Below are 43,401 nucleotides of genomic sequence, written 5' to 3' on the forward strand. Positions count from 1 at the left end.
TATCTTCCCCCTAGTAAAAAATGGACACATATTAGGGGTATTTGGCTTGCATTCTAATTGGCTTAAAATCTCTGGCATTTAATCAATTATAACTCTAAAAAACATTTGACTAATCGTAAGAAAAACATTTGACTAATCGTAAGAAAAAGCACCCATTGCCTTTAGTCGACAATCAAGTGCTTTAAGTTCATATGTTTTTAAGTAGCATAAATTTGTAAATCTTGCAGTAAAAGTATGACACCTTTTGTATGTCATAAAAACTACTACGTTAAAACTTACGAGTTTGTACGAGTTCATTAGTTTCATATACAATCCATGTGTTTATATTCATCGCCCAGTAAAACGTCATCTCGCCTAAGCTCGTACTTCTTTTTCTATTCTATCATTGCACATAGTACTCCATGATGATATTACCTTCATGGAGTCTCTATTTTCAAATATATCATTTTTCTTTTTTCTAATTCAATATTTTAATTATCTTTAGTTCGCTTGCCTTATGTGTTATTGATATATAACACCTTTCTTATAGATAGCTTTGGCACTATAGAGTGCTCCTAAAAACATTATCTTTCCTCTCTACACAAATGAATATAATGACCAAATTCAGGAAATACATCCCAGTTTCTTTCAAGGGTATCGCTAATCTCACGCTCCTCGAATAAGCCAGTCTTTAAATCCCTTTTTTCCATTGCTATATAGCCATTTTCTCGGAATCCCAAAATCAAGCTACTTACTTCTGTATCAGTTTCATCATCATATTCCCAATACGTAGCTGTTCTTAAAAATATCTTACTGTCACTCATAACTTCAAAATCATAATTTAAATACTTACGAATCAAGTCATCATAAAATCCCACCGAAACCCATTCATTTGTAACATTTACAATATACTTAAGGTTTTCATCTTCAGTTAATACCGCCGTATATGGTTCATGTTTTTGATGGTATGTGTATGCATCACGGTCATCTAGAATATTCCAAGGCTTCTTTTTAATGTCCGACCATTCGTCACAATAATAAATTTTCATAGTCAATTATACACCTTCCCTTTAATATCCTTAATAATAATCCTATTTTTTGTTGCTTCATCAAGAATCGTTTGCGGAATTGGTTTATTTTGAACTGGTACTTCTAATATTAACTCACCTTTAAGTCGCCCCCCTTTGAGAGCGTTAGGATTAAAAGGACCATTTGATATTTTAGAACCTGAAGGATATTTTTTTGTAATTTCATTTAAATAACTCTTAGCTGTCTTTTCTTGCACTTCACTAAGTTGAGTGAATTTTCTCGATACTATTTCCTTATTGTGTGCATATGAGTCAACTACGTATTTTTTACCCCCTACTTCTTTTGCTTCCAACTCTACCTCATTATAAGGGTAACGAGGACGATTTTCCTTATTAAAATTATTCCCTGCTTCCCATCGCTCTTTAAGCCAATCCGGTACACTTTTCTTTTTAGGTGTAGCTTGACCCGTACCCTTACCACCATCTTTAGACTTCGCAAACTTATAATAAGCTTCTATTAATTCACCTTGAGGTATTTTGGTTACGATAGTTCCACCAACACTAGAGAATGCATAGGAAGCATCTCTCTTAAAGGATTGTAACATTTCAAGCTTAGGCTTCAATTCTTTTGCTAGTGTTACTGCATTAGCAATTGTAGTTATTCCACTTGATGCTTTTGCTCCTTTTGCGATATGACCGATTTTATTTAGTGCCTTATCGCCCAATAATGTGGTAGCTATTTGCGTTAATCCATAAGTAGTCAATTCTGTACGACTCTCTGCATCTCCCTCTATCATATCTCGTTTTATTTTATTTGAAAATGCATGCCACATATTTTTTGCAGTTTCATCCAAATGGAAAAGTACATAGGTTACATTAATAAAAGTTCCTATGTCCATATTACTTAAAGCTACTGCGGACTCGATTTCATCTCCAATAGCTTTCCCAGAGCCTCTTTGAATAGCTTCCCACATTTTTTTCACTGTTTCAAACATGCCAACTATACTGTCTGCCGCATCGTCCCAAGCATTTCTAAGCGGAGATTTCTCCTCAATTATGTTATTTGTTTCTATATCCCTAATTGACTGACCGTGTTTTCGGGCTGTTTCTTCTATAATCCCCTGAATAGAACTCACCCAATCCATATTCAACCCTTGTGTACTAAACGTCCCACTTACAGGACTAAATCCTTTCCCGCTTTGCACTTCAGCGAGTCCGGCTGTGATGCTAGCTGCTAATTGGAGGGCGGTGCTGTAATTGTTGCTGGACGTATGATTGAATTCATATAAATGCTCTAGTTTTTCTTCAAGTTTTTTTCTCATTGCACCTACTCCGGGCATCGGTGTAAGTACTTCTATTGCTTCTATACTTGTAATCGATTGATTAATTCCCCGTATTTGTTCTCTTATTTCTTGTTCGATCACATCTGTCGAAGCAACTTTTGCTTGGAACTCGTTTGGGAATGCATCATTTTGGCGAATTAATTCTTCACATAAGCATATGATTCCTTGCGCTAATGGCCGAAATGTTTGGACAAGGTAGGCTTTTGCACTACTGTATGTTTGTCCTTGTAAAACTGTATCTATCGCAAAGGCATCAATAGATTGAATGGCTTGTTCCATACTTTGAATCGTAGCATTACATATAGCGTTCATACTTTGAGTTTGACTTTGTACTTCTCCCAAATACATGTTTAAACTCATGTATTAACCTCCCTTTGTAGTTGCTGCTGTTCATAGGAAAGGTCGTTTTCTTTCTCACTGAGATGCCGTTTTTCTTTAAGCAACGTCTCTTTTTCGTTTTCTAATTCGAATGTAAGTTTTCTTTCATACTGTCCGATCTCTTGCCGCATATTCGTAAAAAGGTGAAATACTTCTTTGTCACCATGCCAAGTTTCTAGTATTCGGTTAAATAAACGATTGCTTCGATTTTTCCATTCATGAAAACTAGCCTCAGCTTGTTCTTGATTTTGCAGCTCAATTCGGTTTTCATTTTGTTCTTCAAATATACTTCGTAACTTTTGATTACATTGACTGATTCTCGTTTCAATTTCTTGACTCATCTTTTCTCCCTACCTTTTCCCCTTTACGTAGGCCGTTACATTATTGAAAAGTCTTTTGAAGTCCGTTATCCATTTTCTCAAATTCATTTGCTACGGAATAGATATTATCAATCGTCTGTTGAAAAGCAGCGCAAAATTGTTTCGTGATGTGTAAATTTTGTTGATTTGCTTCTTGTGCTTTGAAGTTCACAGATAGCGTAGTACGCGTTGCCTTATTTATAGAGCGACTAGTAGCACTTTGCATTCTATCCGAAGCATTTCTCATTTTCGTTGCAAGTTGCGTTGCCGTATGCAAATTACTTTGAAATTCTCCCATCACTTACCCCCTACCTTTTATTTCCAATAAAATTATACCACGGAAAAATATTCCAATAAACCGAATGTTCGAATTTAACATGCAATTCACCACTGTCATTGAAGATAAGAGCAAATCTTCTATTTCAACATAACTGTATCGAAAGTAGATTCTACTTATACAAAAAAAGATGACCTCAGCTTTAATGCTAAAGTCATCTTTTTCACCATATTATTTTACTAACGTTCCATTATAAACCTTTATATCAAGCGGAGCAGTTAAAAACTGTGATGCCTTACTAACGAAAGATGTGAAGTGTTCACTCGTATTATGACTCGCAACTGCTGTTTCATCTTTCCATACTTCTACCATCGTATAAACACTTTCTTTTTCTGTATCTTTATATAAGTCATAAGATACATTCCCACTTTCTTCTCTAGAACCATGAATGAGTGGCTGAATTTCTTCTATAAATGATTGTTGTTTTGCTGGATTTACTTGAAATATTGCGTGAATAATAATCATGGTGTTTCCCCTCTCATATTTCACTTATTTCTATTTTTATAAAATTACTTCCACTCAGCAACTTTTTCAATTGGAAGACGTACTGATTCGTAACCACTGTCAGCTGCTTTTCCGATTGAAATTAACATTACTGGTACGTGACGCTCTTTATCTAATCCGAATGCTTCTGCGATTTGGTCTTTTTCAAATCCGCCAATTGGGCAAGTGTCATAGCCGTGAGCACGAGCTGCTAGCATAAATTGCATTGCTACAAGACCACCGTCAATTAGTACTGTATCTTTCATTACTTCTGGTGTAACCATTGAGAAGTAACCTGAAAGTTTTTGCATTTGATCTTCTTTTACTTCTGCTGGCATAAGTCCGCGCTCTACTGCTGTACCGTAAATTTCTTCTGCGTTATCAAAGTTGTTTAAGTCTCCGAATACAGCGATCATTGCTGAAGATGTTTCTACTTGAGATTGATTAAATTTAGCAAGTGGCGCAAGTGTTGCTTTTGCTTCGTCACTTTCAATAACAAGGAATCTCCATGGTTGCATGTTTACTGAAGATGGTGCAAGTGTTGCTTCTGTAAGAATTTCAGTCATTTCTTCTTTGCTAATTTTTACAGCTGGATCATATTTACGAATTGAACGGCGTCCTGTTAAAATTTCGTTAAAATCATTAGTTTTTAGTAAGTTTGTCATAGTTGTATTCTCCCTTTTTTATAATTCTTTTATGTTTTCTTGAATGCGGTCTAACATCGTTAAAAGATTGTCGCGTTCTTCTTCACTTAATCCTTTAAATGCTGAAGTAGCGAAACGTTCTTTTTCCTCTTGAAACACTTGAATTTTATTTCGCCCCTCTTCAGTAAGAGAAACTAACGTAATTCTGTTATCATCTGGATTTTTACGTCTTGTAATCATTCCGTTTGCTTCCAGCTGTTTTAAATGCCTCGTAATCGCTGCATTGTCAATATTCACTTCTTGCTGAAGTGCTTTTTGACTAATTTCATCTACTTCATATAACTGAAGTAAAAGCTCTAATCTAGACTGACTCATACCCGTACACCCTTCAAACTTCGAACTTACTTCTTTATTTAGAAAGTGTAATTTATATAAAATAATTGCTTCTTTTGAGCATGAACTTGTCAAATTATCCCTCCTTTACTTTCGGAATGAAAAATGTTTGATACATCAATAGTTGATATGTCAATTAATATAATCTATATCGATTTATAATGCAAGCATTTTGTTTTCATTCTTATTTTTCCATATTAAGGCGCTTTGCAGCATTACAAAAAATGGAAATTACATTATAATAGTAATAATTCAAATGACTGGAGAGTGATTGTAATGCGGCAATACACAAATAGAAATGAGGTATTAAATATGGAAAACGAAATGAGGATATTAATTTATGACAACAATAAATATAGGGATTGTCGCGCACGTAGACGCTGGCAAGACGAGTTTGACTGAGCGTATTCTTTATGAAACGAATGTGATTAAAGAAATTGGCCGAGTTGATAGTGGCAATACGCAAACCGATTCAATGGAACTAGAAAGACAGCGAGGAATTACGATTAAAGCATCTGTCGTTTCTTTCTTTATTGGTGACTTAAAAGTAAATGTCATTGATACACCTGGACACGCTGATTTTATCGCTGAAGTGGAACGATCATTCCGCGTTTTAGACGGTGCCATTTTAGTTATATCTGCCGTTGAAGGTGTGCAAGCACAAACGAAGATTTTAATGCGAACACTACAGAAACTAAACATACCGACTGTTTTATTTGTAAATAAAATAGACCGTAGTGGTGCAAATACAGAAAAAGTTGTAAAACAAATAAAAATGATCCTTTCAAATGACGCATTCCCCTTCTATTCTGCCCAAAACGAAGGAACAAAGGAAGCTCGTATTATTGAATATAAATCATATGACGATTGTATTGAACGATTAGCACCATATAATGAATCATTGCTTGCATCATATGTAAATAACGAAATAATATCAGATGCGCTATTAAGAAAAGAACTAGAAAAACAAATACAACAAGCAAATGTGTATCCAATCTTTTTCGGTTCAGCAATGACAGGTATAGGAGTAACTGAACTACTTGAAAAACTTCCGGGCCTAATTCCAGCTAATACATCGACACAAGATGAAACATTATCTGGTGTTGTTTTTAAAATTGAGCGTGAATCTTCTGGGGAAAAAATTGCTTATGTTAGAGTTTTTTCTGGTAGCTTACACGTTAGAAAATATGTTGAGATACAGCACGGTGAGTCTCAATCACATAAAGAAAAGATTAAAAAAATGTGCATGTTTCATAATGGAACTGCAGTTCAAGCTTCTGCAGTTCACAGCGGAGAGTTTTGCAAAGTGTGGGGACTGAGTAATATTAAAATTGGTGATATTATCGGTGAGCGGACGGATTATATAAAAGATATTCACTTTGCCGAACCGCAAATGGAGGCTGCCATTGATGTAGTAGCAAAAAAACGAATTCATGATTTATATGCTGCTCTTATGGAACTATGCGAAGAGGATCCCCTCATTAAAGTGTGGAAAGACGATGTTCATGATGAACTATATATCCGTCTTTTCGGTGAAGTGCAAAAAGAAGTTATCGAGACTACACTTCTTGAAAAATACAAGCTACAAGTTACTTTTTCAAACACGCGAGTTGTTTGTATGGAAAAGCCAATTGGCATAGGAAATAGCGTTGAAGTAATGGGTGAAAAAGCGAATCCATTTTACGCAACAATCGGCTTCAAAGTCGAACGTGGTAAGCTTAACTCTGGCATAACTTATAACTTAGGTGTTGAACTTGGATCACTACCTTTAGCATTTCATAAAGCGATTGAAGACACAGTATTTCAAACGTTAAAACAAGGTTTATACGGATGGGAAGTTACGGACATTATCGTCACGTTAACACATACAGGTTATGCTAGTCCTGTTACAACAGCGAGTGACTTTAGAAACTTAACACCGCTCGTATTAATGGACGCTTTAAAGCAAGCTGAAACATATGTATATGAGCCATTAAACGAATTTGAATTAACTGTACCAGAGCACGCAATTAGTACCGCAATGTATAAACTAGCTGCTATTCCAGCAACTTTCGCAGAACCTATATTGCATAATGATTCTTACCACTTAACTGGTTCATTACCTGTTGCGAAAATAGAGAATTTTAAACGAATGCTACATTCATTTACCGAAGGAGAAGGTATCTTCACAACGAAGCCAGGTGGTTTCACAAAACTTACGGCTCCCTTTCCTACTCGAAAACGTGTTGACTTTAATCCGCTAAATCGGAAAGATTATTTACTTCATGTGTTGAAGGCTTATTAAAGTAAAAGAGGTGCAAATTGCACCTCTTTTTGCATGTATTGAAACTTAAATTAGTTTGTCCTTACAACTTCTTTAAGTTGTTCTATTACTTTTGCTATAGCTTCAATCGAATTTTCAGTTTCAAATTCCCCAACATTTACAGAATGATTTGCGTTTTTGACAATCTCAATCTTTAGATTCGATTGATCTAATTGCTCAATTTGATTTGCATTGTATTGGTGATCTTTGTCTCCAATGACTAAAAGCCCTTCATGATGACTATGTAAGATAGAATCAAAAATTGAATCAAAAGTTAGTAAAGGTGTAAGTAATAACATCTTTGACTGTAAGTATTCCTCTCTCTTCATTAAGTCATTTGCAACCGGAATTGTTCCGAGTGATTTTCCTAAAAACATCGAATTGCTATATTGCCCACTTTTAAGTACTTCATTCATTATAGGATTAATATCATCCATCATTACTTTCGTTATTTCTTTCATTGGTTTTTCCATTAATTGCCCATCGTAGGAATAATGAATATGTACTACATCTACTTTATGTTCAAGCATAAGCATCGTCGCATAATAAAATAATGGTTTATCATAATTGTAACCAGAACCGGAAAACATAAAGCAAATCGTTTTAGACCCTTTTTCGATATGTGTGTAACGGATGACTTTGTCGTCTATATGTATTTCCTTTTTAGTCCCCTTCACCGTTTTCCCCCTCCGAACACGTTTACTTTTGTAAAACGATATGTTCTGTATGAACTGACAAATCCTTAACTTTATCTTTTATAAATGCCGGCTGCAAGTTATATTCATCTAATTCTTCCACTGGCACCCACTTAAACAAATATGTTCTACCTTCTTCTTCAAGAATGTATTGATCCTCCCCATTCGCGGGTAATTCATGTAGCTCTACTTCATAATAAAAACTAATCTCATGAAACTTTCGCTCAGAAAGTGTAAAGAAATTTTCTACTGACCATAGTAATCTCTTTACTTCAATAGGAACACCTACTTCTTCTGCAAGCTCCCGTTTTAACGCATCTTCACTATTTTCTAGCATTTTCACGCGCCCGCCCGGTACGTACCAAAAATCTTCGCCGTCACCTTGCAGAATGAGTATTTTATTATCGTGTTTACAAATTGCTCCGACGCGGTAATTAAAACATGTTTCCTCAACTTTAAACGTTAGATCCATACTTAATCCCCCTATATGTTATTTAAATACCGAATTATTACAAAACGATTATGTATATCCTGTACAAATAAGATTACTAAATATTTCTATTTCATTCAATGATTTTTGAACTTTCAAAAAAACAAACGCAAATTTCTGTCATTACAAGTGTATATACATATGTTACAATCACAATACACACTAGAAAAACACTATGGGGGTACGAATGGAAACGTTATTAATCCAGCAAAACGAAAAATCAAATAAGTTTTGGAAAATCGTTGTGAAAGATAAAGATTATGTTGTGTTTTATGGAAAAATTGGCACAGCTGGTAGTGTAAAAGCGAAAGAGTTTGAAACAGAAGAAGAATGTATAAAAGAAGCTAACAAACTAGTTGCTTCCAAACGTAAAAAAGGATATACAGACCCGTGTCTAGGGGAAGATTACATAAAAGAAAAAACGATAACAGAAGAAGAATTTTGGGAACTACTTAATCGTGCAAAAACGAAAGGCGAAGACCAAGAAGAACAAATAGAATGGCTTACTTCTCACCTCGCTAAACGTACAGTACATGAAATTGTAGCTTTTGATACGCATATGCATCGTATATTAAAAGCTTCCTATACGTCTCACTTATGGGCAGCTGCTTATATTATTATGGGTGGTTGTTCGGATGATTGTTTTGATTACTTCCGCGGATGGTTATTATATCAAGGGAAAGAAACTTATGAAGCGTGTATTGAAGATCCAGAACGGTTAATTCCTGTATTAGAAAATTTGAGTGAGTATGACGTACCAAATATTGAAGAACTTTCTTTATACTTCGGTTACACTGTATATGTAGAAAAAACCGGGGATGAAGATGATACTTACTTTACACTTTATCATGTCTTATCTAATCAAGAATTCGACGAGATAGATATTGAGTTTGACTGGGATGAAGATGACGAAGAAGGATTGAAAAAGATGTTTCCTAGACTGTGGGAGATGTACGGGGAAGAACCGATTGAGTGGTAGATTTACATACGAAAAACGCCTTGTTTCTTTAGTAACAAGGCGTTTTTTCTTGATACTATGTTTAAATTGTTACCTTCCCACTCTCCCACCACTCCATAAAAGTTTCTAACGAAGGAGCAATCCACGTTCTACTATCATTTTCATGGTTCCATACGTATATATCATCTCTTTGTACCATTCCATTCAAAATGGAATAGCCAAACAAATCACCATTTCCACCATCAGCAAAGAATAATAAACAGTCAAAAGGCATATATAAATCCTTAAAATCAACTATATTTCTCATATTCATATTTTCAGTTTTAATTTTTGAAGCATCCCAAATAAAGTCTCCGTATTCCCCTGCTATACCGTTTGTTTCTTGTAATAATTGATATAAATCATTTGGTAATTCCACATGTAAACATTTTTGTATATCAGTAAGCTCATCCTTCGTAGCCGGATTTTTTAAGCTTAATTTTGATGAGATACTGTGAATAGTGTTTTTCCACATAACTTTTTATCCTTCCTATAGTTCTTCATGTTCAATCAAGTTTATACCAATAATCAAATTGGGTATGTACTTGTATCACATATGTTATCATCTCTGGATCATTTGGTTGTTTTTCTTTCTTTATATCTTCAATAGCATATTCACTTACATAACGAATATCTCCCATCTTATCTAGGTAATAATTCCCCTTTTCATTTTCTACTACCTTACTATCATCTTTAAAATAGAGCTGAATTTCTACACCGGTCACGTTAGAATTGGGATACTTTAACTTCCCTATTTTTTGATAAAATGAGATTACTTCTGCCTTCGATTGCTTCGTTTCTATAATTCGATTCGCTACCACTTCCCAATATCCACCATTCCCTATTTCAATCCAATTTTTCTCATCCGCTTCATAATCTTTAATTACCTTACTATCCAAAGGCATCGGCAATCGGAAAAATTCAGAAGAAAAGGAACGAGAGATATACCACGTACTATTTCTTACGAGAATGACTGTTAGCAAGAGGATTATAACCGTTAAAATTATCGTCCTTTTTCTAACCTTTTTTAATTGATCTATCATATTTCTCTCCATCCCTATTATCTATAAAAACTATCCATTCCACTTTTCTAACAATTCTTTCTCCCTTTCAACTGAAATACCTGCTTTTAATTCCCATTCGTCCATACTCTTCATCCAGTCATGCACGTCTGTAACAGTATCTTCTAATCTTCTAAAAGTAAGCCCTGCTTTAACAGCATTCTCGACACGAATAGAAAATCCACCTTTCCACGGCTTCGTTTCCCCTTCTAATGGAAAAGTTTCCGGAAGCCATAAAGGCATCTCTGTCCAAGGCTGCACTTTATGTTCCTTCATAAATGATTCATCGACCCAAACGAATTCAGCATCGCTTTTCGTAACCTTTTTACACGTATTTAATAGCTCTTCCATCGTCAACTCATCATCCGGACCTGTTATATTGAATGTACCTACTTTATTATTTTCTGCCATGTTTAGTCCAAAGCTCGCAACATCTTTTATATCAACTAATTGCACTGGACGATCTTTTCTTCCTGGAACTAACACGCTTCCGCCCTTTGCTACACGCTGAATCCAGTACGGAAGTCGATCTGTATAATCAAACATTCCTGAAAGAAGTCCTGCTCTTACGTGTAAAACACGACCTGGCCAATACTTCTCTGCTTCTTTTTCACATAATACTTTAAGTGCACCATAATACTCATATGGAGATATTTCACCATTCTCTACAGCCTTTACCTTATCACCCAGTGGTTCTGGCTGTAATATATAGTCTTCTTTTATGTGATGGGGAATCCAATCTTTATATACGGAAATGCTTGAGATAAATATATAGTGTTCAATATTATCTTTAAGTACTTCTCCAACATTCCTAATATGATGTGGAGAAAATCCACACGTGTCTATGACAACATCCCATTTTCGATTTTTTAAACTTGATACATCGTTATTTCTGTCACCGATTAACTGCTCTACTTTAGGAAAAATTTCTTTATTTGTTCCGCGGTTGAATAATGTAACTTCATGCCCTCTTTTTAAAGCCTCTTCTACAAATGCTCTTCCTAAAAATCGTGTACCACCTAGTATTAGAATTTTCATAGTTCTCCCCCATTCGTGATAAAAAATCTATTCTTTTGTTTAACGATTTTTTGAGGTGGAAAGTTACGGGTATTTATTTTTTTACTTCAATTTTAATTCTATAGGCAAAAAAGAAACCATTTTGAAAAATTAATAAAGATGGTTTCTAAATTAAAAAGTAATTATATTTTATATGTATCTTAACTAAATTGCTAACTCTCATTCTGTTCATTAATTCTTTAACTCCGCACAACTTCCCCATCAACAAATCAATCTCAACAACGAAAAAATAAGCCCGATGCAAAGGCATCGAACTTATTTTTTTAAGCTTGATAGCTAATAGGTGTGAATTAAAATTAATATGAAGTCCAGCCGCCGTCTACAGAAATCACTTGTCCGTTTACAAAACTAGCTTCGTCTGAGCCTAAGAAGATAGCCAGTTGTGCAACTTCTTCTGGTTGTCCAGCACGTGGATTAATTGCCATACCTAATGCTTGGCGGCTCGCACCAAATTCGCTCATATTTGTCATTGTAGAAGCAATGTTTGTTATGACTGCTCCAGGAGCGATACCGTTACAACGGATGTTGTTGTTCGCATACATAAAGGCAGTGTTTTTTGTTAGGCCAACGACTGCATGTTTAGATGCTGTGTAAGCAGCACCAGCACGTGCACCGTATAATCCACCTGCAGAAATATTATTGACGATCGTACCGTGTCCTTGTTCCAAGAATAGATTCACTGCAATACGCATTGTTTTCATTACAGATACTGTATTCACAGAGAAAACCTTCTCCCAGCGTTCGTCTGAAATTTCACCAACAGGCTCCATTCCATCCATGATACCTGCATTATTAACAAGAATATCTAATTTCCCGTAAGCTTGTTTTGTTTCATCGAAAAGACGTTGAACATCTTCCTCGGAGGTAACGTTTGTTTGAACAGCTATGGCCTCTGCACCTGTAGCTTTAATTCCTTGTACTACATGTTGAGCCCCTTCTAAGTTTAAGTCTGATACAACGACTTTTGCTCCTTCTTTTGCATAACCTTCTGCAATTGCTTTCCCCATGCCTGACGCAGCACCAGTGACAATTGCTACTTTACCTTTTAATCTCATCTGAAACGGCCCCTTTGTCTTTTATTGCACAGTTGTTCAATAAAAATTATAATAATATAAAAGAGCGCTTACAATGAGCAAAAAAACGATAAATGTTCAATAATTAACAAATCGTAAGAAATGTGTTCAATAAGAGGTGAAAAAAATAATGCGTACAGATATACGTATTGTGAAAACAAAAGAGGCGTTACATAACGCATTGTTAGAATTATTAAACGAAAAAACTTTAGAAGTCATCTCCATCTCGGAAGTTTGCAGAAAAGCAAAAATAAATCGTGGTACATTTTACTTGCATTATAAACAAGTAGAAGATTTATTTGAGGAGTATTTTAAAGAAATTACAGCAGATTTGACACGTTCTTATCAAGAACCTTATCGCTATGTATCAGTATTGAAAACTAGTAAATTAGATCCTTCTACAATTCGGATTTTTCATCATATCGAAAAATACAAATCATTCTACAGAATTGTTTTTTCCAAAAAGGTTCCTTTAATGTACTATTATTTATTTTTTGAGGAAATAAAGCATTTGTTACTTCAAGATAAAGAAGCTTTGCTTAAAGAAGGCGTGAACCATTCACTTTATTGTTCCTACCAAGCAAATGCGATTATTGGCATCATTATTGAGTGGTATCAACATGATTTTTCTTATAGTACAAGTTATTTAAATGATCAGCTTGTTCAATTTTTAAATATGGGAGTAGACGGTTAATTTAAAACAAAGTTGTTTTATGGAATTTTTCATTCTGTCTATTTCCATTTCATATATAATTAAAATATCCAATATTTGATCAACAAATTATACGTACTTAGGTAGGTGATAAATATTAATAAAAACATAGTTTATCATTCAACATTTTACATTTATTCTCTCACATCGTTATTTTATATCTTTTTGCTAAACATAGAAAATGGTCGTAATTATTTGGGTTTTACGATGGTTGTTCCGTTGTTAGCCGTTATTTTATATCAAAAAGCATATAAGAAACAAGAAATTTTTCATACATTTGGCATTTCACGTCCAACATTAAAATCACTAATTTTCTCCATTTTATTCCCACTACTTCTAGGTCTATGTCTCCATTTCTATTTTTATATTTATAATATAAAGTTCTTATTTAATCACTGCAATGAATTGGGAATTCTCCTACTCATTGGTCTTACAATTGCAGCTTTGTCTGCATTTTTAGAGGAAATTATTTGGCGCGGGAATCTTCATTACTATTTACGAAAAAAATATTCATTAATACAAACCGCAATAATTACAGCTTCACTTTGGTCTTTATGGCATTTACCAGTAGCACTCTTTTATAAAAACTATGAGTTATGGTTTGTAGGAATATTAAGTTATCTATCGTTATTATTTATATTATCTATAATTTTGACGTACACGAGAGAATACGGTCGTTCTGTACTACCACCCGCAATTTTACATGGTATGTTTAATGTATTTTTTTTAACAGATGGATTGCAAAACAAGTGGGATGCCAGCCTAATGGAGTTAATTAAATTTATCTTTTTAGCAATTGCGCTCTGCATTATGTATCTTATACATCGACAAGTTAAAAAATAGTTAACAATTAAAAAAAGTGTTTCAGTTTAATGTACCTTAATTAGCTCATTAAGTACTTCAACACCTTACAATTATTCAATAATCGTATAGGTGTTGAAGTTTTATAATCTTAGTTGAACGACTTCGTTCTCACAATACTTATTTCAATCATGGAAAGCATAACTATTCCTTTTATTTTCATTTTCATAAAACTATTAAATTAGGAAATATACACTCTTTGATTAACCTCCATCTATCCCGCACTTCCGGTACAATTTCAGATGCAATCGCCACCACCAATTCCTTCTCCGGTATACAACAAACCATATTCCCACCATCGCCCATTGCACAGTATGAATAGATACCATCTTCTTCTCGTAACCACCATAAGTAACCATATTGATTTGAATTCATCGCTGTTGATTCTTGTACCCACGATTTTGAAAGAATTTGTTTTCCATCATACTTACCTTCATTCAAATACAATTGTCCAAACTTAGCCATATCTCTAGCTGTTAACGTAAGTCCCCATCCGCCTGTCGAAATACCATTTGGATCATGAACCCATCCTTTCACATCTTTTCCGAATAAGTCGTCGAATCCAAATGCTTTCATATTGTAGTTTGGAATTGCTCTCATACCGATAGGCTGAAATAAATGCTCGTTCGCAAATTCACGCGCACTTTTTCCTGTTGCACTCGTAATAATTGCTGATAGTAAATGAGCTCCTGCAGATGAATATTTAAAAGTTCCAATTTGTCCGCCGTTCCCAATTCTATTAAGTGTATACTGCACCCAATCCTGTTGCGTACATAATTCTTCTAACGGTTCCTGCCAGTCTGCAAAAGGATATGGTGCTGTCATTGTTAGAAGGTGTCGCACTGTTACTTCAGATATCTCAAGATTATATTCTGGAAAAAACTCTATTACTTTTTGATCAACACTTTTTATATACCCTTTTTCTACACATATCCCAATTAATGCAGAGATTATCGTTTTTGTAACAGACGCTACATGAAATGTATCACCTGGACCGTAACCATTATAATAGTTTTCAAAAACAATATTACCTTTCTGCACTACTAATATACCATTAATATTTTTATAGTCTTCTTTTATAATATTATCCAATTTTTCAGCAGTTTCCATCATTCTTCCCCCTTAACCTATGATTAAAAAGGTTCGATAGGTACATATATATCAACTATATGTTTATTTTCCGGGTGCTGCTCTGGATCATTTTTATACACTTCAAAAGGATATGAATCTCTCGGTTTATATCCGCTATTTGGCAGCCATTCACCGTATAAGAAATCCCATGCTCCTTTATATTCATCTTGGCGTATCTCAAAATGACCTACCGCGTACTTCCCTGAAGGTATTACCATTATTCCAATGTCGCTCGTTCCTACTGCGGACTCATCCGGAATTGTTATACATAGACTTGTTCTTAAATGATAGTCCTCAGTAAATTCATGATGATCGTGGTAAATTGTTAATACCTTCGTATCCTCGAATACATGATAGTTTTGCACTGTGGCGTAACGAAATAGTTTTTCTATCATTTTTGGAAAAGCTATAGCTAACTCCTTATATGTACCTACATGTCTTATGTATGCGACGTTTACGTTGTCCGCTGTTACAATTTCGACCTCTCCTCGAACCTTCTTACACTCATTGTATTGGGAACCTTCGCTAACGTCTTTGCAATTCTTGCTATTGTAATTTCTATAGTGAGACGGACTTACTCCGTACTGACTTTTAAATGTCCGGGAGAAAACTGCTGAATCTGTGAACCCGAAGTAATACGCAATATCTGTAATCGTCATATCTGGACGGTAAGTAAGTAGATGTGTTGCCCTCTCTAATTTCAAACGATTCACATACCGAGATAACGGCTCTTCCATCATCCCTTTAAAAATTCTATGAAAATGAAATTTTGAAAAGCCTGCCACATTAGCTAATTCTTCAATTGAAAGTGAATCGTTTATGTGAGATTCTATATAATCTTGAACTTTATAAATACGTCGTAAATACTCATTTCTACTTTGAGAACTCTCCATATTCATACCTCCTCGCAACAAAAAGGCTAACAACATGTTAGCCTACTTTTACACATTTTTAAAAAATAAAACTCTACTCCCGCCATTACCATCATAATTTGTATGTACGGATACACCTTCTATTTCATCATCCCCAGCTTCAATTCGAAAGCCAATTTCTTGATGAAATTGTATCGAATTTTTATTAACTGGTGACGTGATTGCTTTTACAACTTTACGGTTGCTTGCACGAGTGACATCAAAGAAATAAGAATACAATGTCGATGCAATTCCTTTTCTTCTATACTTCGGATTTACACCAACAAAATGAACGTACGCTTCATCTTGATTTGTTTGTGAAAAGAATCCGCATAAGAAACCTAACGTTTCTCCCTCTTCTTCAATGATAAAACTCGTTTCTTGAAAGTGGACGAAGAACAACTTTGGCAACATGCCAGCCATATCTCTCCCGCCCCACCAATCATTTAATACGGAATGAATCTTTTCATAATCTTCCCCTTGGATGTTTCTTACTCGCATGTGTTTCTCCCTCTCACTCACTTCATTTTCTCATAAATTTTAATAACCGTTTCTACTAAAAGAATGAATACCCAAATACCACAAAATACAAGAACAGATTGGAATATCGATCCAAGTATCATAACACCAATCGCACCTGATATTGAAAATGATACTCCACCAAACCCTGGATCCTGTATAAGTGATCCAGCAGAAAAAGCTGTTATAATAGATACTATTAAATAAATAACACTCATTATTTTTAATATTTTTATAGAAAGATACGAAGTTTGTTCTTTCTCCACTTGTGATAATTCGATTTCCCCGCTCGCAATTCCTTTTTGAAGACAATCTTCACACAAAAATTCTTCATTTATTTTTTTACCACCATGTATTGTACCTGTTATTTCTTTACACCTTGAACATTTTCGATTTATCATTTTGATATCACTCCAATCAACTATGATTATCTTAATATAATTCGACATTTACCTTATTATCCCTTTTATGTATTTTATAGAGAAAGGTCGTGTTTTATGATTTCAAAACCCACATTTGGTTCTAAAAATCCCACGGTTCATTATGTATTACGGCCGAGTTGCTATGCGGTTATTTTCAATCCAGTTACTTCAAACATAGCTGTCATTCAAAATAGAGAACGTTACTTTTTACCTGGTGGCGGTATGGAAGGTACGGAAACGAAAGAAGAATGTTTACATCGTGAACTGCTAGAGGAATTAGGATGGGCAATTGAAATTGATCAATATATCGGTAATGCAGCACGATATTTTTACGCAGAAAAAGAAGACACATATTATTTAAATGATGGATTCTTTTACATCGCGAAAATGATAAAGAAACAAACCGAAAACTGTGAAGAAGATCATGTTTTACAGTGGATGCCTCCATTACTGGCTATGGAGCATTTAATTCATGATCATCAAAAATGGGCTGTTGAACATGCACTTTTATTGCAAAAACAAAAAGGATCCCCTTCTATTTGAAAGAGATCCTTTTTATATTTAACTTACTTTTTTCAAATTTAAAGCTGGCTTTTTGATTCCGCCTTTTTTTACAACATATAAACCTATAAAGATTATAAACCCGCCAACTAGTTGCATCATATTGATTTGCTCTCCGATTGTTACTGCCGCAAAGATAACTGCGAACAATGGTACAAGATACATATAAACCATTACTTTCGTTGAGCCTATTTTACTAATACCGACATACCACATTGCAAGTCCGAAGATTGTCGCAAATACGATTGAATATGCTAGAGATCCCCAGCTTAGCATGTCTACTGGCCACGTTAACGTATTTACATTGAATAAACAATATACAACGAGTGGTACAATTCCAATTAAAGTAGACCATGATGTGACTCTCATTGCGGAGTATTTTGTAATAAGGGGTTGCGCCAAAATTGGGTACCAGCCCCACGCAATTGCTGCGACTAATCCAATTACATTTCCGAGCCATGCATACTCGTAAGTAGCTCCTTCCGTATGACCTGTTAATAAAACGAATGCTGCACCAATAAATGCTACTATTGAACCAATTTGTACTTTCATCGAAAAACGTTCTTGTTTGTGCAATACTGCTAATATCCCTGTAAATATAGGTGACATCGCAATTAATAATGAGGCGTTCGTTGCTGAAGTATATTTCACAGATAGCATAAACATCGTTTGATACATCGTCGTTCCAACGATACCGACTGCTAATAATCGTAACCAATCTTTTCTTTCAATACGTAGTGAGCGTTCCATAATAAATGTAATAAGTAATAATACCGGTGATGCTACTAAAAATCGTAAACTATTAAATTGAATGGATGACATAAATGCCACACCATACTTTCCAATTGTATAATTTGCTCCCCATACTAATGCAACTGATACTAAGAGCCATTCCATTTGCCATCGTTTCATCCGAATCTCCCCTTCCCTATTTAGCATAGTAAAATTGGCTGGATATAACACCGTCCAATTGGCTGTTTTTTTACCCAGCCAATTTGTTATACTTGATGTATATAAGAGATGCGGAGGTGTTTGTATGGAATGGAAGCTAGATAACGACAGTAAAATCCCTATTTATCAGCAAGTTGTTGACTTTATTGAAAAACGTATTACATACGGAGAACTTCCTCCAGGTAGCTTCCTCCCTTCAGAACGGAAATTAGCTACGCAGTTAAATGTAAACCGCAGTACGGTAACAACTGCTTATAATGAACTTCGCGCAATGGGAATTGTAGAAAGTACGACCGGCAAAGGTACACGTGTGAGTACACATATGTGGGGCGTTTCTCCAACATTAACGCCGAACTGGAGAGGCTTCATAGAAGGTGGTACTTTTTTACCAAACTTACCGTTACTCCGTCATATTCGGGCAGAAGTACAACAAAATGAAAATATTATAGATTTTGCTAATGGAGAGCTCGGTTGTAATCTCTATCCTCACGATCAACTACAAACGATTTTACGAGAACAACCGTTAACGCAGTCATTAAGTTACGATCATCCGCAAGGCTATCTCCCGCTAAGACAAGCGGTTGTAAAATATATGAAGGAATATTTAAAGGTTGAAGCGACTGAACAATCCATTATGATTACATCCGGAGCCCAGCAAGCCCTGCACCTTATCGTACAATGTTTATTAAACCCAGGTGATGCCGTCGCTTTCGAAAGTCCATCGCACTGTTATTCCTTACCGTTATTCCAATCAGCAGGTATTCGTATTTTCCCATTACCTGTCGATGAACAAGGTATTAATCCAGACGATGTGCAAGAATTATATAGAAAGCATCGTATTAAAATGATCTTTTTAAATCCAAATTTCCAAAACCCTACGGGAACGATGCTGCATCCAAACCGTAGCAAAAAACTTTTATCACTTTGTGCAGACTTACGAATTGCAATCGTTGAAGATGATCCATCTAGTTTACTTACGTTAGAAAATAAACAACCTTGCCCTACTTTGAAATCTATTGATGAAAATGGAACTGTCATTTATGTACATTCCTTATCAAAAATGATTGCACCAGGTTTACGAGTTGGATGGCTCGTCGCCCCGCAGTCTGTCGTAGAGCGCTTGTCAGATGCACGGCACCAAATGGAATTAGGGATGAGTATATTCCCCCAGTGGCTTATGCAGCAATTTTTTGAAACCGTACCATTTCAGTCGCATATCGTACCGTTACGAAAACAACTAGCAGAAAAAAGAGACGTTATCGTCCGTGCCCTAAACGAGAAACTTCACGATAAAATCTCTTTTTCAAATCCAACTGGTGGTATATACATATGGGGAAAATTAAAAGAACCAATAAACGAAAAACAACTCATTATGCAAAGCTTAAAACAAGAAATCGCCTTTATGCCGGGCAGTATTTTCGGTGCAAAAGATGGTTACATTCGTTTGTCTTATGGAAAAGTAAATATTGATCAAATTGAAGAAGGTATTTCTCGTTTGCGTGAAGCTATTTTAGTTTGTGAAAAATAACATTAAGTAAAGAGATTTCGTTTGACAAAAGCAAAATCTACCATTATTATCAACACGAACCTATTTATAGGAGTGATACAATGAAAATTTACGTTGATGCAGATGCTTGTCCTGTAAAAGATGTAATTATTTTAGAGGCTACGAATGCAGAAATTCCTGTTACCCTCGTTACTAGCTTTTCTCATTATTCTAATGCAGAACAGCCAGCAGGTGTGGAAACAATTTATGTTGATTCTGGAGCAGATGCTGCGGATTACCGGATTATGCAGTTAGCAAAAAAAGAAGATTTAATCGTAACGCAAGATTACGGTCTTGCTTCGCTCGCTTTAGCAAAAGGCTGTATCGTTCTACACCATAAAGGCTATAAGTATACGAATGAAAACATTGACCAACTATTACAAACACGTTATTTAAGTGCAATGGTTCGAAAAAGCGGCAAGCGTACAAAGGGGCCAAAACCATTTACAGCAGAAGATAAAGAGAAATTTAGAGAGCTCTTTAAAAGTGTAATTTCACTTTAGAAATGAACCTTCTATTTGTAGGGAAAGCTTTGCAAAGAAAAGAAGAGAATATCCAAATGAACATTCTCTTCTTTAGGTTTACCCGTTTAAAATGAAGGTAAATTATCTAAGTTATTTTCTTTCATACCATCAGGCTCGCTACGTATAATATCCCTGCCATACTTATGAAATACGTCCACATGAGCTAACTTCCCTGATTTTGCTTCATCAAGAGCAGTAATATAATCTAACTCTCTTCCACTACTTGTTTTAAAGGCAATTAAATCCCCATCATCATTTTTACGAACTGCAACAATTTGTTCTGCTCCTGAATCGACTTCCTGGGCTACTTCCAAATGGGCTTGCTCTTCTCCTTGATGTAAATAATCATTATAAACTTTTTCAAAGTCTTTTTTATCCATAAAACTCACCTCCAACACATTTTATTAGTATGGTTGGGAGGTATTGGTTTTATGTACTTGGATCTACACTTGTGTGTTTTCAAATGAAAACATAGTCCCCTCACTATTTGATTGTAAAGTGTATTTTATATCGAACATCTTTGATATATCTTCAATATTTTTTAAACCGAGTCCCGTTCCTTTACTATTTATATCAAACCCAATCCCGTTATCTCTAAAGGAAATAATATCATCGCCTATGAGGATCTCAAGTTTTTTAGCTTTTGAATGTTTAAGGACATTTTGAAAAATGTTATCAAATAGCCTTTGAATCCATAACTCATTACTATTCCATATCAACTCTTTATCTTGTGGATTATATACTAATTCAATTTTATGAATGCTATACAAATAGCTCCATTTTTTAATCATATTTTCTATTAAATTATGTATATTCACTTCATCATTCACAATATAAGTATTCTCTAAGGTCTCTGTAGATTGAATATTAAATTCGTTAGTTAAATCACTTATATATTGTATCTGCTCATACATTGATTCAAGTACTGATGCTTTTTCTTCGTATTCGCCTTCTAAATAATATAATTGTAATCTAACCGCCGTTAAGGGTGTATTAATATCATGCCGTAATTTATTTAATAGCTCTTTTTTTATTTGTTCCTGTTGTTGTAGTTCTAATTCTCGATAAGTCGTTCTTTCTATAAGCAAGTTTACTGACCTAATCAGTTCTCCCATCTCATCATCGCTTTTGACATCTATTATATTAGGAATTTTTTTATCACTAGCTAAATCTCGAATCGTTTGATTTAATACATTAATTTTATTTAATACTGTGTTAATCGATTTTGAAAATACAAAAGCTAATACTAATAGTGATAATAAAAATATGATTAACATAGTAGGATATGCAAAAGATTCGTGAAAAGGAATGTTCTTATTTTTAGTTTTAAAGGCAGCATTATAAATAACTGATACAAAGATACTAATCGACACTAATAACAATGGTACGCTAACAATAGCGGAGAATAGTAGTAACTGATATTTTTTCTTTAAGTTCATTTCTTCATAAAGGTATTTAGTCTATACCCTTCTCCATAAATATTCTGAATAATATCACCTGTTTTATCATTAATTTTGGTCCTGATTTTTTTTATATGTACGTTCATGATATTTTGATTTCTATCTTCGAGTTGCCATAAGTAATCAAAGAAGTGTTCTTTTGTTAGAATTCTATCTCTATTTTCATATAAATAGAAGAATATTTTACGCTCAATCGCAGTAAAAGCAACTTCATCACGCAAACCGTTAATTAGAACCCTTTTATATTCTGCATCTATAAATAAATGTTTAATTTGCGTGAAAGTACCATATTGATTATCTAACATTTTCTGAATCCTCAACAGCAGCTCTCTAGGATCAAAAGGTTTTATCATGTATTCTTCTCCAATAGTCAAACCTTTTAATTTACTATCAATATCATTCCGAGCTGATAGAAATATAATTGGAATATTTAATCCTAGATTTTTTATTTTCTTTGTAATTTGATAACCATCTTCACCCGGTAACATAACATCCATTATGACTAGGTCTATTTCATGAATTACATCAAGAACATTCTTTCCTTCTTTCTTCCAATACACCTTATACTTCTCGCGCTGCAAAATTTTTTGTAATAAATCCCCTATCATCAAATCGTCTTCAACAATTAATATGTTATATTCTTTCATTATGTAGACCTTCCATCGCTAAAATAACAATAGCTTAGTTCTTCACTACTTTATTATTAATAAAATCCATTGCAATTTTGTATATTTCATCAGGAGCGTATAAATAAATACTATGTGTACCTTCAATTATTTTCACATCCGCTATTAATAACTTGCTAGCAAACTCCTCATAATTTTTGTTCTTTTGCTTTGTATACTTCGAATCTTTATTTTGCCTAGCAATCGCATCTATAAATAAAATAGGTGTTTCTTTTGGGATTGATAAGGAATTTGATTTTTTACCGTTATTGTAGCTTTGTAAAAGTTCTTGCCTCATATCATCGTTAAAAGCTTGTTTATATGTAAGCGCTCTATAAATATCTTTTTCCTGTTCGTTTAAAAAGGGTTGCCGAATGACTTCGGGGTTATAAGTGATAGAAGGAACTAATCTCTGAAAACCAATTTTCGTTAAAATATTCATCCCTTTTATTCTTAATGAATCAACTACGCCTATTTTATGAGTTACATACTGTTTAGGTAAACCAATATCTAACGCAATAATCGCTTTTACTTCACTTGGATATTTTTGTGCCCAGTAAATAGCCTCTATACCCGATAGAGAGTGTGGCACTAAAATATAGGGAGGTTTATTTCCACTCCTAATAAGCGCTTCTCTCGTTTGTTCTAATATCGTATCAATGTCTCTATCATCTTGAAAAACATCACTGTATCCATAACCAGCTCTCTCAATTACAGAAATCTTGTTTTCTTTCGAAAATTTACTATACAACCCTTTCAATTCATAAACAGGAGCGGCAATTCCAGATCCGGCCATAAATACAAACGTATCCTTCCCGCTCCCCTCATTATAAACATTCATTTTTTTATTATTGAAATTAACAAGTTCCCCTTCATTGTTCATTAATTTCGATTCCATTCTTAATTGATAGTTATGATATATAAATACAGCGCCTGTTCCAAAGAAAATAATGCTAATACACACAAAAAATATAATCTTTACTATCTTCAATAATTTTTTCATATGATACCCCTTTCAACTTATACTGAAAGGGTACAATATAAAAATAAATTTCTAATAAATTTTTGAAAATTAATATTTTCACTTTTTATCTAAGTATGGACTACTTTTAAAATTTCCAATTCAAAGGCCTTTTTTAATATCTACGCAATTTCTTCAAAGTCTCCAATATATCATCTGTAAAGGCAGTAGCCCCTTCATTCTCTAAAGCTCTAAAATATAAACTTCTTAAGAACTCTCTAATATTTTGTACTAAAATATCATGTTGAGGATGTGGGATGTCTTCAACAATTGCTATACTATGTAGCCAATTGCTCCACTCTTCTTCAGTTAAAAGATTTTGGTTACGTAACGACATAATTGGCTTTACTAATCTCTCATCCTCAAAGTTTATGTATACGTAATCACTCAATCGAACCTTCTGACGAACGGCAGCAAGGATTGCATATGAAAACTCACGATTTCTTATCGTACGTGCTAAAGCATCTAGTGCATCAGCCGCATGTGCCGTAGAGTGTGCCCAGCCTTTTCCTTCTACGTAACCTCTTACATCTTCTTCTAAATATACATATTCCAGAATTTGTTCTGCCACACTGTACAGTTGTTCTTCAGATAACAGCGGTTCTCTTTCATGAACAGATAAAATAAGTGGCGGGATTAAAACAGAGAACGCACGTTTAAAAACAGAGTCTGTTCCTTTTTCACCAATTTTATAAAATAAATAATCAGGACTAATTGCTTGTAACATTAATCCTCGTAACTCTTTTTGTCTAAATACATCATTTGTAATCCATGTGTGAAGCGTACTATAAATTAATTCATCACGTAATTCAGCATCAGGTGATCCGATATAATCTAGCATCCACTGTGCATATGGATAAGCGTCCACATCTTCTGGTACAGCATAGTTATTATTTTTAATTTGTTGTAATTCTGCTTTTAATTCTTGTACTTCCATCATTATATTTTCTATCCCCTTTTAAAGATTTTTTATATTTCCCCTTTTACCTTATCTCCCAGCAATTCATTTCATAAAATTAAGTAGATTTCTAAAATCGTTTTCACTATGTATCTATCCTTCTATGAAGTTGATTCAATTATATAAAATTTCTCCTGAGAAATAAAAGGAAATACATTGGAACACCAAAGCTTCTCACTTTGTTTACATGCATTTCATGTAAGTTTAGGTTATAAATTTTCATTTGTATTCAAACGTAGTTACAATCAAAATTCGAATCATTTTAGAACTTGTTTAATAAATTCTGTTTTAGCTTTTGTGTATGCTTCTCTATCTTGGTTAAACCTTTTAGCTAACTCTTGCTTTAGATTTGAATAATCATAAACCAATTGTGGATTTTCTCGTAAGCGGTTACGAAATAAAAGTTGTTGCTCCCATCGTTCAGTTCCTTTAATCATCAAATGCAGATGAGCTGCACGCCTATTATTCTTAACTTTCACAAAGAACCTTCTCCAAGGTCTTTCATCTAATTCCGGGCCTACATAATGCCAATCATATATAGCCAATTTTGCTGAAATATCGAGCACTCTATCAAATGATTCTGTTTCAGCCATTAGATCAATGATAGGTTTTGCAGGTAAACCAGGTATGGATGTACTGCCTATATGTATTACTTTGCTTATACCGAGAGGAGCAAGCAGTTCATAAAGTTGCTGTTCTTCATATCGGCCTTTATCTTGCCAATCAGGTTTTGCATTAACTATCTCTACTGACTCATTCGCCCATACAGGCCAATCGTTCGGATTATCTTTTTTATCCACCCAACACATCCCCTCTCACGAACTTTTTGTTATATAAACGATTTTAAATTCCTTTAAATACAACTACCGTATCATCAAAATTACTATTCTGAAATATAACATTCGCACATTCTTTCGGATTATGCTCATCTATATACATCTTACAAGCCGCATGATATCTGTTTATAAACATTTTCTCTGCTTCTTCATAACTTCCAAAAGCCTCAGTCTCACGCTCTGCACCACGTTTTCTCGCAATCTCAAAATCTGTATCTACGAAAATTTTATAGTCAAATAGATACTCAATTTCTTTTTTCAATAAAAATGTTCCATCTACTATTAGCACCATATTTGGCGGCGCCACTAGCGGCGTATTATGTACAGGCATGTCCGTTATTAAGTTATGAGAAATCGTTTCATACTGTAAATTCCCGTTAGGTCCTAAAGGCTTTAATAGCCTTTCTTTAAAAGCTGTATAATCGTGTGCATCTCCATAATACCCTCTTGCTGATTCTTTGCCTTGTGTATAGCGAATCACTCTTGGATTATGAAAATCGTCAATGCTGGCGCGTGTTACTGGTACTCCTCGTTTTTTTATTTCTTCCGCTAGTTCGTTTGCAAATGTTGTCTTTCCTGAAGCTATAATACCGCTTACTCCAACTCTTATTGGATGGATTAAGTTTAACGTTAAAATATGATTTGCAATTTCTTTCATTCTCTTTTGGCGATGCATGATTTTTCCTCCTTACTAACTAATTATCACTACTATAATTTTATTATGTTAACAATAAATAGTTCCTCTGCCATTTTAAACAATTAAACTCTATTATTTTATCCTACCTTAATTTTCAGAATAAACAAAATAAATATTGATTCTTCCCATTTAGTAAGTTATATTTAAATCGATAAAAAATAACTTATCGATAAAATTTTATTTTCAATTCATTACATACAAGGAGGTTTTCTAATGCAATATGAAATGATACTTGAATCAAGTGAACAAATTCATGCTCTCTCTCACCCTTTAAGACAACGTATTCTATCAATCTTATCATCTAAAGAATTAACGAATAAACAAATTTCTGAAGTGTTAGGTGAAACAGCTCCGAAAGTACATTTTCATGTTAAGGAACTGCTTAATGCTGGGATTATTAAACTAACAAAAGAAGAAATACATGGTTCAATTGTGGAAAAGAAATATGCAGCTTCAGCACGCTCTTTTCGTTTATCTTCATCACTAGAGTTATCTAAAGCAGATGAACATAAACTGTACGAATCCACATTTCATGAAACTTATCGCAATCTTATAGAAAGTATCGATTATTATGAAGGCGCGCTATCCAATTCACAAATTTTCCAACAACAAGTTTTGTTAACAAACGAAGAAATCAGCTCTATTCATAAACATTTATCTGCAATCCATGAAATATTAAATGGATCACAAACAGAAAAGAAAAAGACTACCAAAAATTCATCACCTTTTTCTCTAAGCTATTTCTTTCATCCTACACCTTTAAATCCAACTAACGGACTTAAAAGTGATTCATGAAAAGTATAGTGACCAATTCTCTTTTTGCTAATAGAAATTTTTCTCTGTTTTTCTTTGGTCAATCCTTATCTACAATTGGTGATGGATTCCAACAAATCGCCATCATTTACTTAATATTTGATATGGGTGGAAGAGGCAGTGAAATGGCCTTTTCCCAATTATCATTGTTCCTTCCTCGTATTATGATTTTGCTATTGGGTGGCGTTGTTGTAGATCGTCTGAATGCAAAACAAATTATTTGGGTTACAGATTTATTCCGTTTCGCTATCATATCCATTTTAGTATTATTGTTAGCTTTCGATTCTTTAACTTTCCCTTTACTTTATATAATGCTTTCTTTATCAGGATTGGCTAGTGGATTCTTTTATCCTGCATTTAACTCCATTGTCCCTTCACTTGTAGAAGTAGCAGAATTAGAACAAGCGAATGCTTGGGTGCAGTCCATTTCACAAACTGCTATTTTTATAGGTCCACCTTTAGCTGGATTAGTAATTAGTAATTTTGGCGTTACAACTGGTTTCATCATTAACGGATTTTCTTATTTAATTGCTTGCTTAACAGGAATATTAATAAAGAATAAAGAGATTATAACGAATAAAATGAAAGAATCGCATATTATAAAAGACTTTTTAGATGGTTTCCAACAAGTTTGGAACGCGAAATGGTTAAGAACTATTTTGATAGTTAATTTATTAGGTGGGCTAGCTGTAGTAGGTCCATTACAAATCATATTACCCTTGTATTCGAAAGAAGTTTTGAAAATTGGCACTTCTCAAATGGGTATTGTTATGGCTGCTTTCGGAATAGGATCTGTACTAGGTATGATGATGATTTCAAAGTTAAAGACCGAATATAAAACACTTCGGATGTTTTATATTCTTGAAATCTTCCAAGGAATTATTCTTTGTTTTGTAGCTATCCCATCACTCATTATTGTCGTTTTTGCTATAGGCATAGTCGGCATTTTAAATGGCATCGCTAGCATTATTATGATTTCAAAAATACAATCCAATGTCCCCTCATATAACCTTGGCAGAACGATGAGCTTTGTTACTTTAGCATCATTTGGAGCAGTACCTATTTCACAATTATTATCTGGCTGGCTATCCGGATTTATTCCTCTCAATTTTGTTTTTATTTTTTCATCTGGTTTATTGCTTATTGGTGGATTTTTTGGCGTGATTGTTTCTAAAAGAAATTCAACCGACAAAGCAAAGAGAATATATGATAATGAAACTATTGGAGGTTAAATTGCAGATTGCATACAAAAACTAGAGAATGGCTCTCCTCTAGTTTTTGTATGCATGATATTCCTTACTTCCCCTTAAACCCTCGATACAAAGCAGTTCGTAACTCCTGCTTATATTCCTCAATTTCTGGCATATCGAGCTCCTCAGCTAGTCGAATGGCTAATTCAATATCATATGGTACACGTACGAGTTGAATGGAAAAGCTCGCTGCTTCTTTTTCATTGTAAGTTCCTTCAAAAATTAAATAGGAAGCTTGCGTAATTTCAAGTGGATTTCCTACGCTACCAGCATTACATAACGTTCTCCCCCTAAAATTTTGAACGTATGCTTGATGAACGTCACCGTAGCAAACAACATCTGGTTTTCTTTCCCCTTCTATATTCTCTGTCAACTCACTATTTTCGAACATACTAACACGCTCTTCTCTTGAAGCGTGTGGTTGAATTCTTTCATACAAACTTCTCGGTGAAGCGTGGAACATACGAATGAGTTTGCCGCTCATAAAAAATTCAATTGAAAATGGTAAGCTTCTTAAATACTCATTTTGTTCTTCTGACAATTGTTTTTGATGCCATTTTAACGCTTCAAATTCAGTCGGTTTTGTAATAAAATCATCCCAGTTTCCCATTACAACCCCTTCACATTCTTTACGAACAATTTCAATTACTTCGCTAGAATGAGGGCCTTTTCCTACTAAATCTCCAAGACAAATAATACGCTCAATACCTCGTAATTTAATATCTTTCAGTACGGATTCTAATGCCGGAATATTACCATGAATATCTGAAATTACCGCTATTTTATCCAAATGAAACCCTCCATTATCTATTGTTTATTATATCCACATGATATGATTGATACCATTTTGGAATATAGGATGAAAAATGATTATGATCTTCTAAAATTCTGTTTAATCTCTCTTTCATATCCTCTACTAAATGTGGTGTACTTCGGTTTGTCCATACGATGTCCGCTGGGAATGTCATTGCTGCATATAGTGAATACAGTTTCCAAAAATGGAGTGACGGATTGCCTCCGCAATAACCGTGAACTTGTCCAACCGCAAATGGTTTGCTTATTCTTGTAGTAAAAATTGCTACATTATAAAAATCATGTATTGGATCGCCAAAATCATATCCACCAAAATCGATAACGATAAACTCTTTATTATGAATCATACTATTTGCTGGATGAAAATCATCATGTAAAAATGTGATTGGACGATTTTTTAATAAGTCCTTATGATTTTCTACAAAGGTTAATACTGGCTTCATATCTAGAAAGTCTACCTCTAAGTCTGTTAATGCTTTCAAGTATCTCTCGTACTTGTTCCACCGAAACATTTCCCACGAATCAATGACATTCTCTTTTTCTATTGCATGAATTCTCTTTAAAACTTCTCCAGCTCTTTTCCCCGCAACATACTGCTCTTTCACCGATAACTTACCTAAACTCTCTTCTCCATTTACTCCGTCAATCCATTCAAATATTTGAACGCATTTATTTAATTCTTCCAGTCTTATGAAATGAATTAATTTTGGCGTCGGGATATGTAATGACTCCAACTGTTTCATATACGTATATTCTTCTTGTTTTCGTTCAAAATTAGCAGAATCACACACTTTTACAAAATACGTTTCTCGATTCTCTAATTCAACTTTATATTTCTCTTCATGTGAAAAACCTTTTGTAATAGCTGTACATTTTACAATATGAGGCCACCCTAGTTTTCTCTCTATCTCTCTTAACATTTCCTCCACAAAGTTCACCTCTATTCATATATGTACAAACTACCTAACACCTCATGCACTTTTTTATTTCCCCCTTTAAACCCCACCGCAAATGGATATTCCCCGTACTGCATTAAACGTTCTTTTACTAGCCCTTCCCCAATCGGTTCACAAAATTGTACGCTAATATTTCCAAACGATACACTTTGACATTCAGCATTCCACTTTTCATTTCTTATGACTGCACTTACTGTAAGCCCCATTACTTCGTTCCATTTCTGAACTGTTTCTCGAACGTTTTTTACCGCATAATGAATCGTTTCAATTTCTTCTACTTTGTTTTGATGTTCAGCAATCATCCCTATTTTACGTAAATCGTGTCTTCTTTCTTCATCCGTTTCATTCCACTGTATAAAGAATGGTAATTTCGGTCCGTCCACTTCCTGTTTTACAAATAACATTTTCCATTCTAATAGGTGACCATCTTTTCTCACACGTTTCCCTTCAAATGGTCCTATCGTATGTAATCCATGCTTACTAAACTTAACTACTAGTTCTTCAATTGCATCTGTTCGAATTGCGATTTGTAGCATTCCTTCTCCATTTTGTAATTTCACGACCGTTTCCTGTACTAATGGATTTTCTGCTTCTTTCGCTTTTTCTTCATGCTGAACTGCTAAAAATTCTATATATGATAAGTCAAAATAACATAAACTATTCCAAGTACCCCAGTTTGTATGCTCACCGCCTAACGCAGTATGAAAACCTAGTGCCTGTATTTGTTTTGCCGCCTCCTCAGGCGTACAATGAACTGCATGAACGAGATGATCAAATGCTAACATGTCTTTCTCCCCTTTCTCTCCATCCTTTTATTGTATATTTTATTTTTCTTTCATTCAATTCAAAAAAAATAAAACCTAGTTGATTTATACGATTAATATGTATTATAATTAAACAAATTTAAATATTGCTGATTGGAAAAACCAAAGGCACTTTTCTCATACGGGAAAAGTGCCTTTTTATTTATTATTACAGGGGGATTATTTATGCAGAAATTAATTATCTTTGCTATTATCGGATTTTTCGCTCAATTGATTGATGGAGCGCTTGGAATGGCGTATGGGGTAACGTCTTCCTCTTTATTATTAATGTTTGGTATTGCACCAGCTGTTGCTTCAGCATCAGTTCATTTAGCGGAGGTAGTCACAACTGCTGCTTCCGGCGCATCTCATATACGCTTCGGAAACGTTGATAAATATACGGTTTCTAGACTTACATTGCCAGGAGCGATTGGTGCTTTTGTCGGAGCATGTTTTTTAAGTAATTTACCGGGCGATGTTATTAAACCGTACATTTCCTTATTTTTATTTACTTTAGGGGTTTATATTTTATTACGATTCATCATTCAAAAACAAATTGTTGCTTCAAATAAGCGTATGTCTGCTAAACAACTTGTGCCACTTGGCTTGTTCGCAGGATTTGTTGATTCAACTGGCGGTGGTGGCTGGGGACCTATTACGACACCTGTTCTTCTTGCAAAAGGAAATGATGCTAGAAAAGTTATTGGGTCTGTAGATACGAGCGAATTTCCTGTTTCACTCGCTGCAACAATCGGCTTTTTCATCTCACTTGGTTGGGAACAAATAAGCTGGGTTTGGGTATTTGCCCTAATGCTTGGTGGTATTGTTGCCGCACCAATCGCCGCATGGTTAGTACGCATCGTTCCTTCGCATTTACTTGGCGTACTCGTTGGCGGACTTATTATCTTTACGAATATACGTACATTACTTACAGCATTTAAAGTTGATCCAACTATTATTACACTTTCTTATGTTGCAGTTGGCCTTATCGTTATTATCTCTATTTTCATTTCTGTCCGTAACCATTCGAAACATTCAACAATTGGATACCCGGCAAATCAAAAACAAATGCTACCATAATTAAGTAAAATACCGCCCGATTTACTTCGAGCGGTATTCTTTATTTTTCAATCTTCCAATTTATCATCGTTTCAGTACTATTTACTCTTTTCATATGTAATTTCTCTAATACACGAATAGAGCTATAGTTATCAAGGAGTGTCTCCGCTATAATCGTTTCCACTTCTCCTGTTTGAAAAGCCCATTTCATTAATTCACTAACTGCTTCTGTTGCATACCCTTTATTCCAATATTTCTCAATAAATCCGTAACCAATTTCTACTGTATGTTGCTCGTTCGGTTTCCCTTTAAATCCTATATCACCTAGAACAACATCATCCTCTTTCCGAATAACATACCACGCGCCCCACCGTAATAAAGCCGCATCTTGTTTCACATTTTCTATATGCCCTAAAATATGCGGGCCACTATTGTATCCTTGATTATTCGCAATTTGAACCCATTCTTCCGTACACGGGATAATATGTAATCTTTCCGTTTCTAATTTCATAACGATGTCCCCTTTTCAATTAAACAATACTACAATTTTACTATAAATATATAGAATATTCATTCTTTTTCACGCGCACATATGTTTATTCTTTGAAACAAAATATAAAACTAATCCCCTTTTGATATTTATGTCGAATTATATTTTCTGAATTTTCTTTTAATTTTAAAGGGTTTTTCAATATTTTTTGCGAAACATTTGTATAACAATTTTTTCTTTGCTTATTGCTACATAATAGTAGGTTCGGGTGGAGTTTTGCAAGCGTTTCCTATACAATAACCGATATTTTTTGACTTTTCCTAACAAAATTCCTTGCAATATTTTCAGAAAGTCATTACAATTGCCATATATTAAAAATCTTAGCAATATATAAATCCTCATCAATCCGATGAGGTAGAGGTTGCGACTTTTAAAAGTAAAACGGACGAGACACAGAGAATGTCACCCGACTCCGTTTGAAAGGAAAAGTTGCCGAAGTTTATATTTCTTCTCTGGAAATATGAGCTGGGGCTGTCTCCGAAAGGAACAGAACTGTCACGTTTACAAAATTACCGTGTAGACGTGGGGTGCTATCTTAACGGAAGGGTATGATGGGGTGGTTATTTGTGAAACGTTCCGCCAAATTCCTTTGGTGGTTTTTTGTATTTTTCTCCCCCGCTCCTTCCTATCTTACAAGAAAAGGAGTGTTGAACATGAATAGCGCAACGAATCAAACTACCTCTAAAACGCAAACTACACAAGGACAAGGTGAATTAAAACGTGGATTAAAATCTCGTCACCTTACGATGATTTCTCTCGGTGGTACAATCGGTACCGGACTATTTCTTGCCAGCGGTGGTGTTATCCATTCAGCTGGTCCTGGCGGTGCACTAGTCGCATACGCTGCAATTGGAATTATGGTTTATTTTTTAATGACAAGCTTAGCAGAACTCGCAGCTTACATGCCTGTTACTGGATCTTTTAGCACTTATGCAACAAAATTTGTTGATCCATCACTTGGTTTTGCACTTGGATGGAACTATTGGTATAACTGGGCGATTACGATCGCTGCTGAACTCGCAGCCGTAACATTAATTATGAAATTTTGGTTCCCAGATACCCCTTCTCTTATTTGGAGTGGACTTTGTTTAGCTATTATTTTTCTCTTAAACTATTTATCTGTTAAAGGTTTTGGTGAATCTGAATATTGGTTCGCACTTATTAAAGTAGTTACTATTATTATCTTTTTAATTGTCGGTTTTATGATGATTTTTGGAATTATGGGCGGCGAAGCTGTCGGCTTTAAAAACTTCACTGTTGCAGATGCACCATTTAACGGTGGCATCATGGCAATTATCGGTGTATTTATGGCTGCTGGTTTCTCATTCCAAGGAACTGAATTATTAGGAGTGGCTGCTGGTGAAACTGCTGATCCAGAACGCAATATTCCGAAAGCAATTCGTTCTATCTTTTGGCGCATTATATTATTCTATATTTTAGCAATTCTCGTTATCGGTTTATTAATTCCTTATACGACTGATAGCCTTGCAGCAAGTGATGTTACAGTAAGTCCATTTACACTTGTATTTGAAAAAGCGGGCGTTGCCTTCGCTGCTTCTGTTATGAACGCTGTTATTTTAACTGCAGTTCTATCTGCTGGTAACTCTGGTATGTACGCATCAACTCGTATGCTTTGGGATTTAGCTCGCCAAGGGAAAGCACCAAAGTTCTTAGGCAAATTAGATAGCCGCGGTGTACCTGTTAACGCATTAATCGCAACATCAGTAGTTGGTAGCGTCGCTTTCATCGCTTCTTTATACGGTGACGGTGTTGTATACATTTGGTTATTAAACGCTTCTGGAATGTCAGGATTTATTGCTTGGGTAGGAATTGCTGTTAGTCATTACCGTTTCCGAAAAGCTTATGTTGCACAAGGGAAAGATTTAAAAGATTTACCGTACAGAGCAAAATGGTTCCCGTTCGGTCCAATCTTTGCATTTACACTTTGTGTTATCGTTATTTTAGGTCAAAACTACGGAGCATTTACGGGAGCATCTATCGACTGGAACGGTGTACTCGTTTCTTACATCGGTTTACCACTCTTCTTAGTACTATGGTTAGGCTATAAATTTACTAAGAAAACGAAAGTCATTCCACTTGATAAATGTGAACTGAAATAGAATATAGTATAGCAAAACGAGCAAACAAATTTGTTTGCTCGTTTTTTATTACAATTCATCTCCCTTCCCTATTTTCACTGTTTTTGCAATAATAAAGTAAATACACTTAAAGGTTGGGATTACATGAACATTCGTATTACTGATGAAGCAATAGCAGCTATACATAGACTAGAGCGTGAAGACAAAAAGATTATTCGCATTAGAGGGACAATGACAAACTCTTGTAGCATTTTTGTTGATGTTGATTTAATTTGGGATACATATAATGCAGATGATGTTGTATATGAGGATGAAATGCTTATTGTACAAATGGACTCATTTACAAAAGATTACACTGGTGATACGGTGAAACTTGATTATAAGACGACTGGTTTTAGTATTACGACTCCGAGTGAGACTTTGGTTTATGGATTGTCGATTAAAAAATAAAATTGTTTTTGTCAGACCGCTGAGGTGAAAAAATGAGTAAATACGTTCCATTAAAATTTTTATTCAACAAAGAATTAGCAGAAAAAATGGCTGATTCTATTTCTAAACATGATCCTAATTTCTCTAAAAAAAGCTTTGTAGATTCTGTAACATGTAAAGTTGAAAATTTAGAGTTAAAACAACGTGTAGAAGTAATAGCAGATGAATTACACAATGCATTACAAAAAGATTTTAATGAAGCAATACATATATTACTGAAAACATTGGGACCAGAAAATACAACAGAAGTAGGTACATTTACAAACGGATACGTGTACATGCCTATTGCAAAATACGTTGAAAAATATGGGCTTAACGATTTTGAATCCTCATTTAATGCAATGTATGAAATAACAAAAAGAAATACTGCTGAATATGCTATTCGTCCTTATCTTGAAAAATACCATGAAGAAACTTTGGACATATTGCAACAGTGGTTACGTGACGAAAACAGCCACATCAGGAGATTAGTTTCAGAAGGTACTAGACCAAGACTTCCTTGGGCTAAAAAAATTGGGGCTTTGAAAGGTGACTTTAAGAACAATCTAAAGCTTTTAGAGCCATTAATGAATGACCCTTCTAAATATGTTCAAAAATCAGTAGCCAATCATATTAACGATATTACGAAAGAAGATAAAGAACTCGTTTTTCAATGGTTGCAGGGATTGCTAGATAAAAAACATCCTGTTAATCCTTGGATTATGAAACATGGGTTAAGAACGGTGATAAAAAGTGGCACTTTACCAAAAGATTTTTGTTTTTAAGTATTTTAAACAAAAACGCTTATACTTCAAAAATGAAGTATAAGCGTTTTTTCTCTTTAAAACATTATCCCTGCCTTAAAATATTTTGAAACATTTCTGGCTTACATTGTTCAAAGCTCTCTATTAATTCTTTTCCAAATATCGTTATACTCTCCTCCCACGGATGCCCTAAATAGCCCCACTTAAAGTCCTTCTGAATAAAGAAATAATAATCTCCATTTGGAAAAATCGGGATTGTCCACTCATCAAATTCATTTCTATCGAACTTTAAATGTGGATTCACCCAATAACACTCATGTTGCCAATCAAGTGCCATTATATATTCATTCGATACCGTATTCTCTTTAAAAACTAGTAATGCTTTTTCTTCCAGATCGTCATATACATTTAAATCTACCGATTCTCCAAAGCAATGAGAAATATCATATGTCACAAAAGGACTTGGCACCTTAAATGATGGGAATATAGAAATACTTGGTGAAAACTCAAAATCACTATATACCCTATCCCATATTTGATCGCTCTCTTTGTCTGTAAACTTCATCCAATTTTTCATTAAACAACTGCCTTCCCTTATAATTTCAAAGGATTTCCTCTTGGTTATCCCGAATATATAAATAACTATTCTCACAAGGAGCGAATTTCTATGAATCTATTCGAACACGAAACGTAAAACTGCTTCTCCTTAATAAGAGGTCCTCCCTTTTTTCTCATCATATCACTCATTTTAAAAAATAGGAGGACATAATTATGAAACGTGATCCATTATTTCCAACTTTTTTAGAAAGTGCAAATACAAATTTTAGTGGCTGGGATTTTTCTTTCATTTCAGAAACTGGCCGTATGAATAGCGAGCCTTTATCATGGTCATACGGTAGCACAGCCTTCCAGCTAATGCAGCGTGCAAAATCAATGCTAGATATGGGGACTGGCGGCGGAGAGTTTTTATCTATGTTACAACCGTTCCCGCCAACTATTTATGCGACTGAAGGCTACGCTCCTAATGTACCAATTGCACGAAAGAAATTAGAACCTTTAGGAGTTACACTCGTAGAAGTGACTGATGATACTTTACCATTTCAAGATAGTCAATTTGATTTAATTGTGAATCAACATGAATCATATGCTGCTTCCGAAGTAAAAAGAATTCTTTCTCCAAATGGTATATTCCTTACTCAACAAGTTGGCGGTCTTGATTGTGCGGAGCTTAATGAGCAGTTTGGCACACCACTTAATAGCGAATTTTCAAGTTGGTCACTCAAAATGGCATGTAATGAACTAAAGGATAATGGATTGACTATTTTGGAAGCGAAGGAAGAGTTCCCTCTTCAGCGTTTTTATGATGTCGGTGCTGTTGTCTATTACTTAAAAGCAATTCCGTGGCAAATTCCTGATTTTACAGTAGACAGCTATACCGAGGAATTGTATCGTATACATGAAATTATCTTGCAAAAAGGATATTTCGATGTGAAGCAACACCGCTTTATTATTAAAGCAAATTATGAAGAGTAAACCTTGAATTAGCATTCCCTACAAAAAAGCCAAATCCCAATAAAGGATTTGGCTTTTTCTTAGTATTTTAACGCATCTTTTCCTATTGAGAAACGAGATGTTTTACATATCGTTTTTTCGTATCATCTTCTGTCAAAAGTGTAGTTGTATAATCAATAATATTCCGGTTATCATACGTGAATGTATGCTCTAATTTGTTTTCTTCTTTTAATACTCTTGGTAAATATCTTTGCAAATTGCTAACTACACCTCTATTATCACCATCTAATATCCAATCAATTGACTTCCATTCTAATATACCTTCATCTGTGCTTACTGGCGTATCAATATGTACTCTATCTGGTAAATCAGCAAGGAATACATACATTCCCTCACTATCCTGAGGTTCGTCTTTATCTTTAAAGATAACATTCCCTTTATACGTTGCACTATGAAGCTCTATACCCGTTTCCTCAAACGTTTCTCTAATTATTCCTTGGTATGGAGTTTCATTATCCTCGATTTTCCCTCCAACGCCATTCCACATTCCCATTGTTGGCTTTTTGTTTCTATTTAAAAGGAGTATGTTATCCCCTTTTCTAATGAAGCATATTGTGTACTTATACATATCGTCATATCCTTTCTATTTCCTAGCCGTTAACTTACTATAAAAGCGTTAATTATCATCCTCTTTATAGGAGCACCTACGGATTAAAAGGTCCCTTTAATTCATTGATTGTTTTTTGATGAAAATAAAATAAAAATACTAAACTAGTCTAGTATTTTCATTTTCGAAAAAGGATAATATATAAATTCCACCTTACCAATAACGTTATCTTCTTCAATATAACCTAAACCATTTCGACTATCCTTACTATGCTCACGATTGTCTCCCATTACAAATAACTTATTTGGCGGAATCTTTGTCTTTTGAAAGTTGTAAAACACTTGTGTATTGTTGTATAAATCTTTATTTATATAAGATTCATCTTGCTTTTTGTCATTTACGTATACAGTTCCATTCATTATGTTAATTATGTCACCAGGAAGTCCTATTACGCGTTTTACATAATATTTCGATCCATCTACTTCCTTAATAATGACAATTTCTCCGTGCTGTAAGCTAGAAAAATGTACAGCGGCTTTATTTACAAATACGTAGTCTTCTTCATGTAATGTTGGCTGCATTGATTTTCCTTCCACTTTACATAAAGTGAAAGACTGGTACGTTACTACTAGGACAAATATAAATAGTATGTATTTTCCCCAACCTCTCTTAATCTCCTCTTTCATATCTATTCCCACCTTATCAAAACACTTTTCAATTCAAAAATATATCACTGCACCTGTTCATTTGCGCAGTGATATACTACAATTTGAATTTTATTTTACTGTGCCGTACTCGGCTGTTGTGCTACTGGGACTAGACTTACACCCGATCGCTGCGTTTTCAAATCAAAATATGCATCCAAAATCTCTTTACCAATTGCAGAATTAATACCTGATTTATCATTATTCACCCATGGCACAACAACAGAAAAAGCGACTTCCGGATCAGCATCATATGGCGCATACCCGGCGAGAGTTAAATTATAACATTTTTTTCGATAGTTGTTTTCATCTCTGCCAATATCACTTTCTCCACCGTACACTGTTTCTGCTGTTCCTGTTTTTCCAGCCGGTTTATAAGGTAAACCTTTAAAAGTTCCAGTACCTGTCCCATCAACCTCCTGGAAAACTCTTCTAAATCCTTCTTTCACATGATTTATATATGACAGATCCATATCCACTCTGTTTAACACGACTGGTTCCATTGAGTGAATAACTTTTCCGACTTCCTCTGGTCTATTTGGCTGCTCTCTAATTTCTTGTACAATTTGTGGTTTCATTCGGTAACCACCATTTGCAATCGTTGACATATATTGCGCAAGCTGCAGCGGCGTATATGTATCATATTGCCCAATCGCATAATCAAGTAAAAAACCAGGTATATTATCGGTTCTACCCATTTGACCAATCGATTCATTTGGCAAGTCAATACCGGTTGGTGCACCTAAACCAAATTGTCTAAAATAATAACGCATTTTATTGAACGTTTCTTGTTTAATATCTAACGGACTGTTTGGTACATAATCAATACCTGCCATTTTTAAAGCTGTATTAAACATATATACGTTCGATGAAACTTGCAAAGCTCTTAAATCATCAATATCTCCAAATTCTTTCCAAGATTTCTTCGGCTTCGAACTTCCTTTAAAGTACATTGGTGCATCAAAGAAATGCGTATATGGCTTAATCACCCCTGCTTGATATCCAGCTAATAACGTAGCTCCTTTGACCGTTGATCCTAACTCATAAGAGCTTATCATCGTTCCTAAAGCGTAGTCTTCTATTTGCATCCCGCCGTCTTTATTTACAATTTTCTTTCCTGCTAATGATAGAATTTGACCATTTTTCGGATTCATCATAACGACGAATGCACGATCCATCATCGGTTCAGAAGAATGAAATGCCCTTAAATTTCTTTCAAGACTTTCCTCCACCTTTTTCTGTAAATCCATATCAACTGTTAACATTAAATTATTTCCACTTTTTCCTTTTGTCACTTTTTCAGTCCGAATAATATTCCCAGCTTTATCAGTAATATTTTTAGACTGTTCTTTCGTTCCATGTAACACATCTTCGTATTGTTTTTCGATGTAACTCTTACCAATACGATCATTTCTGTTATAATCTCGTACTAAATAATAGTCTAATTGCTCCCTTGGTAATCCCTCATTCTCAGTAGAAACACTACCAAGTACAGAACGTAGTATTTTATCATTTGGATATTCGCGCTCCCAATCCACAGTCGTATCTACGCCTGGCAAGATCGATAATCTTTCACTCACTACTGCGTATTCATTTTGACTTACATCTTTTTTGACGATTTGTGGCGTCATTTTATATCCCGCATTCATTTTACTTTTAATTGCTAGTACTTCTATATCCTCTTTCGAAAGCTCGTTTAATTCTTCTTGTGTAATTCTTTCTCGTCTCAACTCTTCTACTTTCTTATCTAAGTCTTTCCCTTCTATTTCCTGCTTCCTAAATTTACTCTCATCTTCTTTCGTTACTTTTGTTGCTGCACGCTTTTCGTTTAACTGCATCCAAAAATCTTTTTTATCTGTCTCTGTTAACTTGTCCATATCTTCTTGTGGCATTTCAATTAGCTTTGCTAAATTTCTTGCCACTATTAAAACCTCTTTTGAGTCCACTCCTTTCATCTTCGTATATGTAACAGTTCGTAACGGTTTATTATTTACAATAACTTTCCCTTCCCGGTCAAACATCTTCCCTCTCGGAACTGGAGTACTCACCGTTACATCTTCCTTTTTATTCACTTCATTTCGATACGTTTCTCCGTCAATGATTTGTACTTTACCTAATTGAATAATAATAGCTGAAAATAAAAGAAACACGATAAAAAATAGTACATTTAACCGAAACGGAATATGAGTCTTTTTCTTTTTCGACTGTTTCTGCTTCTCCTTTTTCTGTCTCATTTTGCTCCCTCGCTTCATTCTATTAACATTTCTCTACATAAAACATACGTTCACTACAGTACAATCAAATACATCATTATGTATCAAATTTAATTTTATGATATATATAGAATTTTATATTAATTACAAAAGAAATAAAAGATTTAATTTTCAGTTTTTGTATTTCGTATCCTATTTATTACCATTCCCCTTAATACGCAATAACATGAATATAATTCATACAAAAAAACTGAGGTGGACATCATCCACCTCAGTTTCTTTACGAAAACAAAAACTTATTTAATCGAAGATAACCCTTTGGCAAATTCACCAATCTTATTTTGAAAAATAAAATCAAAATTGTATTCTTGTCCCGTTAATTCTTCATTTACTAAAATTGTTGTTGCGCCTACTTCCCTCTTTGCGATTTCTGGGAATGACGCGACAGGCTGTACTTTGAGTGACGTCCCCATTACAAGAAGTACATCTGTTTCATATAAACGTTTGATCGCATTTTGATACTGAGGTAACGTATCTCCGTATAAAACAACATCTGGATTTAGTATGAAATTACACTTCTCACAACGCGGCACTTCATGATCAATCATATATTGTAAATCATATCCCGTTTTACACTTTGGACAATGCGCTGTTTGCAATGTTCCATGTAAATCAATTACATGTTTACTACCACCTACTTGATGTAAACCATCAATATTTTGCGTTAAAATCGTTATGTCTTTTCCTTGTTCTTCTATCTCTGCTAAAAAGCGATGCCCACGATTTGGTTTATATTGATGAAACGTATTAATTTGAAAGATTTCTTTATAATGCTTCCAAAACTCTTTCGGATTTCTATTATAATAGCCTCTCGACAAATACATCTCTACATTCGTATCAGCATATAATCCATTTGCTGAACGAAAATCAGGGATTCCACTTTCCGTACTTGCACCAGCACCTGTCAACACTGTAATTTTCTTTGCCTTTTCTAATATTGAACGTACTTCCTCATATTGCTGCACAAAAATCACCTCTATGTATATTCCTATACTTATTATACCAGTTGTTTACAGTAGGTGTTGTACAATTCGGTTTACTTACTACGTTGCATTATCTAAACCCAAACTTTTTTGGGCGTAATTAAAGTTTCCAAGATAACTACTGTTCAATTAAAATACAGTTATTTAATTTTAATTCCGCAAACTGGCATAAAACCTTTCGAAAATTCAAACCAGCTCTAAGAATAATTGTTTATCTTATGAATTCACAACTGATTATGTTATGGAAAATGTAGTCGGCCTTGCTAGGAAACACAAAGATACACTTGTTGGTAATGGCGTAAGCTAAAGCACTCTCACAATCAATTCTGGATTGTTTAGAGGTAGATTCAGTGAAAGGTGTGTATAATGAGCAAATGACGATTTTTCAATTCATTTAGAAAGCAGCCAGAAGGCTGCTTTTCTTCATCGATGGGCTTAGATAGTTATGGACTACTGGGAGCCTCTTAAGTTATACTTGTATAATATCAAAAATTAATAAGGGGTAATATTAACATTATGAAAGAAAAAAACGAACTTGTTCAAAGTATTCCTCAAACAGGATTTTTGGGGCATCCAAAAGGATTATTCACTTTATTCTTCACTGAGTTTTGGGAAAGGTTTTCTCATTACGGAATGAGAGCTATTTTGCTGTATTATATGTACTATTCGGTCGCAAAAGGTGGATTAGGAATTGATCAATCTACCGCAACCTCGATAATGGCAATTTACGGTTCCTTACTGTTCATGTCTAGTATTATCGGTGGATGGATATCGGATCGTTTATTTGGTCCAAGTAAAACCGTATTCTTTGGTGGCGTTTTAATTATGATTGGCCATCTTATTTTAGCTTTACCGGGTAGTAAAAGTGCGTTATTTATCTCTATGGTCTTCTTAATTCTAGGAACAGGGTTGTTAAAGCCTAACATATCGAACATCGTAGGAAGTTTATACAGTAAAACAGATGCGCGTCGTGACTCAGGGTTCAGTATATTCTACATGGGTATTAACTTAGGTGCCTTACTTGCACCTTTAGTTGTCGGAACATTAGGTCAGCAATATAATTTCCACCTTGGTTTTGGAGTTGCGGCAATTGGTATGGCAATTGGGTTAGGGGTATTTGTTGGAACAAAACAGAAAAACCTTGGTCTAGTCGGTACACAAGTACCTAATCCATTATCAGATTCGGAAAGAAAAAAGACTATTAATTGGTCTTATCCCTGTCAAGTAGACAATATTAAAAAGACTAAGCAGCCATCGAGATTCGATATTCTATCGGAGCTCGGTGGTTGAGTCGTTTTTGGAACCGTTTATAGTTATAAAAATAAATATACTC

The 43,401-nt window shown here is 34.6% G+C and carries 49 protein-coding genes, 1 pseudogene and 1 riboswitch; of the genes and pseudogenes, 15 read left to right on the forward strand and 35 right to left on the reverse strand.

Features of this window, described 5'->3' with window-relative positions; translation table 11 throughout:
• Positions 1-563: 563 nt before the first annotated feature.
• The 7 genes from BWGOE10_RS14985 to BWGOE10_RS15015 form a co-directional block, all read right to left on the reverse strand.
• Positions 564-1,028, reverse strand: a complete 465-nt coding sequence (locus tag BWGOE10_RS14985) for a hypothetical protein (protein WP_070143770.1) — start codon at positions 1,026-1,028, stop codon at positions 564-566.
• A gap of 2 nt (positions 1,029-1,030) precedes the next feature.
• Positions 1,031-2,710: a cytoplasmic protein gene (locus BWGOE10_RS14990; protein WP_070143772.1), complete on the reverse strand. Its 1,680-nt coding sequence runs from the start codon at positions 2,708-2,710 to the stop codon at positions 1,031-1,033.
• Positions 2,707-3,069 (reverse strand): DUF3958 family protein, encoded by a 363-nt coding sequence (locus BWGOE10_RS14995; protein WP_070143774.1) that lies wholly within the window; start codon positions 3,067-3,069, stop codon positions 2,707-2,709. The genes BWGOE10_RS14990 and BWGOE10_RS14995 overlap by 4 nt, the downstream gene beginning before the upstream one ends.
• A 40-nt stretch (positions 3,070-3,109) precedes the next feature.
• Positions 3,110-3,385 (reverse strand): TIGR04197 family type VII secretion effector, encoded by a 276-nt coding sequence (locus BWGOE10_RS15000; protein WP_070143776.1) that lies wholly within the window; start codon positions 3,383-3,385, stop codon positions 3,110-3,112.
• 210 nt (positions 3,386-3,595) lie between these two features.
• Complete coding sequence (locus tag BWGOE10_RS15005; RefSeq protein ID WP_070143778.1) at positions 3,596-3,889, reverse strand: putative quinol monooxygenase; 294 nt, start codon at positions 3,887-3,889, stop codon at positions 3,596-3,598.
• Between the two features lie 44 nt (positions 3,890-3,933).
• A complete protein-coding gene (locus BWGOE10_RS15010) occupies positions 3,934-4,572 on the reverse strand; it encodes a nitroreductase family protein (RefSeq protein ID WP_070143780.1) in 639 nt (212 codons plus the stop codon).
• Positions 4,573-4,590: 18 nt separating this feature from the next.
• Positions 4,591-5,019, reverse strand: coding sequence for a MarR family winged helix-turn-helix transcriptional regulator (locus tag BWGOE10_RS15015; RefSeq protein WP_070143782.1), 429 nt, complete (start codon positions 5,017-5,019; stop codon positions 4,591-4,593).
• Positions 5,020-5,284: 265 nt separating this feature from the next.
• Here BWGOE10_RS15015 and BWGOE10_RS15020 point away from each other — a divergent pair, with 265 nt between their 5' ends.
• The gene (locus BWGOE10_RS15020) at positions 5,285-7,228 is read left to right on the forward strand and encodes an elongation factor G (protein WP_070143784.1); all 1,944 of its coding nucleotides are present in this window, start codon (positions 5,285-5,287) and stop codon (positions 7,226-7,228) included.
• A gap of 50 nt (positions 7,229-7,278) precedes the next feature.
• On the opposite strand, the gene BWGOE10_RS15025 is transcribed toward BWGOE10_RS15020, so the two are convergent.
• The gene (locus BWGOE10_RS15025; protein ID WP_070143786.1) at positions 7,279-7,923 is read right to left on the reverse strand and encodes an alpha/beta hydrolase; all 645 of its coding nucleotides are present in this window, start codon (positions 7,921-7,923) and stop codon (positions 7,279-7,281) included.
• A gap of 22 nt (positions 7,924-7,945) precedes the next feature.
• Positions 7,946-8,413 carry an NUDIX hydrolase gene (locus BWGOE10_RS15030; protein ID WP_070143788.1) on the reverse strand — a complete coding sequence of 156 codons (468 nt, stop codon included), beginning with the start codon at positions 8,411-8,413 and terminating at the stop codon, positions 7,946-7,948.
• Positions 8,414-8,618: 205 nt separating this feature from the next.
• Here BWGOE10_RS15030 and BWGOE10_RS15035 point away from each other — a divergent pair, with 205 nt between their 5' ends.
• Positions 8,619-9,410 (forward strand): DUF4240 domain-containing protein, encoded by a 792-nt coding sequence (locus BWGOE10_RS15035; protein ID WP_070143790.1) that lies wholly within the window; start codon positions 8,619-8,621, stop codon positions 9,408-9,410.
• Between the two features lie 61 nt (positions 9,411-9,471).
• Here BWGOE10_RS15035 and BWGOE10_RS15040 read toward each other — a convergent pair whose 3' ends face one another.
• The 4 genes from BWGOE10_RS15040 to BWGOE10_RS15055 form a co-directional block, all read right to left on the reverse strand.
• The gene (locus BWGOE10_RS15040) at positions 9,472-9,903 is read right to left on the reverse strand and encodes an SMI1/KNR4 family protein (RefSeq protein WP_070143792.1); all 432 of its coding nucleotides are present in this window, start codon (positions 9,901-9,903) and stop codon (positions 9,472-9,474) included.
• A 31-nt stretch (positions 9,904-9,934) separates the two neighbouring features.
• A complete protein-coding gene (locus BWGOE10_RS15045; RefSeq protein WP_070143794.1) occupies positions 9,935-10,471 on the reverse strand; it encodes a hypothetical protein in 537 nt (178 codons plus the stop codon).
• 30 nt (positions 10,472-10,501) lie between these two features.
• A complete protein-coding gene (locus BWGOE10_RS15050; RefSeq protein WP_070143796.1) occupies positions 10,502-11,527 on the reverse strand; it encodes an SDR family oxidoreductase in 1,026 nt (341 codons plus the stop codon).
• Between the two features lie 335 nt (positions 11,528-11,862).
• On the reverse strand, positions 11,863-12,621 hold the full coding sequence (locus BWGOE10_RS15055; RefSeq protein ID WP_070143798.1) for an SDR family oxidoreductase: 759 nt from the start codon (positions 12,619-12,621) through the stop codon (positions 11,863-11,865).
• Between the two features lie 148 nt (positions 12,622-12,769).
• Here BWGOE10_RS15055 and BWGOE10_RS15060 point away from each other — a divergent pair, with 148 nt between their 5' ends.
• Positions 12,770-13,333 carry a TetR/AcrR family transcriptional regulator gene (locus BWGOE10_RS15060; protein WP_070143800.1) on the forward strand — a complete coding sequence of 188 codons (564 nt, stop codon included), beginning with the start codon at positions 12,770-12,772 and terminating at the stop codon, positions 13,331-13,333.
• A gap of 105 nt (positions 13,334-13,438) precedes the next feature.
• Positions 13,439-14,194, forward strand: coding sequence for a CPBP family intramembrane glutamic endopeptidase (locus BWGOE10_RS15065; protein ID WP_070143802.1), 756 nt, complete (start codon positions 13,439-13,441; stop codon positions 14,192-14,194).
• A gap of 183 nt (positions 14,195-14,377) precedes the next feature.
• Here BWGOE10_RS15065 and BWGOE10_RS15070 read toward each other — a convergent pair whose 3' ends face one another.
• From BWGOE10_RS15070 to BWGOE10_RS15085, 4 genes are read right to left on the reverse strand one after another with little or no spacing between them, the layout of a single operon-like run.
• Positions 14,378-15,322, reverse strand: a complete 945-nt coding sequence (locus tag BWGOE10_RS15070; RefSeq protein WP_070143804.1) for a serine hydrolase domain-containing protein — start codon at positions 15,320-15,322, stop codon at positions 14,378-14,380.
• A gap of 23 nt (positions 15,323-15,345) precedes the next feature.
• Entirely contained in the window at positions 15,346-16,236 is an 891-nt protein-coding gene (locus BWGOE10_RS15075) for an AraC family transcriptional regulator (RefSeq protein ID WP_070143805.1), read from the reverse strand.
• Positions 16,237-16,284: 48 nt separating this feature from the next.
• Complete coding sequence (locus BWGOE10_RS15080; RefSeq protein WP_070143807.1) at positions 16,285-16,755, reverse strand: GNAT family N-acetyltransferase; 471 nt, start codon at positions 16,753-16,755, stop codon at positions 16,285-16,287.
• Between the two features lie 17 nt (positions 16,756-16,772).
• The gene (locus BWGOE10_RS15085; protein WP_070143809.1) at positions 16,773-17,174 is read right to left on the reverse strand and encodes a DUF3980 domain-containing protein; all 402 of its coding nucleotides are present in this window, start codon (positions 17,172-17,174) and stop codon (positions 16,773-16,775) included.
• A 96-nt stretch (positions 17,175-17,270) separates the two neighbouring features.
• Here BWGOE10_RS15085 and BWGOE10_RS15090 point away from each other — a divergent pair, with 96 nt between their 5' ends.
• Positions 17,271-17,738, forward strand: a complete 468-nt coding sequence (locus BWGOE10_RS15090) for an NUDIX hydrolase (RefSeq protein ID WP_070143811.1) — start codon at positions 17,271-17,273, stop codon at positions 17,736-17,738.
• 18 nt (positions 17,739-17,756) lie between these two features.
• On the opposite strand, the gene BWGOE10_RS15095 is transcribed toward BWGOE10_RS15090, so the two are convergent.
• Positions 17,757-18,668: a DMT family transporter gene (locus BWGOE10_RS15095; protein ID WP_070143813.1), complete on the reverse strand. Its 912-nt coding sequence runs from the start codon at positions 18,666-18,668 to the stop codon at positions 17,757-17,759.
• Positions 18,669-18,792: 124 nt separating this feature from the next.
• Between BWGOE10_RS15095 and BWGOE10_RS15100 the strand changes: the two genes are divergently transcribed.
• Positions 18,793-20,235 carry a PLP-dependent aminotransferase family protein gene (locus BWGOE10_RS15100; RefSeq protein ID WP_070143815.1) on the forward strand — a complete coding sequence of 481 codons (1,443 nt, stop codon included), beginning with the start codon at positions 18,793-18,795 and terminating at the stop codon, positions 20,233-20,235.
• An 80-nt stretch (positions 20,236-20,315) separates the two neighbouring features.
• Entirely contained in the window at positions 20,316-20,756 is a 441-nt protein-coding gene (locus BWGOE10_RS15105; protein WP_070143817.1) for a YaiI/YqxD family protein, read from the forward strand.
• An 86-nt stretch (positions 20,757-20,842) separates the two neighbouring features.
• Here the strand turns inward: BWGOE10_RS15105 and BWGOE10_RS15110 are convergent, their stop codons facing one another.
• The 7 genes from BWGOE10_RS15110 to BWGOE10_RS15140 all read right to left on the reverse strand — a co-directional run bounded on the left by BWGOE10_RS15110 (position 20,843) and on the right by BWGOE10_RS15140 (position 26,393).
• Positions 20,843-21,157, reverse strand: coding sequence for a DUF3892 domain-containing protein (locus BWGOE10_RS15110; RefSeq protein ID WP_070143819.1), 315 nt, complete (start codon positions 21,155-21,157; stop codon positions 20,843-20,845).
• A gap of 63 nt (positions 21,158-21,220) precedes the next feature.
• Positions 21,221-22,216, reverse strand: coding sequence for a sensor histidine kinase (locus BWGOE10_RS15115; RefSeq protein WP_070143821.1), 996 nt, complete (start codon positions 22,214-22,216; stop codon positions 21,221-21,223).
• On the reverse strand, positions 22,213-22,884 hold the full coding sequence (locus tag BWGOE10_RS15120) for a response regulator transcription factor (protein WP_070143823.1): 672 nt from the start codon (positions 22,882-22,884) through the stop codon (positions 22,213-22,215). The genes BWGOE10_RS15115 and BWGOE10_RS15120 overlap by 4 nt, the downstream gene beginning before the upstream one ends.
• Before the next feature lie 34 nt (positions 22,885-22,918).
• The gene (locus BWGOE10_RS15125; RefSeq protein ID WP_070143825.1) at positions 22,919-23,905 is read right to left on the reverse strand and encodes an alpha/beta fold hydrolase; all 987 of its coding nucleotides are present in this window, start codon (positions 23,903-23,905) and stop codon (positions 22,919-22,921) included.
• Between the two features lie 133 nt (positions 23,906-24,038).
• On the reverse strand, positions 24,039-24,863 hold the full coding sequence (locus BWGOE10_RS15130; RefSeq protein ID WP_070143826.1) for a DUF2785 domain-containing protein: 825 nt from the start codon (positions 24,861-24,863) through the stop codon (positions 24,039-24,041).
• 275 nt (positions 24,864-25,138) lie between these two features.
• A complete protein-coding gene (locus BWGOE10_RS15135) occupies positions 25,139-25,681 on the reverse strand; it encodes a GrpB family protein (protein WP_070143828.1) in 543 nt (180 codons plus the stop codon).
• A gap of 43 nt (positions 25,682-25,724) precedes the next feature.
• The gene (locus BWGOE10_RS15140; protein WP_070143830.1) at positions 25,725-26,393 is read right to left on the reverse strand and encodes a uridine kinase; all 669 of its coding nucleotides are present in this window, start codon (positions 26,391-26,393) and stop codon (positions 25,725-25,727) included.
• Between the two features lie 234 nt (positions 26,394-26,627).
• On the opposite strand from BWGOE10_RS15140, the gene BWGOE10_RS15145 reads away from it, so the two are divergent.
• Both BWGOE10_RS15145 and BWGOE10_RS15150 read left to right on the forward strand, forming a co-directional pair.
• A complete protein-coding gene (locus BWGOE10_RS15145; protein ID WP_070143832.1) occupies positions 26,628-27,209 on the forward strand; it encodes a winged helix-turn-helix domain-containing protein in 582 nt (193 codons plus the stop codon).
• The gene (locus tag BWGOE10_RS15150) at positions 27,206-28,459 is read left to right on the forward strand and encodes an MFS transporter (protein ID WP_081338141.1); all 1,254 of its coding nucleotides are present in this window, start codon (positions 27,206-27,208) and stop codon (positions 28,457-28,459) included. The genes BWGOE10_RS15145 and BWGOE10_RS15150 overlap by 4 nt, the downstream gene beginning before the upstream one ends.
• 64 nt (positions 28,460-28,523) lie before the next feature.
• Here the strand turns inward: BWGOE10_RS15150 and BWGOE10_RS15155 are convergent, their stop codons facing one another.
• Genes BWGOE10_RS15155 through BWGOE10_RS15165 form a run of 3 tightly spaced genes read right to left on the reverse strand, consistent with a single transcriptional unit; the run spans position 28,524 to position 31,031 of the window.
• Entirely contained in the window at positions 28,524-29,267 is a 744-nt protein-coding gene (locus BWGOE10_RS15155) for a metallophosphoesterase family protein (RefSeq protein ID WP_070143836.1), read from the reverse strand.
• A gap of 13 nt (positions 29,268-29,280) precedes the next feature.
• Entirely contained in the window at positions 29,281-30,219 is a 939-nt protein-coding gene (locus BWGOE10_RS15160) for an aminoglycoside phosphotransferase family protein (protein WP_070143838.1), read from the reverse strand.
• Positions 30,220-30,230: 11 nt separating this feature from the next.
• Positions 30,231-31,031 (reverse strand): VOC family protein, encoded by an 801-nt coding sequence (locus BWGOE10_RS15165; protein WP_070143840.1) that lies wholly within the window; start codon positions 31,029-31,031, stop codon positions 30,231-30,233.
• A gap of 204 nt (positions 31,032-31,235) precedes the next feature.
• On the opposite strand from BWGOE10_RS15165, the gene BWGOE10_RS15170 reads away from it, so the two are divergent.
• On the forward strand, positions 31,236-32,129 hold the full coding sequence (locus BWGOE10_RS15170; RefSeq protein ID WP_070143842.1) for a sulfite exporter TauE/SafE family protein: 894 nt from the start codon (positions 31,236-31,238) through the stop codon (positions 32,127-32,129).
• 40 nt (positions 32,130-32,169) lie between these two features.
• On the opposite strand, the gene BWGOE10_RS15175 is transcribed toward BWGOE10_RS15170, so the two are convergent.
• On the reverse strand, positions 32,170-32,619 hold the full coding sequence (locus BWGOE10_RS15175) for a GNAT family N-acetyltransferase (protein WP_070143844.1): 450 nt from the start codon (positions 32,617-32,619) through the stop codon (positions 32,170-32,172).
• A 386-nt stretch (positions 32,620-33,005) separates the two neighbouring features.
• A riboswitch (Lysine riboswitch) is annotated at positions 33,006-33,199 on the forward strand.
• A 112-nt stretch (positions 33,200-33,311) separates the two neighbouring features.
• Between BWGOE10_RS15175 and BWGOE10_RS15180 the strand changes: the two genes are divergently transcribed.
• The 3 genes from BWGOE10_RS15180 to BWGOE10_RS15190 all read left to right on the forward strand — a co-directional run bounded on the left by BWGOE10_RS15180 (position 33,312) and on the right by BWGOE10_RS15190 (position 36,010).
• Positions 33,312-34,778 (forward strand): amino acid permease, encoded by a 1,467-nt coding sequence (locus BWGOE10_RS15180; protein ID WP_070143846.1) that lies wholly within the window; start codon positions 33,312-33,314, stop codon positions 34,776-34,778.
• A gap of 123 nt (positions 34,779-34,901) precedes the next feature.
• Positions 34,902-35,207, forward strand: a complete 306-nt coding sequence (locus BWGOE10_RS15185; RefSeq protein ID WP_070143848.1) for an iron-sulfur cluster biosynthesis family protein — start codon at positions 34,902-34,904, stop codon at positions 35,205-35,207.
• Between the two features lie 32 nt (positions 35,208-35,239).
• Entirely contained in the window at positions 35,240-36,010 is a 771-nt protein-coding gene (locus tag BWGOE10_RS15190) for a DNA alkylation repair protein (protein WP_070143850.1), read from the forward strand.
• A 64-nt stretch (positions 36,011-36,074) separates the two neighbouring features.
• On the opposite strand, the gene BWGOE10_RS15195 is transcribed toward BWGOE10_RS15190, so the two are convergent.
• Positions 36,075-36,566: a DUF2716 domain-containing protein gene (locus BWGOE10_RS15195; RefSeq protein WP_070143852.1), complete on the reverse strand. Its 492-nt coding sequence runs from the start codon at positions 36,564-36,566 to the stop codon at positions 36,075-36,077.
• A gap of 194 nt (positions 36,567-36,760) precedes the next feature.
• Between BWGOE10_RS15195 and BWGOE10_RS15200 the strand changes: the two genes are divergently transcribed.
• Positions 36,761-37,522 carry a class I SAM-dependent methyltransferase gene (locus tag BWGOE10_RS15200; protein WP_070143854.1) on the forward strand — a complete coding sequence of 254 codons (762 nt, stop codon included), beginning with the start codon at positions 36,761-36,763 and terminating at the stop codon, positions 37,520-37,522.
• 82 nt (positions 37,523-37,604) lie between these two features.
• Here the strand turns inward: BWGOE10_RS15200 and BWGOE10_RS15205 are convergent, their stop codons facing one another.
• From BWGOE10_RS15205 to BWGOE10_RS15220, 4 genes are all read right to left on the reverse strand, one after another.
• Entirely contained in the window at positions 37,605-38,129 is a 525-nt protein-coding gene (locus BWGOE10_RS15205) for an NUDIX hydrolase (RefSeq protein ID WP_070143856.1), read from the reverse strand.
• Between the two features lie 143 nt (positions 38,130-38,272).
• On the reverse strand, positions 38,273-38,794 hold the full coding sequence (gene lepB / locus BWGOE10_RS15210) for a signal peptidase I (protein WP_070143859.1): 522 nt from the start codon (positions 38,792-38,794) through the stop codon (positions 38,273-38,275).
• Positions 38,795-38,889: 95 nt separating this feature from the next.
• A complete protein-coding gene (locus BWGOE10_RS15215) occupies positions 38,890-41,064 on the reverse strand; it encodes a peptidoglycan D,D-transpeptidase FtsI family protein (protein WP_171903118.1) in 2,175 nt (724 codons plus the stop codon).
• A gap of 257 nt (positions 41,065-41,321) precedes the next feature.
• Entirely contained in the window at positions 41,322-42,050 is a 729-nt protein-coding gene (locus BWGOE10_RS15220) for an NAD-dependent protein deacylase (RefSeq protein WP_070143863.1), read from the reverse strand.
• A gap of 534 nt (positions 42,051-42,584) precedes the next feature.
• On the opposite strand from BWGOE10_RS15220, the pseudogene BWGOE10_RS15225 reads away from it, so the two are divergent.
• Positions 42,585-43,277, forward strand: a pseudogene (locus BWGOE10_RS15225) (peptide MFS transporter); the annotation flags it as partial.
• 34 nt (positions 43,278-43,311) lie between these two features.
• Here the strand turns inward: BWGOE10_RS15225 and BWGOE10_RS34035 are convergent.
• Positions 43,312-43,395, reverse strand: a complete 84-nt coding sequence (locus tag BWGOE10_RS34035) for a hypothetical protein (protein ID WP_354267861.1) — start codon at positions 43,393-43,395, stop codon at positions 43,312-43,314.
• Positions 43,396-43,401 lie beyond the last annotated feature (6 nt).

Origin of the sequence: Bacillus mycoides, assembly GCF_001757995.1 — a bacterium.
Taxonomy (GTDB): domain Bacteria; phylum Bacillota; class Bacilli; order Bacillales; family Bacillaceae_G; genus Bacillus_A; species Bacillus_A mycoides_B.

Bases quoted from the DNA above. Each gene is read 5' to 3' on its own strand.
- BWGOE10_RS15010 (WP_070143780.1), bottom strand. From the start codon at position 4,572: ATGACAAACTTACTAAAAACTAATGATTTTAACGAAATTTTAACAGGA.
- BWGOE10_RS15200 (WP_070143854.1), top strand. From the start codon at position 36,761: ATGAAACGTGATCCATTATTTCCAACTTTTTTAGAAAGTGCAAATACA.
- BWGOE10_RS15185 (WP_070143848.1), top strand. From the start codon at position 34,902: ATGAACATTCGTATTACTGATGAAGCAATAGCAGCTATACATAGACTA.
- BWGOE10_RS15145 (WP_070143832.1), top strand. From the start codon at position 26,628: ATGCAATATGAAATGATACTTGAATCAAGTGAACAAATTCATGCTCTC.
- BWGOE10_RS15150 (WP_081338141.1), top strand. From the start codon at position 27,206: ATGAAAAGTATAGTGACCAATTCTCTTTTTGCTAATAGAAATTTTTCT.
- BWGOE10_RS15190 (WP_070143850.1), top strand. From the start codon at position 35,240: ATGAGTAAATACGTTCCATTAAAATTTTTATTCAACAAAGAATTAGCA.
- BWGOE10_RS15045 (WP_070143794.1), bottom strand. From the start codon at position 10,471: ATGATAGATCAATTAAAAAAGGTTAGAAAAAGGACGATAATTTTAACG.
- BWGOE10_RS15175 (WP_070143844.1), bottom strand. From the start codon at position 32,619: ATGAAATTAGAAACGGAAAGATTACATATTATCCCGTGTACGGAAGAA.
- BWGOE10_RS15100 (WP_070143815.1), top strand. From the start codon at position 18,793: ATGGAATGGAAGCTAGATAACGACAGTAAAATCCCTATTTATCAGCAA.
- BWGOE10_RS14985 (WP_070143770.1), bottom strand. From the start codon at position 1,028: ATGAAAATTTATTATTGTGACGAATGGTCGGACATTAAAAAGAAGCCT.
- BWGOE10_RS15030 (WP_070143788.1), bottom strand. From the start codon at position 8,413: ATGGATCTAACGTTTAAAGTTGAGGAAACATGTTTTAATTACCGCGTC.
- BWGOE10_RS15095 (WP_070143813.1), bottom strand. From the start codon at position 18,668: ATGAAACGATGGCAAATGGAATGGCTCTTAGTATCAGTTGCATTAGTA.
- BWGOE10_RS14990 (WP_070143772.1), bottom strand. From the start codon at position 2,710: ATGAGTTTAAACATGTATTTGGGAGAAGTACAAAGTCAAACTCAAAGT.
- BWGOE10_RS15125 (WP_070143825.1), bottom strand. From the start codon at position 23,905: ATGAAAAAATTATTGAAGATAGTAAAGATTATATTTTTTGTGTGTATT.
- BWGOE10_RS15070 (WP_070143804.1), bottom strand. From the start codon at position 15,322: ATGGAAACTGCTGAAAAATTGGATAATATTATAAAAGAAGACTATAAA.
- BWGOE10_RS15165 (WP_070143840.1), bottom strand. From the start codon at position 31,031: ATGTTAGCATTTGATCATCTCGTTCATGCAGTTCATTGTACGCCTGAG.
- BWGOE10_RS15080 (WP_070143807.1), bottom strand. From the start codon at position 16,755: ATGCGAGTAAGAAACATCCAAGGGGAAGATTATGAAAAGATTCATTCC.
- BWGOE10_RS15040 (WP_070143792.1), bottom strand. From the start codon at position 9,903: ATGTGGAAAAACACTATTCACAGTATCTCATCAAAATTAAGCTTAAAA.
- BWGOE10_RS15130 (WP_070143826.1), bottom strand. From the start codon at position 24,863: ATGATGGAAGTACAAGAATTAAAAGCAGAATTACAACAAATTAAAAAT.
- lepB (WP_070143859.1), bottom strand. From the start codon at position 38,794: ATGAAAGAGGAGATTAAGAGAGGTTGGGGAAAATACATACTATTTATA.
- BWGOE10_RS14995 (WP_070143774.1), bottom strand. From the start codon at position 3,069: ATGAGTCAAGAAATTGAAACGAGAATCAGTCAATGTAATCAAAAGTTA.
- BWGOE10_RS15205 (WP_070143856.1), bottom strand. From the start codon at position 38,129: ATGTATAAGTACACAATATGCTTCATTAGAAAAGGGGATAACATACTC.
- BWGOE10_RS15215 (WP_171903118.1), bottom strand. From the start codon at position 41,064: ATGAAGCGAGGGAGCAAAATGAGACAGAAAAAGGAGAAGCAGAAACAG.
- BWGOE10_RS15085 (WP_070143809.1), bottom strand. From the start codon at position 17,174: ATGATAAATCGAAAATGTTCAAGGTGTAAAGAAATAACAGGTACAATA.
- BWGOE10_RS15115 (WP_070143821.1), bottom strand. From the start codon at position 22,216: ATGAACTTAAAGAAAAAATATCAGTTACTACTATTCTCCGCTATTGTT.
- BWGOE10_RS15055 (WP_070143798.1), bottom strand. From the start codon at position 12,621: ATGAGATTAAAAGGTAAAGTAGCAATTGTCACTGGTGCTGCGTCAGGC.
- BWGOE10_RS15140 (WP_070143830.1), bottom strand. From the start codon at position 26,393: ATGCATCGCCAAAAGAGAATGAAAGAAATTGCAAATCATATTTTAACG.
- BWGOE10_RS15180 (WP_070143846.1), top strand. From the start codon at position 33,312: ATGAATAGCGCAACGAATCAAACTACCTCTAAAACGCAAACTACACAA.
- BWGOE10_RS15050 (WP_070143796.1), bottom strand. From the start codon at position 11,527: ATGAAAATTCTAATACTAGGTGGTACACGATTTTTAGGAAGAGCATTT.
- BWGOE10_RS15075 (WP_070143805.1), bottom strand. From the start codon at position 16,236: ATGGAGAGTTCTCAAAGTAGAAATGAGTATTTACGACGTATTTATAAA.
- BWGOE10_RS15090 (WP_070143811.1), top strand. From the start codon at position 17,271: ATGATTTCAAAACCCACATTTGGTTCTAAAAATCCCACGGTTCATTAT.
- BWGOE10_RS15195 (WP_070143852.1), bottom strand. From the start codon at position 36,566: ATGAAAAATTGGATGAAGTTTACAGACAAAGAGAGCGATCAAATATGG.
- BWGOE10_RS15105 (WP_070143817.1), top strand. From the start codon at position 20,316: ATGAAAATTTACGTTGATGCAGATGCTTGTCCTGTAAAAGATGTAATT.
- BWGOE10_RS15110 (WP_070143819.1), bottom strand. From the start codon at position 21,157: ATGGATAAAAAAGACTTTGAAAAAGTTTATAATGATTATTTACATCAA.
- BWGOE10_RS15000 (WP_070143776.1), bottom strand. From the start codon at position 3,385: ATGGGAGAATTTCAAAGTAATTTGCATACGGCAACGCAACTTGCAACG.
- BWGOE10_RS15060 (WP_070143800.1), top strand. From the start codon at position 12,770: ATGCGTACAGATATACGTATTGTGAAAACAAAAGAGGCGTTACATAAC.
- BWGOE10_RS15020 (WP_070143784.1), top strand. From the start codon at position 5,285: ATGACAACAATAAATATAGGGATTGTCGCGCACGTAGACGCTGGCAAG.
- BWGOE10_RS15005 (WP_070143778.1), bottom strand. From the start codon at position 3,889: ATGATTATTATTCACGCAATATTTCAAGTAAATCCAGCAAAACAACAA.
- BWGOE10_RS15035 (WP_070143790.1), top strand. From the start codon at position 8,619: ATGGAAACGTTATTAATCCAGCAAAACGAAAAATCAAATAAGTTTTGG.
- BWGOE10_RS15120 (WP_070143823.1), bottom strand. From the start codon at position 22,884: ATGAAAGAATATAACATATTAATTGTTGAAGACGATTTGATGATAGGG.
- BWGOE10_RS15170 (WP_070143842.1), top strand. From the start codon at position 31,236: ATGCAGAAATTAATTATCTTTGCTATTATCGGATTTTTCGCTCAATTG.